The organism is Ornithinimicrobium sp. (assembly GCF_035267225.1).
Taxonomy (GTDB): domain Bacteria; phylum Actinomycetota; class Actinomycetes; order Actinomycetales; family Dermatophilaceae; genus Ornithinicoccus.
The window spans coordinates 1-56,939 of record NZ_DATFMA010000071.1 but is presented as its reverse complement, the minus strand read 5'-3'; the positions used below and the strand labels follow the sequence as shown (position 1 = coordinate 56,939).

Annotated in this window: 52 protein-coding genes, 1 tRNA gene and 2 pseudogenes (1 of these 55 running past the window's edge); 18 read left to right on the top strand and 37 right to left on the bottom strand. The window is 70.5% G+C overall.

The window, feature by feature from the left end; translation table 11 throughout:
* The 4 genes in view from VJ976_RS06520 to VJ976_RS06505 are tightly spaced (each overlapping or abutting the next) and all read left to right on the top strand, a layout consistent with a single transcriptional unit that may run on beyond the window.
* Positions 1-119, top strand: the end of a protein-coding gene (locus tag VJ976_RS06520; protein WP_324099305.1) for a metal ABC transporter substrate-binding protein. Its footprint begins 892 nt before the window's first position; only the last 119 of its 1,011 coding nucleotides appear in the window; its start codon lies beyond the left edge, outside the window; the stop codon is at positions 117-119.
* Positions 116-931 carry a metal ABC transporter ATP-binding protein gene (locus tag VJ976_RS06515; RefSeq protein WP_324099304.1) on the top strand — a complete coding sequence of 272 codons (816 nt, stop codon included), beginning with the start codon at positions 116-118 and terminating at the stop codon, positions 929-931. The genes VJ976_RS06520 and VJ976_RS06515 overlap by 4 nt, the downstream gene beginning before the upstream one ends.
* The gene (locus tag VJ976_RS06510; protein WP_324099303.1) at positions 924-1,955 is read left to right on the top strand and encodes a metal ABC transporter permease; all 1,032 of its coding nucleotides are present in this window, start codon (positions 924-926) and stop codon (positions 1,953-1,955) included. The genes VJ976_RS06515 and VJ976_RS06510 overlap by 8 nt, the downstream gene beginning before the upstream one ends.
* Positions 1,952-2,338: a transcriptional repressor gene (locus tag VJ976_RS06505; RefSeq protein ID WP_324099302.1), complete on the top strand. Its 387-nt coding sequence runs from the start codon at positions 1,952-1,954 to the stop codon at positions 2,336-2,338. Before VJ976_RS06510 ends, VJ976_RS06505 begins: the two co-directional genes overlap by 4 nt.
* A gap of 87 nt (positions 2,339-2,425) precedes the next feature.
* Here VJ976_RS06505 and VJ976_RS06500 read toward each other — a convergent pair whose 3' ends face one another.
* Both VJ976_RS06500 and recO read right to left on the bottom strand, forming a co-directional pair.
* Positions 2,426-3,238 (bottom strand): isoprenyl transferase, encoded by an 813-nt coding sequence (locus VJ976_RS06500; RefSeq protein WP_324099301.1) that lies wholly within the window; start codon positions 3,236-3,238, stop codon positions 2,426-2,428.
* An 8-nt stretch (positions 3,239-3,246) separates the two neighbouring features.
* On the bottom strand, positions 3,247-3,993 hold the full coding sequence (recO, locus tag VJ976_RS06495) for a DNA repair protein RecO (protein WP_324099300.1): 747 nt from the start codon (positions 3,991-3,993) through the stop codon (positions 3,247-3,249).
* 105 nt (positions 3,994-4,098) lie between these two features.
* On the opposite strand from recO, the gene VJ976_RS06490 reads away from it, so the two are divergent.
* Complete coding sequence (locus VJ976_RS06490) at positions 4,099-4,740, top strand: alpha-ketoglutarate-dependent dioxygenase AlkB (RefSeq protein ID WP_324099299.1); 642 nt, start codon at positions 4,099-4,101, stop codon at positions 4,738-4,740.
* Between the two features lie 4 nt (positions 4,741-4,744).
* Here VJ976_RS06490 and ptsP read toward each other — a convergent pair whose 3' ends face one another.
* The 11 genes from ptsP to hrcA all read right to left on the bottom strand — a co-directional run bounded on the left by ptsP (position 4,745) and on the right by hrcA (position 16,281).
* The gene (ptsP, locus tag VJ976_RS06485; RefSeq protein WP_324099298.1) at positions 4,745-7,240 is read right to left on the bottom strand and encodes a phosphoenolpyruvate--protein phosphotransferase; all 2,496 of its coding nucleotides are present in this window, start codon (positions 7,238-7,240) and stop codon (positions 4,745-4,747) included.
* 18 nt (positions 7,241-7,258) lie between these two features.
* Entirely contained in the window at positions 7,259-7,879 is a 621-nt protein-coding gene (gene dhaL / locus VJ976_RS06480; RefSeq protein ID WP_414693578.1) for a dihydroxyacetone kinase subunit DhaL, read from the bottom strand.
* Entirely contained in the window at positions 7,879-8,883 is a 1,005-nt protein-coding gene (dhaK, locus tag VJ976_RS06475; RefSeq protein WP_324099296.1) for a dihydroxyacetone kinase subunit DhaK, read from the bottom strand. The genes dhaL and dhaK overlap by 1 nt, the downstream gene beginning before the upstream one ends.
* A gap of 81 nt (positions 8,884-8,964) precedes the next feature.
* Complete coding sequence (era, locus tag VJ976_RS06470; RefSeq protein WP_324099295.1) at positions 8,965-9,882, bottom strand: GTPase Era; 918 nt, start codon at positions 9,880-9,882, stop codon at positions 8,965-8,967.
* Positions 9,879-11,312: a hemolysin family protein gene (locus tag VJ976_RS06465; protein WP_324099294.1), complete on the bottom strand. Its 1,434-nt coding sequence runs from the start codon at positions 11,310-11,312 to the stop codon at positions 9,879-9,881. Before VJ976_RS06465 ends, era begins: the two co-directional genes overlap by 4 nt.
* A 37-nt stretch (positions 11,313-11,349) precedes the next feature.
* On the bottom strand, positions 11,350-11,859 hold the full coding sequence (gene ybeY / locus VJ976_RS06460; protein ID WP_324099293.1) for an rRNA maturation RNase YbeY: 510 nt from the start codon (positions 11,857-11,859) through the stop codon (positions 11,350-11,352).
* Positions 11,856-12,866, bottom strand: coding sequence for a PhoH family protein (locus VJ976_RS06455; RefSeq protein WP_324099292.1), 1,011 nt, complete (start codon positions 12,864-12,866; stop codon positions 11,856-11,858). Before VJ976_RS06455 ends, ybeY begins: the two co-directional genes overlap by 4 nt.
* A gap of 13 nt (positions 12,867-12,879) precedes the next feature.
* Positions 12,880-13,236, bottom strand: coding sequence for an HIT domain-containing protein (locus tag VJ976_RS06450; RefSeq protein WP_324099291.1), 357 nt, complete (start codon positions 13,234-13,236; stop codon positions 12,880-12,882).
* A gap of 9 nt (positions 13,237-13,245) precedes the next feature.
* Positions 13,246-14,010, bottom strand: a complete 765-nt coding sequence (locus tag VJ976_RS06445; RefSeq protein ID WP_324099290.1) for a 16S rRNA (uracil(1498)-N(3))-methyltransferase — start codon at positions 14,008-14,010, stop codon at positions 13,246-13,248.
* Complete coding sequence (gene dnaJ / locus VJ976_RS06440) at positions 14,007-15,128, bottom strand: molecular chaperone DnaJ (protein WP_324099289.1); 1,122 nt, start codon at positions 15,126-15,128, stop codon at positions 14,007-14,009. The genes VJ976_RS06445 and dnaJ overlap by 4 nt, the downstream gene beginning before the upstream one ends.
* A 136-nt stretch (positions 15,129-15,264) precedes the next feature.
* Positions 15,265-16,281, bottom strand: coding sequence for a heat-inducible transcriptional repressor HrcA (gene hrcA, locus VJ976_RS06435; protein ID WP_324099288.1), 1,017 nt, complete (start codon positions 16,279-16,281; stop codon positions 15,265-15,267).
* Positions 16,282-16,438: 157 nt separating this feature from the next.
* Here hrcA and VJ976_RS06430 point away from each other — a divergent pair, with 157 nt between their 5' ends.
* Positions 16,439-17,329, top strand: a complete 891-nt coding sequence (locus VJ976_RS06430; protein WP_324099287.1) for a DUF3097 family protein — start codon at positions 16,439-16,441, stop codon at positions 17,327-17,329.
* Positions 17,326-18,024: a DUF4870 domain-containing protein gene (locus VJ976_RS06425; protein WP_324099286.1), complete on the top strand. Its 699-nt coding sequence runs from the start codon at positions 17,326-17,328 to the stop codon at positions 18,022-18,024. Before VJ976_RS06430 ends, VJ976_RS06425 begins: the two co-directional genes overlap by 4 nt.
* Before the next feature lie 24 nt (positions 18,025-18,048).
* Here the strand turns inward: VJ976_RS06425 and hemW are convergent, their stop codons facing one another.
* Complete coding sequence (gene hemW, locus VJ976_RS06420; protein WP_324099285.1) at positions 18,049-19,302, bottom strand: radical SAM family heme chaperone HemW; 1,254 nt, start codon at positions 19,300-19,302, stop codon at positions 18,049-18,051.
* A gap of 71 nt (positions 19,303-19,373) precedes the next feature.
* On the opposite strand from hemW, the gene ppk2 reads away from it, so the two are divergent.
* Positions 19,374-20,270 carry a polyphosphate kinase 2 gene (gene ppk2 / locus VJ976_RS06415; protein WP_324099284.1) on the top strand — a complete coding sequence of 299 codons (897 nt, stop codon included), beginning with the start codon at positions 19,374-19,376 and terminating at the stop codon, positions 20,268-20,270.
* A gap of 56 nt (positions 20,271-20,326) precedes the next feature.
* On the opposite strand, the gene trmB is transcribed toward ppk2, so the two are convergent.
* The gene (gene trmB / locus VJ976_RS06410) at positions 20,327-21,052 is read right to left on the bottom strand and encodes a tRNA (guanosine(46)-N7)-methyltransferase TrmB (RefSeq protein ID WP_324099283.1); all 726 of its coding nucleotides are present in this window, start codon (positions 21,050-21,052) and stop codon (positions 20,327-20,329) included.
* A gap of 5 nt (positions 21,053-21,057) precedes the next feature.
* A complete protein-coding gene (gene lepA / locus VJ976_RS06405; protein ID WP_324099282.1) occupies positions 21,058-22,929 on the bottom strand; it encodes a translation elongation factor 4 in 1,872 nt (623 codons plus the stop codon).
* A gap of 172 nt (positions 22,930-23,101) precedes the next feature.
* Here lepA and VJ976_RS06400 point away from each other — a divergent pair, with 172 nt between their 5' ends.
* On the top strand, positions 23,102-23,605 hold the full coding sequence (locus VJ976_RS06400) for a type II toxin-antitoxin system PemK/MazF family toxin (RefSeq protein WP_324099281.1): 504 nt from the start codon (positions 23,102-23,104) through the stop codon (positions 23,603-23,605).
* A gap of 70 nt (positions 23,606-23,675) precedes the next feature.
* Here the strand turns inward: VJ976_RS06400 and VJ976_RS06395 are convergent.
* The 4 genes from VJ976_RS06395 to VJ976_RS06380 form a co-directional block, all read right to left on the bottom strand.
* A tRNA-Ala gene (locus tag VJ976_RS06395) sits at positions 23,676-23,748 on the bottom strand.
* 104 nt (positions 23,749-23,852) lie between these two features.
* Positions 23,853-24,218 (bottom strand): ribosome silencing factor, encoded by a 366-nt coding sequence (gene rsfS / locus VJ976_RS06390; RefSeq protein WP_324099280.1) that lies wholly within the window; start codon positions 24,216-24,218, stop codon positions 23,853-23,855.
* Positions 24,219-24,803 (bottom strand): nicotinate-nucleotide adenylyltransferase, encoded by a 585-nt coding sequence (gene nadD, locus VJ976_RS06385; RefSeq protein WP_324099279.1) that lies wholly within the window; start codon positions 24,801-24,803, stop codon positions 24,219-24,221.
* Positions 24,803-25,054, bottom strand: coding sequence for a hypothetical protein (locus VJ976_RS06380; protein WP_324099278.1), 252 nt, complete (start codon positions 25,052-25,054; stop codon positions 24,803-24,805). The genes nadD and VJ976_RS06380 overlap by 1 nt, the downstream gene beginning before the upstream one ends.
* Positions 25,055-25,094: 40 nt before the next feature.
* Between VJ976_RS06380 and VJ976_RS06375 the strand changes: the two genes are divergently transcribed.
* Positions 25,095-26,090, top strand: a complete 996-nt coding sequence (locus VJ976_RS06375; protein ID WP_324099277.1) for a glycosyltransferase family 2 protein — start codon at positions 25,095-25,097, stop codon at positions 26,088-26,090.
* 162 nt (positions 26,091-26,252) lie between these two features.
* Here VJ976_RS06375 and VJ976_RS06370 read toward each other — a convergent pair.
* Positions 26,253-26,768 (bottom strand): annotated as a pseudogene (locus tag VJ976_RS06370) (CDP-alcohol phosphatidyltransferase family protein); the annotation flags it as partial.
* A gap of 29 nt (positions 26,769-26,797) precedes the next feature.
* Here VJ976_RS06370 and VJ976_RS06365 point away from each other — a divergent pair.
* The 4 genes from VJ976_RS06365 to VJ976_RS06350 are packed head-to-tail and all read left to right on the top strand — an operon-like array spanning position 26,798 to position 30,211.
* On the top strand, positions 26,798-27,835 hold the full coding sequence (locus VJ976_RS06365) for a zinc-binding alcohol dehydrogenase (protein WP_324099276.1): 1,038 nt from the start codon (positions 26,798-26,800) through the stop codon (positions 27,833-27,835).
* Entirely contained in the window at positions 27,835-28,230 is a 396-nt protein-coding gene (locus tag VJ976_RS06360) for a 6-carboxytetrahydropterin synthase (protein WP_324099275.1), read from the top strand. Before VJ976_RS06365 ends, VJ976_RS06360 begins: the two co-directional genes overlap by 1 nt.
* A 14-nt stretch (positions 28,231-28,244) precedes the next feature.
* Positions 28,245-29,312, top strand: a complete 1,068-nt coding sequence (locus VJ976_RS06355) for a glycosyltransferase family 4 protein (protein ID WP_324099274.1) — start codon at positions 28,245-28,247, stop codon at positions 29,310-29,312.
* The gene (locus VJ976_RS06350) at positions 29,309-30,211 is read left to right on the top strand and encodes a hypothetical protein (protein ID WP_324099273.1); all 903 of its coding nucleotides are present in this window, start codon (positions 29,309-29,311) and stop codon (positions 30,209-30,211) included. Before VJ976_RS06355 ends, VJ976_RS06350 begins: the two co-directional genes overlap by 4 nt.
* Here VJ976_RS06350 and ribA read toward each other — a convergent pair.
* The 8 genes from ribA to VJ976_RS06310 form a co-directional block, all read right to left on the bottom strand.
* Positions 30,145-31,521, bottom strand: a complete 1,377-nt coding sequence (gene ribA / locus VJ976_RS06345) for a GTP cyclohydrolase II (protein WP_324099272.1) — start codon at positions 31,519-31,521, stop codon at positions 30,145-30,147. The genes VJ976_RS06350 and ribA overlap by 67 nt on opposite strands.
* 97 nt (positions 31,522-31,618) lie before the next feature.
* Entirely contained in the window at positions 31,619-32,917 is a 1,299-nt protein-coding gene (locus VJ976_RS06340) for a glutamate-5-semialdehyde dehydrogenase (RefSeq protein ID WP_414693576.1), read from the bottom strand.
* Positions 32,918-32,940: 23 nt separating this feature from the next.
* Positions 32,941-34,071, bottom strand: coding sequence for a glutamate 5-kinase (gene proB, locus VJ976_RS06335; protein ID WP_324099270.1), 1,131 nt, complete (start codon positions 34,069-34,071; stop codon positions 32,941-32,943).
* A gap of 70 nt (positions 34,072-34,141) precedes the next feature.
* Positions 34,142-35,650: a GTPase ObgE gene (gene obgE, locus VJ976_RS06330; RefSeq protein ID WP_324099269.1), complete on the bottom strand. Its 1,509-nt coding sequence runs from the start codon at positions 35,648-35,650 to the stop codon at positions 34,142-34,144.
* A gap of 107 nt (positions 35,651-35,757) precedes the next feature.
* Positions 35,758-36,021, bottom strand: a complete 264-nt coding sequence (rpmA, locus tag VJ976_RS06325) for a 50S ribosomal protein L27 (protein WP_324099268.1) — start codon at positions 36,019-36,021, stop codon at positions 35,758-35,760.
* Positions 36,022-36,104: 83 nt separating this feature from the next.
* A complete protein-coding gene (rplU, locus tag VJ976_RS06320; protein WP_324099267.1) occupies positions 36,105-36,413 on the bottom strand; it encodes a 50S ribosomal protein L21 in 309 nt (102 codons plus the stop codon).
* 135 nt (positions 36,414-36,548) lie between these two features.
* The gene (locus VJ976_RS06315) at positions 36,549-39,083 is read right to left on the bottom strand and encodes an Rne/Rng family ribonuclease (RefSeq protein ID WP_324099266.1); all 2,535 of its coding nucleotides are present in this window, start codon (positions 39,081-39,083) and stop codon (positions 36,549-36,551) included.
* Positions 39,084-39,363: 280 nt separating this feature from the next.
* Positions 39,364-40,581 carry a DUF1015 family protein gene (locus tag VJ976_RS06310; protein ID WP_324099265.1) on the bottom strand — a complete coding sequence of 406 codons (1,218 nt, stop codon included), beginning with the start codon at positions 40,579-40,581 and terminating at the stop codon, positions 39,364-39,366.
* Positions 40,582-40,713: 132 nt separating this feature from the next.
* On the opposite strand from VJ976_RS06310, the gene serC reads away from it, so the two are divergent.
* Both serC and VJ976_RS06300 read left to right on the top strand, forming a co-directional pair.
* Entirely contained in the window at positions 40,714-41,790 is a 1,077-nt protein-coding gene (gene serC / locus VJ976_RS06305; RefSeq protein WP_324099264.1) for a 3-phosphoserine/phosphohydroxythreonine transaminase, read from the top strand.
* The gene (locus tag VJ976_RS06300) at positions 41,787-42,953 is read left to right on the top strand and encodes a phosphoglycerate dehydrogenase (protein WP_324099263.1); all 1,167 of its coding nucleotides are present in this window, start codon (positions 41,787-41,789) and stop codon (positions 42,951-42,953) included. Before serC ends, VJ976_RS06300 begins: the two co-directional genes overlap by 4 nt.
* Positions 42,954-43,012: 59 nt before the next feature.
* On the opposite strand, the gene VJ976_RS06295 is transcribed toward VJ976_RS06300, so the two are convergent.
* Entirely contained in the window at positions 43,013-43,870 is an 858-nt protein-coding gene (locus tag VJ976_RS06295) for a LysR substrate-binding domain-containing protein (protein WP_324099262.1), read from the bottom strand.
* 133 nt (positions 43,871-44,003) lie between these two features.
* Here VJ976_RS06295 and VJ976_RS06290 point away from each other — a divergent pair, with 133 nt between their 5' ends.
* The gene (locus VJ976_RS06290; protein ID WP_324099261.1) at positions 44,004-44,186 is read left to right on the top strand and encodes a hypothetical protein; all 183 of its coding nucleotides are present in this window, start codon (positions 44,004-44,006) and stop codon (positions 44,184-44,186) included.
* Positions 44,187-44,214: 28 nt separating this feature from the next.
* On the opposite strand, the gene VJ976_RS06285 is transcribed toward VJ976_RS06290, so the two are convergent.
* The 3 genes from VJ976_RS06285 to VJ976_RS06275 all read right to left on the bottom strand — a co-directional run bounded on the left by VJ976_RS06285 (position 44,215) and on the right by VJ976_RS06275 (position 50,543).
* On the bottom strand, positions 44,215-45,546 hold the full coding sequence (locus tag VJ976_RS06285; protein WP_324099321.1) for an FAD-binding oxidoreductase: 1,332 nt from the start codon (positions 45,544-45,546) through the stop codon (positions 44,215-44,217).
* Positions 45,547-46,082: 536 nt separating this feature from the next.
* Positions 46,083-47,237, bottom strand: coding sequence for a hypothetical protein (locus VJ976_RS06280; RefSeq protein WP_324099260.1), 1,155 nt, complete (start codon positions 47,235-47,237; stop codon positions 46,083-46,085).
* Between the two features lie 141 nt (positions 47,238-47,378).
* Entirely contained in the window at positions 47,379-50,543 is a 3,165-nt protein-coding gene (locus VJ976_RS06275) for a BTAD domain-containing putative transcriptional regulator (RefSeq protein ID WP_324099259.1), read from the bottom strand.
* Between the two features lie 306 nt (positions 50,544-50,849).
* On the opposite strand from VJ976_RS06275, the gene VJ976_RS06270 reads away from it, so the two are divergent.
* On the top strand, positions 50,850-52,244 hold the full coding sequence (locus VJ976_RS06270) for an FAD-binding oxidoreductase (RefSeq protein WP_324099258.1): 1,395 nt from the start codon (positions 50,850-50,852) through the stop codon (positions 52,242-52,244).
* Here the strand turns inward: VJ976_RS06270 and VJ976_RS06265 are convergent.
* From VJ976_RS06265 to VJ976_RS06250, 4 genes and pseudogenes are all read right to left on the bottom strand, one after another.
* The gene (locus VJ976_RS06265) at positions 52,241-52,885 is read right to left on the bottom strand and encodes a 4'-phosphopantetheinyl transferase family protein (protein WP_324099257.1); all 645 of its coding nucleotides are present in this window, start codon (positions 52,883-52,885) and stop codon (positions 52,241-52,243) included. The two genes, VJ976_RS06270 and VJ976_RS06265, sit on opposite strands and share 4 nt — an antisense overlap.
* Positions 52,886-52,917: 32 nt before the next feature.
* Positions 52,918-54,318, bottom strand: a complete 1,401-nt coding sequence (locus tag VJ976_RS06260; protein ID WP_324099256.1) for a hypothetical protein — start codon at positions 54,316-54,318, stop codon at positions 52,918-52,920.
* Between the two features lie 113 nt (positions 54,319-54,431).
* Positions 54,432-55,775, bottom strand: a complete 1,344-nt coding sequence (locus VJ976_RS06255) for a heparan-alpha-glucosaminide N-acetyltransferase domain-containing protein (RefSeq protein WP_324099255.1) — start codon at positions 55,773-55,775, stop codon at positions 54,432-54,434.
* Positions 55,775-56,939, bottom strand: a pseudogene (locus tag VJ976_RS06250) (thioester reductase); the annotation flags it as partial. The pseudogene VJ976_RS06250 and the gene VJ976_RS06255, both read right to left, overlap by 1 nt.

Here is a 56,939-nt window from a genome sequence, read left to right as displayed (position 1 = left end):
CGCAGGTGCGGCTGCTCGACCCGCTGGAGGGACTGACCGAGGAGTCCCCGGGGTCGGACTACCTCAGCGTGATGCGCAGTAACCTGGAGACGTTGCGCGCGGGTCAGGAGTGTTCATGAGCGAGCCGGACGCAGTGCTCGGGCTCGACCGGGCCTCCTTCGGGTACGCAGGGCGGGCGGTGGTCGGCGAGGTCTCTCTCACGATCCGCCCCGGCGAGGTGGTGGCGTTGCTGGGCCCGAACGGGTCCGGGAAGTCCACCCTCGTGCGAGGGCTGCTGGGACTCAACGACCATCTGGGAGGAAGGCTCAGCCTCGGTGACCCTGCCCTCACCACGGCCTCGCCGTCGGACCGGCGCTTCATCGGCTACGTGCCCCAGCGGCACACCCTCTCCACCTCGGTGCGAGCCACCGCGCGGGAGGTCGTCGCGACCGGACGGCTCGCTCATCGACCCTGGTGGCGCCGGGCGACGACACATGACGACAGCCTGGTCCGCGACGCCCTGGAGACCGTGGGACTGGGCGACCGAGCCGAGGCGGAGGTCTCCGAGCTCTCCGGGGGACAGCAACGACGGGTGCTCATCGCCCGGGCGCTGGCCGGTGAGCCGTCCATGCTCGTGCTGGACGAACCGATGGCCGGGGTCGACCGCGGCTCCCAGGAGGTCCTCACCCGCCTGCTGCACCGTCTGGTCGACCGTGGCGCAACGATGCTCGTGGTCACGCACGACCTGTCGATGCTGTCCGAGGTCATCACCCGGATCGTCGCGCTGGAGGCCGGCGAGGTGGTCTTCGACGGCAGCCCCGGGGCCTACCGCGACCGCTTGCTCGACCAGCCGCTCGGCACCGTCGCCCAGCCCGCTCACGAACAGCCGCCCGCGGGCACCTCGTGGTGGGTCGGCCCGGTCGACCCGCGCGAGGAGAGCACGCATGCCTGAGATCCTCAGCCTCGACTTCATGCGCTATGCCCTCGTGGCGGCAGCGCTCGTCGGCGTCGCCGCCCCTCTGGTCGGCATCTTCCTGGTGCAGCGGCGGCTGTCGCTCATCGGCGACGGGATGGGGCACGTGGCTCTGGCGGGCGTTGCGGTCGGCGTGCTCACCGACGCCGCTCCGATCGCCACCGCGCTCGTGGCCGCGATGCTGGCCGGAGTGTGCATCGAGCTGACTCGGATGCGGGGTCGCACCAGCGGGGACATCGCGCTCGCGATCATGTTCTACGGGGGTATCGCCGCCGGTGTCGTGATCATCAACAAGGTCGAGGGCTCGCAGACCTCCACGCTCACCGGGTACCTCTTCGGGGCGATCACGACAACCTCCCGGGGGGACCTCACGGTCTTCGCGGCGCTCTCCGTGGTGCTCGTCGTGCTGACCACCGTGCTCCGCCAGAGGTTCTTCGCCGTGGCCGGCGACGAGGAGTACGCCCGAGCCAGCGGCATGCCCGTCCTGGCCCTCAACCTCCTGCTCGCCGCGTTGACCGCCCTGACCGTCGTCGTCTCCATGCGCGTGGTCGGGCTGTTGCTCATCAGCGCGCTGATGATCGTGCCCAACGCCGCGGCACAGCAGGTCGCCCGCAGCTTCCGCACCGCGACGTGGTGGGCGGTGGCGTTCGGGCTCCTGTCGGCCGTCGGAGGGGTGGTGCTTTCTTACCACGCGGACACCTCCTCGGGCGGCACGATCGTCCTGTGCGCCATCGGCCTCTTCGCGGTGGTCGCCCTGGGCCGAGCAGCGGTCCGTCCGTGGCTGGCCCGCCGGCATCCGGTCGCCGAGCAGCACATCCATGAGCACGGCCCGGACTGCGGACACCCGGCCGTCCCGCATGGGGACCACGTCGACTATGTGCACGACGGGCACCGCCACGCTGCCCACGGCGGTCACTACGACGAGCACACCGACCTCACCCATCAGGACCGCACCTCCCCGCCGTCGCACACCGACCAACCCGACTCGGAGGTCACGCGATGAGCACCCAGAGCCGCAGGCCCACCCGGCAGCAGTTGGCGGTCACCACCGAGCTGCAAGCCACGGCCGACTTCACCTCTGCACAGGAGCTGCACGCGCGTCTGCGCGCCGGTGGCAGCGCGGTGGGGTTGGCCACCGTCTACCGCACCCTGACCAGCCTGGCCGCGGACGGTGAGGTGGACGTGCTGCGCACCGGCGACGGAGAGGCGGTCTACCGGGCCTGCAGCAGCGGGCACCACCATCACCTCGTGTGCCGTGACTGCGGACGCACCGTGGAGATCGCCGGACCGGCGGTGGAGAAGTGGACCGAGCGGGTGGCTCGCGAGCACGGCTTCACCGACGTGGCCCACACGCTGGAGATCTTCGGCTCCTGCGACGCGCACTAGCCCTGGCGCGCGTCGCCGCACGTGACGGCCCCGGCGGTCGCCCTCTTCGCCGTCTCGCTGGCCGGTGAGTGACGTCGTCGGGCCGTCTCACGCCCCGTCGCCCGGCCCCGTTCCATCGTTGCGGTCTCGGGCGCCCCCGTACCGGCGGTCCCGCTCGGCGTACAGCTGCACGGCGCGCCAGAGGTCACGACGGTCGAAGTCGGGCCACAGCGTGTCCAGGAAGACCATCTCGGCGTAGGCGCTCTGCCAGAGCAGGAAGTTCGAGGTGCGCTGTTCTCCCGACGAGCGCACGAAGAGGTCGACGTCCGGCACCTCGGGCCGGTAGAGATGCCGGGCGACGCTCCGCTCCTCGATTCGCGCCGGGCTGATCCGGCCCGCGGCCACGTCAGCACCGATCTCGCGCACGGCATCGACGATCTCCGCCCTCCCCCCGTAGTTGACGCAGAAGTTCAGCGTGATGACACGGTTGTCCGCCGTGCGCCGCTGGGCGTCCTCGAGCTCGGTGATGACCGAGCGCCAGAGGCGGGGCCGACGGCCGGACCAGACCACCCGCACGCCCCAGGAGTCCATCTCGTCGCGCCGGCGACGGATCACGTCTCGGTTGAACCCCATCAGAAAACGCACCTCCTCCGGGGAGCGCTTCCAGTTCTCGGTGGAGAAGGCGTAGGCCGAGACGCACGACACGCCGATCTCGATCGCCCCCGCGATGACGTCCAGCAACGAGGACTCGCCCGCCTTGTGTCCTTCCACCCGCGTCAGTCCCTGCGCGTTCGCCCAGCGGCCGTTGCCGTCCATCACGATGGCCACGTGGCGCGGCACGAGATGGGGTGGGATCTGCGGTGGCCTCGCGCCGCTGGGGTGGCGGAACGGGGGCCGCGGCGCACGTCGGTCCCCCGCCATGGCGGCGATCATGCCAGAGCGGGGGGTGTCGCCGCCGAGACGTAGCGCAACGCCCGGACCCCGCGCTCGAGGTGCCAGTGCAGATAGGCCGCCACCAGCCCGCTCGCCTCGGCACGGTGCCGGGCATCGCTGGCCTCGACCGCCGTCCAGTCCCCGGTCTGCAGGGCCGCCAGCAGGGCGAAGGTCTGGGGTGCCGGAGCGGCCGAGCCCGGTGGTCGGCACGCCGGACAGACCGCGCCCCCCAGCCCCACGTTGAAGCCTCGGTGAGGACCGGGGGCACCGCAGCGGGCGCAGTCGCCAAAGCTCGCTTCCCACCCGGCGACGGCCATCGTCCGCAGCAGGTAGCTGTCCAGGACCAGCCGGGAGTCGTGCTCGGCTGCCGCGAGCGCAGCCAGTCCGCCCGCCAGGAGCACGAACTGTTGCACGGCCACCTCTTGCTCGGCGACCAGGTGGTCGCACATCTCCAGCATCGCGTGTGAGGCGGTCCACGCCTCGTAGTCGTGGCTGATCATCTCTCCGTACGGCGCCAACCCCTCGGCCTGGGTCACGGTGTCCAGGTTCCGCCCCTCGTAGCACTGCACGTCCACGACCATGCCGGGCTCGAGCCGCGCTCCGAACTTGGACCGGGTACGCCGCACCCCCTTCGCCACTGCACGCACCTTGCCGCGGCCGCGGGTGAGCATCGTGACGATCCGGTCGGCCTCACCCAGCTTGTGCGTGCGCAGCACGATCGCGGCGTCCCGGTACAGCGGCATGACCCTAGTCTCGCTCACGCTGCGGCGAGACCATCGAAAGCAGCCATGGCCCGCCTGCCGGGCCAGGCGCGTGCATTCGTCGAACACCTGTTCTATAGTTGAGCCATGTCGGTCGCGTGGCAAGGCAGTCTTCTCGATCAGACGGATGACGTCGGCCTGCGCGCCCTGTCCGACGCCGTCAGCCGGACCGTCATGGGCGACGGGGCATGGGTGGACCTGCGACCCGGCTGGGTGACGGGCTCCGACGAGCTCTTCGACCGGCTTCGCCTCGGGGGCGGGGCCCGGGTGGAATGGCAAGGCGAGCGGCGGCGCATGTACGACCGGGTCCTCGACACGCCCCGGCTGCTGCGCTACTACGGCGAGGGGGAAAGGCTTCCCGACCCCGCCCTCGACCAGGCCCGGGAGGAGCTCAGTGCCCACTACCACTCCGAGCTGGGTGAGCCCTTTCGCACCGTGGGGATGTGCCTGTACCGCGACGGGCGGGACAGCGTCGCCTGGCACGGCGACCGGTTCGGTCGGTCCGCCGACGAGGACACCATGGTTGCCATCGTCTCCATCGGCGCTCCACGGGCCCTCATGCTCCGCCCTCGTGGCGGCGGCACCTCGATGCGCTTCGTCCTCGGCCACGGCGACCTGCTCGTCATGGGTGGGTCGTGCCAACGCACCTGGGACCACTGCGTCCCCAAGACCACAGCCCCCGTGGGGCCACGCATCAGCATCCAGTTCCGCACGAGGGGCGTGCGTTGAGGCGCTAGCCGAGCTCCGCGTCGAGCAGGGCGCGGACCTCGGAGGCGGCACGACAGGCCAGCGCACGCTCGGCGAGGCGGGACAGCTCGGTCTGGCTGCGGTGGCGTAGCCCGGCCTTGACCCGGGGAACCGCGAGAGGAGTGGCACTGAGCTCGCGCACCCCGAGCCCGACCAGCAGGGCGCCTGCCGCCGGGTCGCTGGCTGCCGCCCCGCACACCCCCACCCGCACACCGTCAGGGACATCGCGGCAGACGGTGTGCACCAGACGTAACACCGCTGGGTCCAGGGGGTCGAAGAGGTGCTCGACGCCGGCGTTGCCCCGCTCGGCGGCCAGGGTGTACTGGGTGAGGTCGTTCGTGCCGATGCTCACGAAGTCCAGATCCGTGGCCAGGAGGCGCGCCCGCAGAGCTGCAGCAGGCACCTCGACCATGACTCCGACCTCGAGGCCGTCCGGCCGGGAGCCGCACTCGTCCCGGGCGGCGTCGTCCAGGCGTTCCAGTGCCCAGTGCACCTCCGCGAGGGTGGTGACCATGGGGAACATCAGACGCACCGGGTGCGTCCGTGCCACCCGGCACACCGCACGCAGCTGGTCGTGCAGGAGGGACGGCTCGGTGGAGAACGAGCGCAGACCCCGGACACCGAGGAAAGGGTTCTGCTCCTGCCGCCGGCCGAGAAACGGCAACGGCTTGTCCGCCCCCACGTCCCAGGTCCGCACCGTCATCGGTCGGCCTTGGAGCGCCTCGGCCAGTGTGGTCAGCGCGCGCGTCTGCTCGTGCACCGTCGGGGCGCTCGTCCACCCGTCGAAGAGCAGCTCCGTGCGCACCAGCCCTGCGCCCTGTGCCCCCAGCTCGACGGCTCGGGTCGCATCGTCGGCGGTGGCCACGTTGGCCTCCACCGCGACGGGAGTTCCGTCGGCCGTCTGGCCTGGGTCGTGGGCCGCCGCGCGGTCGCGACGCTGCTGCTCGGCTCGCTGGGTGACCAGCTCCTCGATGTTGTCGAGGACCGTCGGGTCAGGCTCCACCCACAGCCGTCGGCGACGAGCGTCGAAGGCGACGACCGTACCCGTGGGCAGCCGAGCCGCCTCGGGCCAGCCGGGGAGGATCGGGATACCGCGCGACTGCGCCACCAGCACTCCGTGCCCGGTGCTGCCTCCGCGGGTGGTCACGATCCCGCTCACCCGTTCCGGATCCACCGTGACCGCGGTGGCAGGATCGAGGTCCGGGGTCAGCAGGATGTGCGCCACCCCCTCGGGAACATCGGACGGGGCTGACCCGGCGCCGACCGCCGTCAGGGCGACGAGCGTGCCCACCACCCGGTCGGTGACGCTGCGCACGTCTGCGGCGCGCTCGCGAAGGTAGGCGTCCTCCAGCTCACCGAGGTCACTCGCCGCGCGCTCTCCTGCACGGGCGTAGGCGTTGGCGGCAGGCTCGCCTGCGTCCACCGAGGCGAACGCGGGCGTCGTGATCGCGGGGTCGCGAACCCACGCCTGATGGGCGAGGAACACGTCTGCCTCTGCCGCCCCCACACTCGACCTCGTCGTGGTGGCCAGGTCGTCCAGGTCGGCGGCAACCACGTCGATCGCCCGCTCCAGCCGGCCGCGCTCGGTGGCGACGTCGTTGCTGCCACGGTAGGCCGAGGGCTCGGCGCGCTCGCCGGCCCGACGGACCGGCCCGACCGCGACGTCGAGACCCGGGGCGGGGGTTCGCGTACCTGACCGTGCTGCCGTCCCTTCCGCGACGCCGGGGGCGGCCTGCGCGGGGGCCCTGTCACCGAAACCGGAACGAGCCAGCTGCTCGAGGGCGTCGAGAGCCTCCTCGGACTGCTCGCCAACGGCTCGCAGTCGCATCCGATGGCCTCGCCCGGCGTGCAGACCGGTGACGGCGCTGATACTGGCGGCGTCGACCCAGTCCGACGCAGAGTCCTCGTTGCGCGCCAGGACCGTGGCGGTGGGGAAGTCGTTGACACAGGCCACGAACCGAGCCGCCGGCCGGGCATGCAGGCCGTGCGGAAGGTCGACGAGGATGAGGCGGCTGGCTGCCTCCGGCCCGAGGCCATCGCCCGCCTGGTGCGTCTCGGACGGGCGCTGCGCATGGTCGCCGAGGTGCTCGACCTTCGCGTCGAGTCCCCGACCCGCCTCGCGGTGAACTCGGTCGAGGTCGGCACCGGAGCTCGCGGTCACCACCGCGGCGACCAGGCCCTCGACGAGTGGCGCGCTGGAGATGCGCACCCGATCGGCTGTGCTCGGGTCGAGCAGCTCCAGTGCCATGTCCGCGGACATCACCGCGCTACCCAGGTCGAGGAGCACGAGCACCCCGGCTCCGGTGTCCGCGGCCTGCACCGCCTCGGACACGGCAGCGGCGTCCGTCCCGAAGCTTCCGTCGTCGAGGCCGGCGGCCACCCGCACTCGCGGCCGCTGGTCCTCCTGCACCATCTGCAGGGCCAGGTCGACCGCAGCCCGGGCCAAGGCACGGCTGTGGCTGACCACCACGATCCCGATCACGGGCTCACTCCCCGCAGGCTAGGCGAGGGTGCGGGCAGCGGCCTGCAGCAGCAGGGCGGTGCTCGCTGCGCCCGGGTCGATGTGTCCCCGGCTGCGCTCACCCAGATAGCTGGCTCTGCCCTTGCGGGCGATGAGGCCCTCCGTGGAGTCCCGGCCTCGAGCCGCCGCCGCGGCCGCCGCCTCCAGAGCCGCCTGCGTGCCATCGTCGACGCTGCTCTCGAAGGCCTCGACGGCCGGGGCCCAGGCGTCGTACATCGTCTTGTCCTCGAGCTCGGCCTTGCCACGGGAGACCACGCCCTCCACCCCCGCCCGCAGCGCGTGACCGAGCTCTTCGGTGCCGGGGTCCTCCACGTCGGCCAGGGGCCCGGCCATCCGCAGGAAGAACGTGCCGTAGAGCGGGCCGGAGGCGCCACCGACGGTGCTGACCAGCGTCATCCCCACCTTCTTCAGGTAGGCGTTCAGCGACGGGTACTCCCCGTCGTCAGCGAGGGCGGCCACCTTGTCCACACCTCGCGCCATGTTGCTGCCGTGGTCTCCGTCCCCGATCGCACGGTCGAGGTCGGTGAGATGCTCGGCGTGCGTGCTCACCTCCTCCGCGAACGCGCTCATCCAGGCCTGGAAGGCCGCCAGGTCGGCCATCACACGCCCCAGCGCAGTCCGGGAGTGTTCACCGGGGCGTCCCACAGCCGGACCATCTCGTCATCCGCGGTGACCACGGTGACGGAGGCACCGGCCATCTCCAGCGAGGTGATGTAGTTGCCCACCAGTGAACGTGCCACGGTGACTCCGGACTGCTCCAGGATGCGCGCCACCTCGCCGTAGAGGAGGTAGAGCTCGATCAGAGGGGTGCCGCCCATCCCGTTCAGCAGGACGATGGCTCCTTCGCTGCCGGCCCGGTCGAGCTCGGCCAGCACCGGCTCCACCATCATGCCGGCGACCTCGCGCGCGGAGGCCATGGGCCTGCGCTCCCGCCCCGGCTCGCCGTGGATGCCCACCCCCAGCTCGAGCTCGTCCTCGCCCAGGTCGAAGGTCGGCTTCCCGGCCGACGGCACCGTGCAGGAGGTCAGCGCCACGCCCATCGAGCGTCCGGAGGCGTTGACGCGCTCGGCGAGTGCCGCGCAGTCCGACAGGCTCGCGCCCTCCTCGGCCGCGGCCCCGACGACCTTCTCCAGCACCACGGTGACGCCCGTCCCCCGGCGCCCGGCGGTGAAGAGGGAGTCCTGCACCGCGACGTCGTCGTCGGTCACGACCGCGACGACCTCGGTCCCGGCATCGTCCGCGGCGAGCTCGGCCGCCATCTCGAAGTTCATCACGTCGCCGGTGTAGTTCTTGACGATGTGCAGCACGCCGGCCCCGCCGTCGACCTCCTGGGTGGCCGCGATCATCTGGTCCGGGACCGGGGAGGTGAACATCTCTCCGGCACAGGCCGCGTCGAGCATGCCCGTGCCCACGAACCCGCCGTGTAGCGGCTCATGACCCGATCCGCCGCCACTGACCAGGCCGACCTTGCCCTGCTTCGGTCCGTCCTTGCGGTAGACGATGTGCTGGTCGTGGTCGATGCGCAGCCTGTCCGGGTGAGCCGCGGCCATGCCGCGCAGAGCCTCGGCGACCACGTCGGCGGGGTCGTTGATGAACTTCTTCATGCACCACACTCAACCACTAGGGCACCCCGGTGACCAGGCCGGATCGGCACCTCAGGCGGGAAGTCAGACGGCTCGACGCGCTCAGAACCCGAGTCGCTGCAGCTGCTTGGGGTCGCGCTGCCAGTCCTTGGCGACCTTGACGTGCAGGTCGAGGTAGACGCGGTGGCCCAGCAGCGCCTCGATACCGTGACGTGCCGTGGTACCCACCTGAGCCAGCCGGGCGCCCCCACGACCGATGATGATGGCCTTCTGGCTCGGACGCTCGACGAAGACATGCACTCGCACGTCGGTCATCGGCTTCTCGGCCGGCCGATCGGCTCGGGGGGTCATCTCCTCGACCACCACGGCGAGAGAGTGGGGCAGCTCGTCGCGCACCCCTTCCAGCGCGGCCTCGCGCACCAGCTCGGCGATCATCACGGTCTCGGGCTCGTCGGAGACGGTCCCTTCGGGATACAGCGGGGGCCCCACGGGCAGGTACGAGGTGAGCACGTCGGCCACCTCGTCCACCTGGTCCCCGCGCACGGCGGAGCACGGGACGATCTCGGTCCAGTCGGCGAGCTGGTCCAGCGCGACGAGATGTTCGGCCAGACGCTCCCGGCTCACCGTGTCCGACTTGGTGGCGACGGCGACCACGGGCACCGCTCTGGCCCGGCGCAGCTGGGTCAGGTCCTCGGCGATGAACCGGTCCCCCGGGCCGGGCCGCTGATCCGCCGGGACGCAGAAGCCGATGACGTCGACCCCGAGCAAGGTCTCGCGCACCAGGTCGTTCAGTCTCTCGCCCAGCAGTGACCGGGGTCGGTGCAGCCCCGGCGTGTCCACCAGCACCAGCTGGGCAAGCGGCCGGGTACGGATGCCGCGGATGGCGTGCCGGGTGGTCTGCGGCTTGTTGGAGGTGATGGCCACCTTGGCACCGACCAGGGCGTTCGTGAGGGTGGACTTGCCCGCGTTGGGGCGGCCTACCAGGGCGGCGAACCCCGAACGGTGCGGCTCCTGGCTCACGGGCCCGACCGGCTGTGCTGGCCACCAGCATGCGTCACCGGGCGCGCCTCCCCGACCACGGACGCGGCATCGTCGCCGCCCTTATCGTCGCGACGGCTCTGGCCCGCGGGCTCAACCGGCTCGCCGCGACCAGCGGCGTCGGCGCGCCCCTCGTCGTCCTCCTCGTCGCCGCGGTCCCCCGGCAGTCGTTCCACGAGCACCGTGGCCACCCGGCGCCGTCGACCCGCCATGCGCTCGGCGACGAGCTGCAGACCGGCGACCTCTCCCACCGAGCCGACGATCGGGACCATGCCGATGGTGGCCGCCAGGAGTCCGCCGACCGTGTCCACGTCCTCCACCTCGATCTCGGCGTCGAACATGTCGGCCAGGTCATCCACCGGCATCGACGCAGGCACCCGGGTGCGACCGTCCGGGAGCTGGGCGACCTCCACGACGTCGCGGTCGTACTCGTCGGTGATCTCGCCGACGATCTCCTCCAGGATGTCCTCGATGGTCACCAACCCCGCCGTGCCGCCGTACTCGTCGATCACCATCGCGAAGTGCAGCCGCTGCTGCTGCATCTCCCGCAGCAGGCCGTCCACCGGCTTGCTGTCCGGCACCCGGTGCACGGCCCGCATCACCTCCGTGACACGCGTGCCCTCGGCCTGCTCGCCGCGCGCGTTGACGTGACGGGCGACATCCTTGAAGTACAGCAGCCCGAGCACGTCGTCGCTGTGCTCGCCGATGACCGGCACGCGGGAGAAGCCCGAACGCAGGAACAGGGACATGGCCTGGCGCAGTGTCTTCTCCCGGCCTACGGTCACCATGTCCGGACGCGGCACCATCACCTCTCGCGCGACGGTGTCGCCGAGCTCGAAGATCGAGTGGATCATCTCCTGCTCCCCCACCTGGATCACCGCGCTCTCCCCCGCCAGGTCCACGAAGTCGCGCAGCTCAGCCTCCGAGGCGAACGGTCCGTCGTCGTATCCGCGGCCGGGCGTCACCGCGTTGCCGAACGCCACCAGAAGCTTCGCCGCGGGCCCCAGGATGCGACGCAGCAAGCGGATCACGGGGGCGGCCAGCAACGCCATCTCCTCGGAGTGCTGGGCCCCGAGAGTCCGGGGAGAGACTCCCACCAGGACGAACGAGATGAGGACCATGATCGCCACCGCGACCAGCGCCGTCTGCCAGTGGTTGTCGGTCTGCGTGGCGACCGCCACCGCCACGGCTACCGCCGTCAGCGACTCGGCGGTGACCCGGCCGAACGCGGCCACCGCGAGATAGGGGCCAGGATCGGCCACGATCCGACTCAACGCCTGCGACCCACGGCGTCGGTCCTCGCGCAGCTGGTGTGCGCGGGCGCGCGAGATGCGCTGGAGGGCCGTCTCGGCAGCCGAGAGGACGAACGCCACGCCGGTCGCGAGGATGGCCACCAGGATGAGCGAGGTCATGGCGCGCCCACCGTTGCTCGCGCAGCAGGACGGGGACTCACGACGACGTGCCCAGCCGGGGTGCGGGCGCGGCTGAGGTGCTCCGCCCGCGGCCGGCCAGGTAGGTCAACAGCAGGGTGCGCTGCAGGTCGAACATCTCCCGCTCGTCCTTCGCCTCGGCGTGGTCGAAGCCGAGCAGGTGCAGGACCCCGTGCGTCAGCAGCAACAGCAGCTCATCGGCGGTGGAATGGCCGCTGTTCGCGGCCTGCCGGCGAGCCACGGCGGGGCACAGCACCACGTCCCCCAGCACGCCGCCGTCGATCCCCTGCTCACCACCGCCCGGACGGAGCTCGTCCATGGGGAAGCTCATCACGTCGGTCGGCCCGGCCAGGTCCATCCACTGCCGGTGCAGGGCTTCCATGGCGGCCTCGTCCACCAGCGAGACCGCCAGCTCGGCGCGCGGGTGGACCTTGAGCTCGGTCAGGACGTACGTGGCCAGGGCGTGCAGCTCCTCCTCGGGGACCGCGGCCGGGACCTCGCCGGACTCGTTGATGATGTCGATGCTCACCGCGCGTCCCGGCTCGACGACGCCCCTTCGAACCGCCCGTACGCCTCCACGATCGCGCCGACCAACCGGTGCCGGACGACGTCGGCGCTGCTCAGATGGGCGAAGTGCACGTCCTCGATGCCGCCCAGGATGTTCTCGACCACGCGTAGGCCGGACGTGGTGCCCCCGGGCAGGTCGACCTGGGTGACGTCGCCGGTCACCACCATCTTCGAGCCGAACCCCAGGCGCGTCAGGAACATCTTCATCTGCTCCGCGGAGGTGTTCTGCGCCTCGTCCAGGATGATGAAGGCATCGTTGAGGGTGCGTCCTCGCATGTAGGCCAGGGGGGCCACCTCGATGACTCCCGACGCCATCAGCCGAGGGATCGACTCCGGGTCCACCATGTCGTGCAAGGCGTCGTACAGGGGCCGCAGGTAGGGGTCGATCTTCTCGTTCAGGGTGCCGGGCAGGAACCCCAGGCGCTCGCCGGCCTCCACGGCCGGTCGGGTGAGGATGATCCGGTTCACCTGCTTGGCCTGGAGCGCTGCCACGGCCTTGGCCATCGCCAGGTAGGTCTTACCCGTGCCGGCCGGCCCGATACCGAACACCACGGTGTGCGACTCGATCGCGTCCACGTAGTGCTTCTGGTTGAGCGTCTTGGGCCGGATGGTCCGGCCCCGGCTGCTGACGATGTTCATCGTCAGCACGTCCGCGGGACGGTCGTGGGTCTCCGCACGCAGCATGGCGATCGCGCGCTCCACGGCGTCCCGGTTCAGCAGCTGACCGCGGCCGAGGATGGACAGCATCTCGTCGAGCAGGCGCTCCACGAGAGCGAGGTCCGCGGACGGCCCGCTGAGCCGGACCTCGTTGCCGCGCACGAGCAGGTCGACTTCGTCGAAGCTGCGCTCCACCGTGCGGAGCAGCTCATCCCCCGGCCCCAGCAAGGAGACCATCGAGACCTCGGGCGGGATGTGCACCGTGTGCACCGGCACGTCGGACGCGGGAACCGTGGGAGAAGTCTCTGTCATGAGACCGGCGAGTCTACCCGCGCGAGCCGCTCAGCAGCGCGCCGAGCGGCTGACCACCGACGACGTGCAGGTGCACGTGGGCCACCTCCTGGCCGGCGTCGGCGCCGGTGTTCGTGAGCACGCGGTATCCGGTGCCTGCGATGCCTTCCCCGTCTGCCACCTCGCCGACGAGGGCGAACAGGTCGGCGACACCTTGGCCATCGACCACGGCCATCTGCGCCACGCTCTCGTGGTGCTCGCGCGGAACGACCAGGACGTGCACCGGGGCGGCAGGACTCTGGTCGCGGAACGCGACCGCGGTCTCCGACTCGCCCACCAGCGTGGTCTCGACCTCACCGGAGGCGATGGAACAGAAGATGCAGTCAGCCATGCGTCCAGACTAGGCGCGCCAGCGCGAGGCCGCGCAGATGACGGCCAGGCCCGCCGAGCCTGCGGTCGAGGTGCGCAGGACGGTGGGTCCCAGGACCACCGGCTCGGCGCCTGCGTCGACGAAGGCGTCGAGCTCTGCCTGGCTGATGCCGCCTTCGGGCCCGACGACCAGGACGACCTCCCCGGCGCGGGGCGTGCCCGCCCCCGCCGACGAGACCACGTCGGCCAGGTGCACCTCGGCTGACTCGTGCAGCACCCAGGCGCGGGCGGCACCCGCGATCCGGGCGCGGACCTGCTCGCGTCCGGCGGCCTGCGCCAGGGTGGGGATGCGGGCCCGGCGGGCCTGCTTGGTCGCCGAAACCAGCGTCTGACCCCACTTCTGCTGTGACCGCCGCCCGCGGTCACCGCGCCAGCGCACGACGCTGCGGTCGGCCTGCCACGGCACGACCTCGTCGACGCCCAGCTCGGTGGCCACCTCGACCGCCAGGAGGTCGCGGTCGCCCTTGGCCAGCGCCTGGACGACGGTCAGGGACGGTTGCGCAGGGGGCTCGAACCAGATGTCTTCGACCTCAGCCTCCAGCCGCCCCGGGTCCACGGCCGACACGCGACAGCGCGCCAGGGTGCCGATCCCGTCGCCGAGCAGCAAGCGCTCACCCGGCTTCGTCCTGGCGACGGTGACCGCGTGGTGGCCCTCCGCCCCCGACAGCGGCACCACGTCGCCCGGTTCGGCCGTGCTGAGGGCCTGCTCGTCGACCAGGAACAGGGACAGGCTCACCGACCGGAGAAGGCTTCCCGGAACTTGCCGAAGATCCCGCCGTGGGCCGGGGCCATCTGGCCCGCGGGCCGGGACTCGCCGCGGGACTCGGCGAAGTCGGTGAGCAGCTGGCGCTGCAGCTCGGTGAGCTTGGTGGGCACCTTGATGTCGAGGTGGACGACGAGGTCACCGCGTCCGGTTCCCCGCAGGTGGGTGACCCCGTGGCCGGGCAGGGTGACCGTGTCCTGGGGCTGGGCACCGGGCTTGAGGTCGACCTCGCTCGGACCGTCCAACGTGTGCACGGTCAAGGTCGCACCCAGGGCGGCCGCCGCCATCGGGACCTCGATGGAGCAGTGCAGGTCGTCACCGCGGCGGCGGAAGGTCTCGTGATGCTTGACCGCGATCTCCACGTACAGGTCGCCGGGCTCGCCGCCGGCTGGGCCCACCTCCCCCTCACCGGTCATCCGGATGCGCGTGCCGCTGTCCACGCCACCGGGCACCTTGATGGTCAGGTCCCGCCGGGTGCGCACCCGTCCCTCGCCGGAGCAGTCGAAGCACGGGTTCTCGATCACCTCGCCGTAGCCCTGGCAGGCACTGCAGGGACGCGAGGTCATCACCTGGCCGAGGAAGGAGCGCTGCACCTGCTGCACCTCGCCGCGGCCCGAGCAGACCGAACAGGTGCGATGCCCCGAGCCCGGCCTGGCCCCCGAGCCCGAGCACGTGCTGCACTGCACCGCAGTGTCCACCACCAGGGTCTCCTCACCACCGAAAACCGCCCGCGGCAGGTCGATGTCGAGCTGGATCAGGGCGTCCTGACCGCGCTGGGTGCGCGAGCGCGGCCCACGCCCACCAGCCGCGTTGCCCCCGAAGAACGCGTCCATGATGTCGGTGAAGGTGAAGCCCTGCCCGAATCCGGAGGTGGCGCCACCGTAGGGGTCCTGGCCCCGGTCGTAGGAGGCTCGCTTGTTCGGGTCCGACAGCACGTCGTAGGCCTGCGAGACGCGCTTGAACTCGGCCTCGGCCTCCGGGCCGGGGTTGACGTCCGGGTGCAGCTTGCGCGCCTTCTTGCGGTAGGCCCGCTTGATGTCCTCGGCACTCGAGTCGCGCTCGACCCCCAGGTCGGCGTAGTAGTCGTTCACTGTCGTTCCCTGTCCTGTCGCTGTCATCGGTGTGCCATCACTCGCGGTCTTCGTCGTACTTCTCGGGCTCGTCGTGCTTGTCGGGCTCGTCGGGTTCGTCGCGTTCGTGCGGGTCGCCGGGTGGGCGGCCGAGCTTTCAGTTCTCGAGGATGGTCGAGACGTAGTGCGCTACCGCGCGCACCGACGCCATCGCCACCGGGTAGTCCATCCGGGTGGGGCCCACCACGCCGAGCCCGCCGGCCGGGCCGTACGTGGTGGTCACCACCGAGGTGGTCCGTAGGCCCTCGAAGGCGTTCTCGGCGCCGATACTGACCGCCACGGCGTCATCGTCCATGGTGGCTCTGCTACCCATCAACTTCAGCAGCACCACATGTTCTTCCAGAGCCTGCAACACCTCTCCCAACGACGTGGGGAAGTCATTGCTTCCCCGCGCGAGGTTGGCCGTGCCGGCCATGACCAACCGCTCCTCGGTCTGCTCGGCCAGGGCGTCCTGCAGGCTGGCCACGACCGCCTCGGCGGTGTCGGCGTGCTCGGGGTCCACACCGGTGATGGCCCTGCTCAGCAAGGCGGGAGCCGCCGTCAGGGCCTGGCCCACCGCGGTGCCGTTCACCAGCGCGCGGAGGTGCGCCACGGCTTCATGGGCGTCGGTGAGGTCCTGTGCGGTCTCGATCACCCGCTGTTCCACCCGGCCGGTGTTGACGATGAGCACGACCATCAGGCGGTTGGCCCCGATCGGGACGAGCTCGATGTGACGCACGGTCGACTGGGTCAGCGACGGGTACTGCATCACGGCGACCTGGTTGGTCAGAGAGGACAGCAGCCGCACCGTGCGGGCCACGATGTCGTCGAGGTCGACGGCGCCGGCCAGGAACCGCCGGATCGCCGCCTTCTCGGCGCCGCTGAGCGGTTTGATGGTGGACAGGCGGTCGACGAAGAGGCGGTAGCCCGCATCCGTGGGAACCCGCCCGGCACTGGTGTGCGGCGCCATGATCAGGCCGTCCTCCTCCAGGGCGGCCATGTCGTTGCGAACGGTGGCCGCGGAGACCCCCAGGGAGTGTCGCTCCAGCAGCGCCCGCGAGCCCACCGGCTCGCTGGTGCGCACGAAGTCCTGCACGATCGCCCGCAACACATCCAGTCGACGTTCGTCGCTCACGTGTGCTTCACCTCCTCTGCGGCGCCGGAGCGCGAGCGCCCCGCCGGGTCGCCTCCACGACTGGCACTCCGCTTTCGAGAGTGCCAGTCTACGCGGTCCGACGCGCGCAGGTGCGAGGTTCGCCTCCGGCCCGCGCTCGCGCTGGGACACTGGGCCGGTGCACGACCGCTACGGCCCCGACGTCCTTGCCTCGCCCCCGGCGCACCCTTCTCGGCGAGGCAGCCGGACTGTGGAGGCGCAGCAGGGCCTGGTGGTCGAAGAGGTCGAGACCGGATGGTGCGGGGCGGTCGTGCAGGTCGAGACGGCCGGCGGCATGCGGGTGGTGCACCTGGAAGACCGCCGCGGGCGCACGCGGGCCTTCCCACTGGGCCCCGGCTTCCTCATCGAGGGCGCGCCGGTCACCCTGAGCGCGCCGGCCACCCGGAGCAGCCAGCTGCCCGGCCGTAAGGGACACGGGGTCACCCGCACCGCCAGCGGCTCCACCGCGGTCACCGGCGCTGCGGCTCGGGTCGCGGCCACCTCGCGCATCTTCGTCGAAGGGAGGCACGACGCGGAGCTGCTGGAGAAGGTCTGGGGTGCCGACCTGCGCCTGGAAGGCGTGGTGGTCGAGATGCTCGACGGTGTGGACGACCTCGCAGCCGCCATCCGGGACTTCGCCCCGCACCGCGCGCGGCGTATGGGCGTGCTCGTGGACCACCTGGTGCCGGGGTCCAAGGAGTGGCGTGTCGTCGAGACCGCCCGCCGCGCCTGCGACAGTCGCTGGGTGCGAATCCTCGGGCACCCGTACGTGGACGTGTGGCAGTCCGTCCGACCGGCCCGGTTGGGTCTGGCGGCCTGGCCGGTGATCGAACCCGGTCGCTCGTGGAAGCACGCCGTACTTTCCGAACTGGGCTGGCCCTGCCAGACTCAGTACGACGTCGCCAGGGGTTGGCGGCGCATCCTGTCCACGGTTCGCTCCTATCACGACCTGGAACCGACGCTTCTGGCCAGCGTCGAAGAGCTGATCGACTTCGTCACTGTGCCACCGACCGAAAGCAGCGCATCATGAGCTCCGCTCCTCCCCCGCCCCCTCCCTCGTCGGACCCCCACGGCTCGCACCAGCCCGACGACGACCGGGCCGGCACCGAGCCGCGGTTCGACGGGCCGCCGCCCGGTGGGTCCCCCTACGGCGAGCCGGCCCAGAACCAGCCCGGCTACGGGGACCCGGCGCAGGGCGGTCAGCCGGCCTACGGAGCCGCTCCCCACGGCGAGCAGCCGCCGAGCGCTACCCCGCCGCCGAGCGACCCGCCCCAGCAGGCGGATCCGGGCGGGCAGCCCCAGTACGGCTACGGACCCGGTCAGGCGCAGCAGGCGGCACCCGGAAGCTCCGGCGCCCCCCTGAGCGAGTCCGAGGAGCGGACCTGGGCCATCCTCGCGCACCTCTCCGCGCCCGTCGCGGCCCTGATCAGCGCCGGGCTGCTCAACTTCGTCGGCCCGCTCGTGATCTGGGCGATCTTCAAGGACCGCAGCCCACGAGTCCGGCACGCCTCGGCCGGCGCGTTCAACTTCAACCTCACGTTGTGGATCGCCTACGCCGTGCTGGTGGTGCTGTCCGTGGTCTCCCTCGGGCTGCTCCTCATCATCACCCTGCCGATCGGCCTGGTCATCTGGGTGGTCTCGATGGTGCTGCACGTGCTGGCCGCGGTGAAGGCGAGCAACGGCGAGGTCTACACCTACCCCGCTCAGATCCCCGTCCTGAAGTAGCGCCACGCCACTTGTCACCGCACCTCAGGCGGGTACCGGCGTAGGACCGGTCGACAACAGGCCGTGCACCACGGTGTCGGTCAGGAGCCGGCCCCGTCGGGTGAGCACGGCCCGGCCCTGATCGGCCTCGTCCTGATCCAGCAGCCCCCCGGCGACCAGTCGCTCCACCGCCGCGCGGCCGCCGGGTCGCAGGCTCGACAGATCGAGGCCCTCGCGTGTGCGCACGTGCAGCATCACGCCTTCGTCGTAGCGCTGCTCCGCGGTGAGCACCTCGCGGGCGTGGGCCGGGCTGAGCGAGGCCGAAAGGCGGTCGGCGTACGCCGCGGGGTGTTTGACGTTCCACCAGCGGATGCCCCGCACGTGGCTGTGGGCACCGGGGCCGATGCCCCACCAGTCGGCGCCGGTCCAGTAGCCCATGTTGTGGCGGCAGCGCAGGCCAGAGCCGTGGGTCCAGTTCGAGATCTCGTACCAGTCGAAGCCGGCGTCGCGCAGACGCTCGTCGAGCAGCTCGTACTTGTCGGCCTCGTCGTCGTCGCTGGGCCGCGCCAGCCTTCCGCGCCGCACCGCAGCACCCATCGCCGTACCCGGCTCGATGGTGAGCGCGTAGGCGGACAGGTGGTCCGGCTGCAGGGCCAGCGCCGCGTCGATGCTCGCCTCCCAGTCGGCCAGGCTCTCCCCCGGCGTGCCGTAGATCAGGTCCAGACTGACCTGCATCCCTGCGTCGCGCACCGCCTCGACCGCCGCGCCGACCCGGGACGGGTCATGGGTGCGGTCCAAGGTCCGCAGCACGTGAGGCACCGCGGACTGCATCCCGAGACTGACCCGGGTGAACCCGGCCGCGGCAAGCGCGTGGGCCCCGCGCGCCGTCACGGTGTCCGGGTTGGCCTCCGTGGTCACCTCCGCGCCGACCGCGAGCCCCCAACGCTGGTCGATGGCACGCAGCAGCCCGGCCAGCTGGGTCACCGCCAGCAGGGTCGGCGTACCTCCGCCGAAGAAGACGGTGTCGACCCGGCGGGGGGCCTGTTCCGCCGGGCCGGCCAGGACGACGGCGGCCAGGTCCATCTCCGCCACGGCCGCTTCGACATAACCGTCCAGACTGCCCCCCCGGGTCAGCTCGCCGGCCGTGTAGGTGTTGAAGTCGCAGTACCCGCACCGGACGCGGCAGAACGGCACGTGCACGTAGACACCGAAGGCCGGGGCGGCCGGAGCGAGAAGACGGGGATCGGGCAGAGAGCCGTCGTGAGGCACAGACTCCCCGGGAAGCTGGGCAGAGGGCATCCGACCATTGTCCGGCAAGCTGCCAGCGGTGAGGCCGTGTGTCGCTCACCGGTGCGGACTAGGGTCGGGTTGTGGTCCAGCAACAGAAGCTCCGCGAGTACATCGACCAGCTGCGCATCGAGGGCTACACCGTGCGCGACGACGGTGGCTCGGACCCTGACCTCATCTCCCCGGACGGCAGCGCCGTCGAGACCTGGCGTGAAGGCTATCCGTACGACACCCGGATGAGCCGGGACTACTACGACGTCGAGAAGTACCTGCTGCAGGTCGAGCTGCTCAAGTTCCAGTACTGGGCGCAGGACACCCGTACCCGCCACGTGGTGATCTTCGAGGGCCGCGACGCGGCCGGGAAGGGCGGGGCCATCAAGCGGTTCACCGAGCACCTGAACCCGCGCGGAGCCCGAGTGGTGGCGCTGAACAAGCCCACCGAAGCGGAGTCCGGGCAGTGGTACTTCCAGCGCTACGTCAAGCACCTGCCGACGTTCGGCGAGATCGTGCTGTTCGACCGCTCCTGGTACAACCGCGCGGGAGTGGAGCGGGTGATGGGCTTCTGCGACGACGACGAGTACGAGCGCTTCATGAAGCAGGCACCACGGTTCGAACAGATGCTGGTGGAGTCCGGGGTGTCGCTGACCAAGCTGTGGTTCTCCGTCACCCGCAACGAGCAGCGCACCCGCTTCGCGATCCGCCAGCTCGACCCCGTGCGGCGCTGGAAGCTCTCTCCGATGGACCTGGAGTCGCTGGACCGCTGGGAGGACTACACGGACGCCAAGGAGAAGATGTTCCGCCGCACCGACACCGACCACGCACCGTGGACGACCATCAAGTCCAACGACAAGAAGCGCTCCCGCATCAGCGCGATGCGCACCTTCCTCAGCCGGTTCGACTACACCGGTAAGGACGTGGACATCGTCGGTCGGCCCGACCCGGCCATCGTGCGCCGCGGGCGGGAGACCGCCGAGGACTGACCGGTGCCGCGCGGCCGACAAGGTGCGAACCGGCCGGTGTCACCGGGTGCACGAGATCAGCGGCGGGTGTAGCTGAGGTCCGTGATGACCCGGTCGACGTCGAGCCCCTTGCGCTCGAAGCGAGTCACCGGCCGCAGCGGAGCCGGCTCGGTGGAGGTCAAGGTGAAGCGGTCGTCGGCGTCCAGCAGGCCGCGCATCGCCCGGCCGTAGGCAGCCCAGTCGGTGGCCAGCCTCCACACGCCGCCGGGCTCCAGCACAGCGGCAGCCGCATCGGCGAAGCCCGGGTTGACCAGGCGCCGCTCGTGGTGTCGCCGCTTCGGCCACGGGTCGGGGAAGAAGGTCCACAGCTCCCGCACGCTCGCCGCGCGGAGCATGGTCTCCACCGCGAGGGCGGCGTCCACCTCGGCCAGGCGCAGGTTGGTCAGCGGCGCCGACCGCATCCGGGCCAGGGTCTGCCCGATGCCGGGCCGCCACACCTCCAGACCCAGAAAGTCCCAGTCGGCCCGCGCCTGCGCGCCGGCGCGCAGCGCGTCGCCTGACCCTGAACCCACCTCGACCACCAGCGGCACCGACCGCCCGAACACGCTCACCGGGTCCAGCCGGTACGCCGGGTCCACGCTCGTGTCATCCCCGCTCGCCGCGCGCGGGACGGGCACGACGAAGTCGGCAGCCATGACGTCGTAGGCGCGCTGATGCCCTTCCGGCATCCGGGATCCGCGGCGGGTGAACGACCGCGTCCGCGAGCGACGCCGGGCCTCGCCGGGCTGCGGCGGGACGGTCACCGGCACTACTTCTTGGCCTTGTCCGCCGAGCCGTCCTGAGAGAGCGCAGCGATGAAGGCCTCCTGGGGCACCTCGACGGTGCCGACCATCTTCATCCGCTTCTTGCCCTCCTTCTGCTTCTCCAGCAGCTTGCGCTTGCGGCTGATGTCCCCGCCGTAGCACTTGGCCAGCACGTCCTTGCGGATGGCGCGAATCGTCTCGCGCGCGATCACCCGCGCTCCGATCGCCGCTTGGATCGGCACCTCGTACTGCTGCCGGGGGATGAGGTCCTTGAGCTTGCCCGCCATCATCACGCCGTAGGCGTAGGCCTTCTCCTTATGCACGATGGCCGAGAAGGCGTCGACCTGGTCCCCCTGCAGGAGGATGTCGACCTTGACCAGTTCGGCGTTCTGCTCACCGTCCGCCTCGTACTCGAACGACGCGTAGCCGCGGGTGCGCGACTTCAGGGCGTCGAAGAAGTCGAAGACGATCTCGGCGAGCGGCAGGGTGTACCGCATCTCCACCCGCTCGGGCGAGAGGTAGTCCATGCCCTGCAGAGCTCCGCGCCGGGACTGGCACAGCTCCATCACCGCGCCGATGTACTCGCTCGGAGTCAGGATGGTCGCGCGCACCACCGGCTCGGTGACCTCGGCGATCCTTCCGGAGGGGAACTCGCTGGGGTTGGTGACGTCGACCTTCGTGCCGTCCTCCATCGTCACCAGATACTCCACGTTCGGCAGCGTGGCGATGAGGTCCAGTCCAGACTCGCGCTCCAGGCGCTCGCGGATGATCTCCAGATGCAGCATGCCGAGGAAGCCGACGCGGAAGCCGAACCCGAGGGCGACCGAGGTCTCCGGCTCGTAGACCAGCGCCGCATCGTTGAGCTTGAGCTTGTCCAGAGCGTCGCGCAGCGTGGGGTAGTCCGACCCGTCGATGGGGTACAGCCCGGAGAACACCATCGGCTTGGGGTCCTGGTAGCCACCGAGCGGCACCGTGGCCATGTGCCGCGAGCCGGTGATGGTGTCGCCGACCTTGGACTGGCGCACGTCCTTCACCCCGGTGATGAGGTACCCCACCTCACCAACCCCCAGGCCTTCGCTGCGGGCCGGCTCGGGTGAGATCACGCCGATCTCCAGCAGCTCGTGCGTCGCGCGGGTGGACATCATGGTGATCCGCTCGCGCGGGGACAGGTTCCCGTCGACCACGCGCACGTACGTCACGACACCGCGGTACGTGTCGTAGACGGAGTCGAAGATCATCGCTCGCGGGGGGGCCTGGGCATCGCCCACCGGCGGCGGCAGCTCGGCCACGATACGGTCCAGCAGCTCGGTGACGCCGTGCCCGGTCTTGCCGGAGACCTGGAGGACGTCGCCGGTGTCGCAGCCGATCAGCCCGGCCAGCTCCTCGGCATACTTCTCCGGCTGGGCGGCAGGCAGGTCGATCTTGTTCAGCACCGGGATGATGGTCAGATCGTGCTGCATGGCCAGGTACAGGTTGGCCAGCGTCTGCGCCTCGATGCCCTGGGCTGCGTCCACGAGGAGGACGGCGCCCTCACACGCGGCCAGCGACCGCGAGACCTCGTAGGTGAAGTCCACGTGCCCGGGGGTGTCGATCATGTTGAGCACGTAGGAGGTCGGCTCACCGCCGTTCTCCGCGCTTCTCGCCCAGGGCATCCGCACGGCCTGGCTCTTGATGGTGATGCCACGCTCGCGCTCGATGTCCATCCGGTCCAGGTACTGCGCGCGCATGGCCCGCTCGGAGACCACGCCGGTGATCTGCAGCATCCGGTCCGCCAGCGTCGACTTGCCGTGGTCGATGTGGGCAATGATGCAGAAGTTGCGGATGACCTGCGGCGGCGTGGCCGCCGGCGGTGGAGCGATCTGGGCACGGGGTGACACGCGTGTAGAACCTCGATGGGGTAGCAACGGATGACGGAACGCCGCTCTCAGTCTCCCACGCGGTGAGGCGCCCGGCGTCGCGCCCACACTCCACGCGGTCGGTCGAGAAGGTCACCACCAGCACGGTGCGGACCATCGAGGATTCCGCCAGGGCGGGCGATACCGTCGGACCGTGGACCATCGCACCGTGCGTCTCGCCGCCTCACTCGCCCGCCGCGTCGCGCGCCTGGCCGACAGGCGGCAGCGTTCCACGAGCCAGTCGCGCAGCGGCCGGCACTACGCCGGAGACTTCGTCGGGACGCCACCGATCAGCTACGAGCCCGTGACCGACAACCTCGCCGACCCGGGGGAGGTGGTCTGGACCTGGGTGCCGTACGAGGAGGACCATCGCCGCGGCAAGGACCGTCCGGTGCTGGTCATCGGCCGCCGCCGCGGCCTGTTGTTGGCCTTGCAGCTCACCAGCAAGGACCACGACCACGACGCAGCGGACGAGGCGCGCCGCGGCCGGTACTGGGTGGACGTCGGCGCGGGTGAGTGGGATCGCCAGCGCCGGCCGAGTGAGGCCCGGGTGGACCGGGTACTCCAGCTGGACCCCGCCCGCGTCCGTCGCATCGGCGCCGTCCTGCCGCGACACGTCTTCGACCGGGTGGCTGAGCAGGTTCGTCAGCACACGTGACCACCGGTTCTCACCGGTGACGTGGTGGCCCCCGACCTGCTGTGCACGTCGGGGGCCACCACGACCAGGGTGGAGCTGAGGGGACTCGAACCCCTGACCCCCTCCATGCCATGGAGGTGCGCTACCAGCTGCGCCACAGCCCCGGGGGGAACGCACGATGCTACCCACAGAACCAGGCCGCCCAGCAAATCGACGCCGCCCGCCCCAGGGGCGTTGTCCAGGCCTTCGATGAGCTCGCGGCCCACCCTCACGCCGAGGTGGGGGGTACGCCCAGCCGCGGACAGTCCTTCCACAGGCGTTCCAGGTCGTAGAACCCTCGATCCTCGGAGTGCATGACGTGCACGATGATGTCGCCGAAGTCCAGCAGGACCCAGCGGGCCTCGCGCAGCCCTTCCTGGCGCAGGGTGGTGCAGCCCAGCTGGGACAGGCGCTCCTGCACTGCCTCGACGATGGCTGACACCTGACGCTCGTTGGGGGCCGAGGCGATGACGAACGCGTCGGTCAGCGCCAGCTGCGTGGTCACGTCGAGGGCGACGACATCGTTGGCCATCTTGTCCTGCGCCGCGGCGCCCGCCGCCAACGCCAGCTCCACCGCTCGCGTGCTCGCTGCCACTCAGTGCTCCTTGGTGTAGAGGCGGTACTTCCCGATGTGCTGCACCACGCCGTCAGGCACGAGATACCACACCGGCTGCCCGTGAGCGGTCCTCTCCCGGCAGTCGGTGGAGCTGATCGCCATGGCAGGCACCTCGAGCAGCGTGACCCGGTCCGCTGGGAGCCCGTGGTCGCTGAGCTCGTGACCAGGCCGCGTGACCCCGATGAAGTGCGCCAGCTGCCACAGCTCGTCGACGCCCTTCCAGGACAGGATCTGGGCCAGGGCATCCGCGCCGGTGATGAAGAACAGCTCGGCGCCGGGATGGGTTCGGGAGAGGTCACCCAGGGTGTCGCGGGTGTACGTGGGTCCGTCGCGGTCGATGTCGACGCGGCTGACCGTAAAACGGGGGTTCGAGGCGGTGGCGATGACCGTCATCAGGTAGCGGTGCTCGGCAGGGCTGACCGAGCCGGCCTCCTTGCGGTACGGCATCCCGGTGGGGACGAAGACCACCTGGTCCAGAGCCAGCAGCGAGGCCACCTCACTGGCGGCAACCAGGTGACCGTGGTGGATGGGATCGAACGTCCCACCCATCACCCCGAGCCGCATCAGTGCTGGCTCGCCTGCCCCTGGGCGGAGGTGCCATCGGAGGAGCGCTGGCCGTGTGCGGCCTCGGGCGAGGCCGACTCCTCGGTGTGGGGGTCGAGCGCCAAGGTGTGGCGGAACGTCCACAGCATCGCGAGGAGCACCAGGAAGACGACGGCCGAGATCACGCCGAACCAGATGGGCTCGAACAGCAGCTCGTTGGCGTGCTCCGTGACGTGCTCGCCACCTTCGCTCTCGGACATCCACGCGATCATGGGCCCAGCCTACCGGGCGACCGGCTCTACAGTGGAGTGCATGTCCGTGCTGGTCTCCGTCGTGGTGCCGATGTACAACGAGGCCGACGTGCTACCCCTGTTCGTGGCCCGGCTGCGGCCCGTGTTGGAGAGCCTCCCCGATGAGACCTCGAACGGGTCCGCCCGATACGAGGTCATCGCGGTGGACGACGGGTCGCGGGACCAGACCCCGGTGGTGCTGCAGCGGCTGCTCCGGGAATGGCCCCAGCTGCGGGTCATCCGGCTGCGGGCCAACGCCGGTCACCAGGCGGCCATCTCTGCCGGCCTGTGGCGGGCCTCCGGGGCGTGGGTGGTGACGTTGGACGCGGACCTGCAGGACCCCCCGGAGACGATCGCCGAGATGATGGCCCTGGCCCGTAGCCGGGAGCTCGACGTCGTCTACGGAGTGCGCACGGACCGCTCCAGCGACTCACGCTTCAAACGGCTCACGGCTCGCGCGTTCTACGCGGGAATCCGCGCCGCCGGGGCGACCGATGCTCCGGCAGGCGCCGGCGACTTCCGGCTGATGTCGCGAGCGACCGTCGACGCCGTGAACGCCCTGCCGGAGACCCACCGCGTGCTGCGCCTGGTGGTGCCTTCGCTGGGGTTCCCCTCCGCCACCGTCGGCTACCGCCGGGAGGCCCGCGCCGCGGGATCCTCCAAGTACCCGCTGACCACCATGATGCGCGTGTCGGTGGACGCCTTCACCGGGTTCTCGCTGGCCCCGCTGCGCTTGGCGACCTGGTTCGGGCTGGGCGGCTTCGCGGCCTCGGTCCTGCTGCTGGCCTACGCCGTGGCCGCCAAGCTCGGCGGCTACACCGTGGCAGGGTGGACCTCAACGGTGGTGATCGTTGCCGCGGTCGGAGCGGTTCAGCTGCTCTGCCTCGGAGTGCTGGGCGAGTACGTGGGACGCATCTACTCCACTCTGCAGCGACGACCCGCCTACTACCTGGCCTACGACTCGGCTGCGAAGGTCCCGTTCGAGCGCGACCACGTCCCCAGCGAAGGACACGACTAGCGACAGCAGCGCGGCACCGGCGAGCAGGCCCGCCGGTGCCCCGGCGAGCGCCGGCGCCGTGGCCGCCGCCAGGAAGGACGACGACGTCGCGGCCACCACCCGGCGTGACCGACGGGGCGCCAGGCTCGCCTCACGCTCCCCGCGCCCCCAGCGCAGTGCCACTGCGAGACCGAACAAGTAGCGCAGCGCTCCCGTCAGCACCACCCAGGCTCCGACCTGACCTGCCACGACGACGGACAACGCCAGTGTCATGACGGCGTCGGTCTCGGCGTCCAGCCGTGCCCCGGCGGCGGTGGGTCGTCCCTGAGCGCGCGCCACCGCACCGTCGATCCCGTCCAGCACCAAGGCCGCGGTGGCCAGCAGACAGAGCCACCACGAGGTCGGCGCCAGCACGTCGAGGGCGGTGAAGCACGCCCAGGCCACGACGACCGCCACCGCGCCGGCACGGACGTAGGTCACCAGGTCGGCGGCGCCGACCGTTCCGCGGGCGGCCCTGCGGCACAGCCCGCCGAGGACGCCGGCCAGGCCGAGCGACACCGCAGGCAGCACCAGCCAGTGCCAGGCGGCTCGCTGCCCCTCCGGCACGGCCAGCACCACACCCCCGACGCCGAGCGCGGTCGCCACGATCACCGGCCCGCCGTATACGGTGAGGCTCCGGGGTGTGTACTCCGCGGCCATAGTCGGACTGTACGAGAGGCTCGGTAGCGATGGCGCGAGCGGGTGCCGGCGCCGAGCGTCGCGCCACGGCCTACTGGAGCACGACGGCAGGGGGTGAGCTGCGTCGCAGCACACTCGCAGCGCCCGGCCCGGGACAGGTCGAGGTGCGCACCCTGCATACGGGGATCAGTGCGGGCACAGAGCGGTTGGTCCACTCCCGGCAGGTCCCCAGCGCCGTCACCGAGCTCATGCGTGCCCCGTTCCAGGAGGGTGACTTCGACGGCCCGGTCAAGTACGGCTACCTCTCGGTCGGCGTGGTGGAGGGGCTTGGTCCCGGGACGGCGGATCCCGGACTCCTCGGTCGGAGGGTGTTCTGCCACTACCCGCACCAAGACCGCTACGTCGTGCCGGTCGAGTCGCTGACTCCCATCCCGGACGCGGTGCCCTCCCCGCGAGCGGTCCTGGCCGGCACGGTGGAGACCGCGATCAACGCCCTGTGGGACGCGCGCCCGCTGTACGCCGAACGGGTGGCGGTCATCGGCGTCGGACTGGTCGGGGCCAGTGTCCTCTCGCTGCTCCAGCGCTTCCCGCTCGCACGTCTGCTGGGCGTCGACCCGGACCCGCAGGCCCACCTCGTGGCGAGAACCTGGGGAGCGGACTGCGTCCACCCCGATGAGCTCTCCGGTGAGTTCGACCTCGTGGTGCACTGCTCCGGAACCGGCGACGGACTGGCCGCCGGCTTGGAGGTCCTGGACTACGAGGGCCGGGCGGTCGAGCTGTCCTGGTTCGGCCGACACCAGCCGCGCATTCCGCTCGGCGCGCAGTTCCACGCCCGACGCCTCAGCCTTCACGCCAGCCAGGTCTCGGCCGTCGCCCCGTCCATGCGCGCCCGCAGGCAGCGCAGCGACCGCCTCACGCTGGCGCTCGGTGCCTTGGCCGACCCACGCTACGACCGCCTGCTCACGGGGCCCAGCCCCTTCGAGACCTTGCCGCAGACCATGGGGCGACTCGCGACCGCGCACGAGTCAGTCTGGTGCCACGTCGTCGACTATCCCGACCCAGCCGATGCCGCCGAGCAGGAGTCCTGATGTATGCCGTGACCGTCTGCGACCACATGATGGTGGCACACAGCCTGCCCGACCCCTTCTTCGGACCGGCCCAGGCCTTGCACGGCGCGACCTACGTAGTGGAGGTGTGTCTGCGGGCCGAGCGCCTGGACGAGCACCAGGTGGTCGTCGACATCGGTGCGGCGACCGAGCATGTCGCGGCCGTCGTCGGCGAGCTGTCCTACCGCAACCTGGACGAGCACCCGGCCTTCGCGGGCGCGTTGACCACGACCGAGGTCCTGGCCCGGTACGTCGCCGAGCGGATGGCGGAGGCGCTGCGAGCCATGAGCCCGCCCCCGGAGCTGCACAGCATCGAGGTCATCCTGACCGAGCACCCTCGTGCCTCCGCCGGCTACACCCTGGTCTTGCCGACGTGAGTCGCGCAGGGTCGATGTCTGAGGCTCGACCGCGGCTGATCAGCCCCGGTGGCCTCCCCGGCCCGAGCGGCGGCACCCGCTACAACGAGCGGGTGGCCGCGGAGTGGGGCATCGAGGTGGAGTACCTGCCCGGCGGGTGGCCGCACCCGAGCACGGAGGACCTGGCCAACCTGGACGCGCTGCTGCATACCCGAGGTGGGGCCAGGCCGGTGCTGCTCGACGGCCTCATCGCCTCAGCGGCGGGCGCCACCCTAGGAGAGTCCCGCCCCGTCCGCGGTCGCCCCGAACGTCCTCGTGTGGTGGTGCTCCTGCACCTCCCCCTGCCCGCCGAGACCGGCCTGAGCCCGGCGCAGCAGGCCCAGCTCGGCGCCCGCGAGGGGGCGGCGCTGGCCGCCGCGGACGCCGTGGCGTGCACGAGCGACTGGGCGGCGGCTGACCTGCACCGTCGCTACCGGCTCACCGGTGCCGTCGTGGCCGAGCCCGGTGCGGACCTGGCCCCTGTGGCAGCGGGCAGCCACCCACCCCGATGGCTCACCCTCGGCGCGTTCAGCCCGCGCAAGAACCACGACCTGTTGCTCGAGGCGTTTCAGCACCCGTGCCTGCAGTCCCAGAGCTGGCAGGCGCTGTGGGTCGGCCCCGAGGCCGTTCCCGGGGCTCGAGCCCGCCTGTCGCGGGCCGTGGTGAGTACGGCCCGGCAAGACCGGGTGGAGGTGGCCGCCGCCCTGACCGGCGAGGACCTGGAAGACGTGTGGGCCGGCACCGACCTGCTGCTGCTGCCCTCGTGGGTGGAGAGCTACGGCATGGTGGTCACCGAGGCGCTGGCCCACGGGATCCCCGCAGTGGTGGGGGCGGGGACCGCGGCCGAGCACACCCTCCGTGGCACCGGCGCGCGTCTTCCCGGAGCGGTCGTGGACCCTGGGGACCCGCACGCCTGGGCGGCGGTGCTGCACTCCTGGCTGATGGACGAGACCCTGCGGCGTCGCTGGCGACGGAGCGCCCTAGAGCGGCGCGCGGACCTGCCGACGTGGTCGGCCACGGCCCAGCGGCTGCGCGACCTGCTCGACGCAAGGACGCGCGCATGAGCCGGCCGATCGAGGCCAGCTGGCTGGCGGTGCGCCGTGAGGCGGACTCGGCGGCCCGAGCTGACAGCGCCGGGCTGGTGGAGATGCTGGTCCGCTCGCTGCCCGTCGCCGACGCCGTCGCGCCCGAGGTGCTCGCCGTGGTGGACGTCGGCGCCGGAACCGGAGCCAACCAGGCGTGGCTCGGGCCGGCCCTGGCCGCGGCGGGCTACCAGGGTGTCCAGGACTGGCACCTGGTGGACCACGACGCGGCCCTTCTCGAAGCCGGGGCGGAGACCACGCGCACGAAGGCCGAGCACGGAGACCTCCTACGCACGACCCGGCACCAGGCCGGGGTGGAAAGCGCGGCCGCCCTGCTGGAACGGCAACCGCGTCCTCGGCTGCTCACCTGCTCCGCCCTGCTCGACCTGCTGACGACGAAGGAGGTGGACACCCTCGTCAGGGCGACTCTGAGGTCCGCCGACGCCGCCCTGTGGGCTCTGTCGGTGACCGGTGAGGTCGCGCTGACCCCGCCCCATCCGGCCGACTCACTCGTGAGCGACTTGTTCAACGCCGACCAGCAGCGCAGCGTCGGCCCGGGCCGGCACCTGCTCGGCCCGAGGGCCTGCGCGTACGCAGACCGGGCCCTGCGCGCGGGCGGTTGGCGGGTACACCGCGCGGACACCCGGTGGCGGCTCGGCCCAGCCGAGGAGCCCTTGGCCCGCAGATGGGTCGCGGAGCGGGCCGAGGCAGCCGGCGGAGCGAGCACCGACCCTCGCAGCCGAGCCCGGGTCCGTTCCTGGGCGGAGGCTCGCCGAGACCATCTGGACGCCGGAGTGTTGCGGGTCGTGGTCGGTCACACCGACCTGTTGGCGCTGCCGGACAGGGTGATCTCGGTGCATACGTCGTCCCCCAGCTGGTAGCGGCGCACGGGGGGACGCAGGGCCTGCGACAGGGAGTCCGCGCCGCTGTACCGGATGCCGGGCACCCCCTCGCCGATGAGCAGGGGGGCCGTAGTCAGGTACAGCCGGTCCAGCAGCCCGGCGTGCAGGAAGGTCGAGACGGTGACGCCCCCACCTTCGACGAGCACCCGGCCCAGACCCCGCTCGGCGAGCATGGACAGCACCTGCTCCGGTTCGAAGCGTCCCTGCGCGGTCAGCGGCAGTGAGACGACCTCCACATCCTGCCCCGCCCCCCGTCGGCGCGATGGTGCCTCGTCCGCGGCCTGGACCCACAGAGTACGGGCAGCGCCGTCACTCATCACGCCCGCAGAGGCCGGTACGCGAGCGCGCGGGTCAAGCACCACCCGCACCGGGTTGTCTCCCCGCACGGAGCGCACGGTGAGCTGCGGGTCGTCGTTGGCCACGGTGGAGGCGCCCACCACGACCGCGTCGACCAGCGCACGCAGGCGGTGCAGGTGCTCGCGGTCCTGGGGGCCGCTGACGAACCGTGCCTTGCCGGTGCGCGAGGCGATGAAACCGTCCAGGCTCTGGGCCAGCTGCGCCACCACGACGCGGGGTCCGGCGTCGGCCAGGGGGCCGTAGCGCTGGAGCAGCATCCGGTCGCTGGAGGAGACGACCTGGCCGGGAACGTCGCCTTCGGACAGCCGGTCCCACAGCGGCCGGTCCACGGGGTCGTCGTGCTGCATCCGGGCCCGCTTGGTCGCCAGGTAGGAAGAGTTCTCGGCACGGTCGGCGACGATGAGGCTGCGCCGGTCGGCGACGTGCACCCCGAAGGCCTGAAGCGCCTCCTGCTTGGCCGGGTTCGACGACAGCAGCACGACGGAGTGCAGACCCAGGTCGAGCAGGATGCCGGCGGCCGCGGCATAGTCGCGCGCGTCGGCGGGATGCCCGAGCGCGACGTTCGCATCCACCGTGTCGAGGCCCTCGTCCTGCAGGGCGTAGGCCCGAAGCTTCTCCACCAGCCCGATGCCCCGCCCCTCGTGCCCCCGCAGATAGAGCACGGCCCCGCGACCCTGTTGCGCCACCAGGGCCAGCGACAGCTCCAGCTGCTCGCCGCAGTCGCACCGCCGCGAGCCGAGCGCGTCACCCGTCAGGCACTCCGAGTGCAGGCGCACCAACGCTGGGTCACCATCGGAAGCACCGTCATGACCCATCACAAGAGCCGCGTGCTCGTGCCCGAGGGTGTCCCGGTAGCCGAGCAGGCGGAAGGTGCCGTGTCGGGTGGGCAGCGTGGTCTCCACGACGCGGTCCACCAGAGGCGATGAGGTCACGGTGTCCTCCCCTGGCTCATCTCAGCGGGCATCGGATCACTGTATGTGGGTCGGGAGGCCGCCATGCTTGCGGTGGCGGCTCGAGGGCAGGGCGGCGTCAGCGGGTCTGTCCCTGCCCCTCGACGACCCACTTGGTACTCGTCAGCTCGGCCAGGGCCATGGGCCCGCGGGCATGCAGCTTCTGCGTGGAGATGCCGATCTCGGCCCCGAACCCGAACTCGCCGCCATCGGTGAACCGGGTGGAGGCGTTGACCAGCACCGCCGCCGCGTCGATCTCGGCGACCCAGCGGTCGGCCGCCGCCCGGTCCTGGGTGACGATGGCCTCGGAGTGCGCCGAAGTGTGCTCCTGCACGTGGGCCAGTGCGGTGTCGAGGTCGCGCACCACCCGGGCGCTGATGTCGAGGGAGAGGAACTCGGTGTCGTCGTCGGCGTCGGTGATCGGCACGTAGGGCGTGTCCTGTGCCTGGGCGAAACCAGCCATCGCCTCGTCTCCATGCACGGTCACTCCCGCGGCGGTGAACTCCTTCATGATGCGCGGCAGCACGGCATCGGCAATGTCCTGATGCACCAGCAGCGACTCCGCGGCGTTGCAGACCGACGTGCGGTGGGTCTTGGCGTTGACGACGATACGGACGGCCATGTCCACGTCGGCCGACGCGTCGACGTAGACGTGACAGTTGCCGATACCGGTCTCGATGACCGGGACGGAGGCCTCGCGCACCACAGTGTTGATGAGGTCCGCACCGCCACGAGGGATCACCAGGTCGACCAGGCCACGTGCCGTCATCAGGGCCCGCCCGCTGTCCCGTCCGCCCCCGACGAGAAGGCTCACCGCCGCGGGCGGGAGCCCGCGGGCGGACATGGCTCCCCGCAGCACGTCCACCAACGCGGCGTTGGTGCTGGAAGCGGCCGAGCCCCCGCGCAGGATGACCGCGTTACCTGACTTCAGCGCCAGGCCGGCTGCGTCCACGCTGACGTTGGGGCGGGCCTCGTAGATCATGCCGACAACGCCCATGGGCACCCGCACCTGCCGGATGGCCAGCCCATTCGCCAGCCGCGAGCCTCGCACGATCTCACCAACGGGGTCCGGAAGCGTCGCCACGGTGCGCAGGCCCTCTGCGCTGTCTGCGACCCGCCCGGCGTCGAAGCGGAGCCGGTCGAGCAGGTTCTGCGGCATTCCGGCGTCGGCGCCGCGCTGGAGGTCCTCGGCGTTGGCCCGCTCCACCTGCTCGGCCTGCTCCACCAGCGCATCAGCCATGGCGAGCAGCGCCGCGTCCTTCTCACCTCGTGTCAGGAGGGCCAGCCGGCGGGAGGCCAGGCGGGCGGCACGCGCGACGCGGTGCACCTCCTGCACCACGCCGTCGTCGATCTCGGTCTCCAGCAACGGGCTCATCATGCTCCTCGGCTCGGGTCAGGCATCTACAACACCACCAGGTCGTCGCGGCGCACCACCGTGCGCGCAGCCCTGCCGGATGCGCGGGGTCGGGCGTGCTCGGCGGCAGAGGTGTCGAGGCGGCGTCCCACGAGCGGCGCCAGATCGCCGGAAGCGTAGTTCACCAAGCCTCGGGCCACCACCGAGCCGGCCGGGTCACAGAGCTCCACGGTGTCGCCGGCTACGAACCGGCCCTCGATGGCGGTCACTCCGACGGGCAACAGGGAGCGCTGGCGCTGGACCACGGCAGCGACTGCCCCCCGGTCGAGGATCAGCCTGCCCCGCGCGTTGGCGGCGTGCGCCAGCCAGCGGCGACGAGCCGACTTGCGTTCGCCGGTGGGCGCGAAGTACGTGCCCACGTCCTCACCGGCCAGGGCGTCTGCGGCGTTCTCGGCGCTGGTCACCAGGACGGTCACGCCCTCCTGGGTGGCCATCTGGGCGGCAGCTACCTTGGAGGCCATGCCCCCGGTGCCGACTCCTGACCCCATCACCGAGATGTCGACCTCGACGACCTCCTCGGGGTGGCGAACCGTGGAGATGCGCGAAGCCGCGGGTTCGCCCGGGTGCATGTCGTACAGCGCGTCCACGTCGGAGAGCAGGATGAGCGCATCGGCGTTGACCAGGTTGGCGACCAGGGCTGCGAGCCGGTCGTTGTCACCGAAACGGATCTCGTCGGTGGCGACCGCGTCGTTCTCGTTGATCACCGGCACCACCTCGAGCTCGAGCAGCCGCTCGAGCGTCCGGGAGGCGTTGACGTAGTGCTTGCGCCGGTGCAGGTCGTCGGCAGTGAGCAGCACCTGCCCCACGTTCATGCCGTGCAACGAGAAGGCCTGCGTGTAGGCCGCCATCAGGCTGCCTTGTCCGGCACTGGCCGCCGCCTGCTGAGTAGCCAGGTCCTTGGGCCGACGCGCCAGGCTCAGCGGGGTCATTCCGGCGGCGATGGCACCCGACGAGACCAGCAGCACCTGCGTGCCTGCCGCCCATCGCTTGGCGATGACGGTAGACAAGGCCTGCAGCTGGTAGGCGTCGATTCCCCCGCTCGACGCGGTGATGGAGGAGGATCCCACCTTGACCACGACACGGTGAGCCTCGCGCAGCACCGAGCACAGATCGTCCACATTCAGCATACTAATACACTCGACAACATATTCATGCACCCCCGCGGTCTCGCAGCCGTGGTCGCTCCCCTCAGTCGTGCTCCCCGGCTGACCCGGGCCCACCTCGCTCCGCGGCCAGCTCGGCGCGGGCCCGCGCCGCCGCGTCCATCTTGTCCCGGAAGGACTGACGCTTCTCGGTCCGGGTGGGGCGCGCGCCCTCCTCCAGACGCGGGTCGCTGCCCCGCACTCCCAGCAGCTCCGCGCCGCTGGACATCGTGGGCTCCCAGTCGAAGACGACCGCGTCGCCGTCGGGGCCGACCAGGACCGTCGACCCCGCGACCGCCCCGGCTTTGAGCAGGGCTTCCTCCACCCCTAGCCGGTTGAGCCGGTCAGCCAGGTAGCCAACCGCCTCGTCGTTGGCGAAGTCGGTCTGCCGCACCCAGCGGGTGGGGCGCTCGCCGAGCACGCGGAAGACCTCCTCCTCGCCGACCCGTTCGCGCACCACCTCGAACCCCTGCTCGTCCGCGGCCACCGGACGCAGCACGCGTCGAGCAGGCTCGGCCGGCGGTCGCGAGCGGCGCGCTCGCTCGACGTGCCCGGCCAGAGCGAACGCGAGATCCTTCAGGCCCGTGTGGGCGACCGCGGAGACGATGTGCACCTCCAGGCCGCGTTCGCGCAGGTCGGGGGCGACCATCTCGGCGAGCTCACGCGCCTCGGGGACGTCGGCCTTGTTCAGCACCACCACGCGGACCCTTTCGCCGAGGGGAACCCCGCCCAGCGAGGCCTCCGGAACGTAGGCCTCCAGCTCGGCTTCGATGACGTCGAGGTCGCTCAGGGGGTCACGACCCGGCTCCAGGGTGGCGCAGTCGACCACATGCACCAGGACGTGGCAGCGCTCCACGTGGCGCAGGAAATGCAGGCCCAGACCACGACCGCGGCTGGCCCCCGGGATCAGCCCCGGGACGTCTGCGACGGTGAACCGAGCCTCGCCGGCGGAGACGACCCCGAGGTGAGGAACCAGGGTGGTGAAGGGATAGTCGGCCACCTTCGGCTTCGCCGCACTGAGCACCGAGACCAGCGAGGACTTGCCGGCCGAGGGGAAGCCGATCAGCGCGACGTCCGCGAGGGTCTTCAGCTCCAGGACCACGTCGCGCTCCTCGCCCGGCTCCCCGAGCAGAGCGAAGCCGGGCGCCTTGCGTCGCGGCGAGGACAGCGCCTTGTTGCCCAGTCCGCCACGACCACCTCGCGCCACCACGTACTCCGTGCCGTCGCCGACCAGGTCGGCCAGGAGGCGCCCGTCGCGGGTGCTCACCACCGTGCCGTCGGGCACGGCCAGTACGAGGTGGGCACCGGAGGAGCCGTGACGTTCGCTGCCTTGACCCGGCTGACCGTTCGGAGCGTCACGGTGCGGGCCCCGATGGAACTCCAGCAGCGTGGTCACCGACGTATCGACACGCAAGGTCACGTCACCGCCGTTGCCCCCGTTGCCGCCGTCTGGGCCACCGAGCGGCTTGAACTTCTCGCGGTGCACCGACGCCACTCCACGGCCCCCGGCGCCGCCGCGTGCATGCAGCACGACGCGGTCAACGAAGGTGGACATGACTCATTGTTTCATCGGCGCCGGCCGTGTGCGCCTCCCGCGCGTCAGTGTTCCGAGGGGGACGGGTGCTGCCACCGGCCGTCGTCGGCGTGGCGCGCGGACCCGGCTCAGGCCGAGGCGGTTTCGGAGACGATGTTCACGGTCTTGCGGCCGTGACGGGCTCCGAACTCGACGGTGCCCTCGACGAGGGCGAACAACGTGTCGTCCGACCCACGACCCACGCCCACTCCGGGATGGAAGTGCGTTCCGCGCTGACGCACGATGATCTCGCCGGCATTGACCAGCTGACCGCCGAAGCGCTTGACGCCCAGGCGCTGCGCGTTGGAGTCGCGACCGTTCCGGGTTGAGGATGCACCCTTCTTGTGTGCCATGCGTACTGCCCTACCTTCGTTCGCTCTGCGATGTGGTGGCCGCCTTCCCGGACACGGTCCTACGACCGGCCCGGGACACGGTCTCAGGCGTTGATTGCGGTGATCTTGACCTCGGTCAGTGGCTGACGGTGACCTTGGCGCTTCTTGTAGCCCGTCTTGTTCTTGAACTTCTGGATGACGATCTTGGGGCCCTTGACGGGGCGAACGACCTCGGCCGTCACCGTGGCCTTGGCCAACGCCGATGCCTCCGAGGTGACCGTGTCGCCGTCGACCAGCAGCAGCGGAGCGAGCTCCACCGACTCACCCGCAGGTGAACCGACCTTGTCGATGACCAGGACGTCGCCGACGGCGACCTTCTCCTGGCGCGCTCCGGCGCGAACGATGGCGTACACGGGTGACTCTCTTTCTGCAGTGACAACGGCGGGAGACAGTTCCCGATCACGAAGTGAAGGCACGCCCGACAGGCGATGCGCCGACCTCCAAGGGTAAGGCCTGGGCCCGCGCGGGCAAAACCGCTCAGACCTTGCTCAGGCCTGCTCGTCCTCGGGTGTGGTGGCCGCTGGCGGCCCGGCGGGGGCGACCACTCGACCTCGCGCGCGGCGCTGCCGTCGCGGCACGGTCGAGGCTGCCTCCGGGTCCGGCCGACTCTCGGGGGCCACGTCGGCCTCGGGCTCCGGCTGGCTACCAGAGGGATCGGGGGCTTCGGCTTCCTGTGTTCGCGGGTGAGCCACCCCTGCTCCGACTTCTTCCCCGGATCCTGCGCTCTCGGCACCGTGACTGCTCGCGTTCACCGCGGCCGCGTGCGCAGCGGCGGCGATCTGAGCCGCCGTCGGACCCGACGGAGTCTTCGCAGCGCCCGAGTGCGAGTCCGAGCCTGTCGAGCCGGACCCGTTCGCCCCGCGAGACTTGCGCGAGCCGCGACCACGACCACCAGAGCGACCCTGGTCGCCGCCGCCGGCGTCGACCGGCTCGCTGTGGACGATGATGCCGCGACCTGCGCAGTGGCCGCACGACTCGGAGAACACCTCGACCAGACCCGAGCCCACCCGCTTGCGGGTCATCTGAACCAGCCCCAGTGAGGTCACCTCCGCGACCTGGTGTTTGGTGCGGTCCCGGCCCAGGCACTCCAACAGGCGCCGGACCACGAGGTCACGGTTGCTCTCCAGCACCATGTCGATGAAGTCGATGACGATGATCCCGCCGACGTCGCGCAGCCGCAGCTGCCGCACGATCTCCTCGGCGGCCTCGATGTTGTTCTTGGTGACGGTCTCCTCCAGGTTGCCGCCGGAGCCCACGAACTTGCCCGTGTTGACGTCGACGACCGTCATCGCCTCGGTCCGGTCGATGACCAGGGAGCCGCCGGAAGGCAGCCAGACCTTGCGGTCCATGGCCTTGGCCAAGGCCTCGGTGACCCGCAGCTCGGCGAAGACGTCCTGCTCGCTCGACCACTGCTCGACCCGTGGCCGCAGGTCGGGTGCCACCCGTTCGATGTACTGGCTGACGTCCCGCCACGCTTGGTCACCGGAGACGATGAGCTTGGCGAAGTCCTCGTTGAAGACGTCGCGGATGACCCGCACGGTCATGTCGGGCTCGGAGTGCAGCAGCACGGGTCCGGAAGCGGTCTTGGTCTTGGACTCACTCCTGGACTTGATCTGCTCCCACAGAGCCGTCAGCCGCTCCACGTCGGCCCGCAGGTCGGCCTCACTGGCCCCCTCGGCGGCCGTCCGCACGATCACTCCCGCGTCCTCGGGTACGACCTCCCGCAGGATCCGCTTCAGGCGGGCACGCTCGGTGTCGGGAAGCTTGCGTGAGATCCCGGTCATCGAGTTACCCGGCACGTACACCAGGAACCGGCCCGGCAACGAGACCTGAGAGGTCAGACGGGCACCTTTGTGCCCGATCGGGTCCTTGGTCACCTGCACCAGCACGTTCTGTCCGGAGGTGAGGGCGTTCTCGATCCGCTTGGCCTGGTTGACCTCCAAACCTGCAGCGTCCCAGTTCACCTCCCCGGCGTAGAGCACGGCGTTGCGTCCCTTGCCGATGTCGACGAAGGCGGCCTCCATGCTCGGCAGGACATTCTGTACTCGCCCGAGGTAGACGTTGCCGACACTGGTCGACTGGTCGTCGCGCGACACGTAGTGCTCGACCAGGACGTCGTCCTCCAAGACCCCGATCTGGGTGCGGTCCGGCATCCCGCGCACCACCATGACGCGCTCGACGCTCTCCCGGCGTGCGAGGAACTCGGCCTCACTGATGACGGTACGGCGACGCCCGACCTCTCGCCCCTCACGCCGACGCTGCCGCTTGGCCTCCAGCCGGGTGGAGCCACGTACCCCGGTGACCTCGTCGCGAGCGCCGCGCTCCGGGGACTCCGAGCGACGCCGTCGACGCCGTCGCTTGCTGCCCTCGGACTCCTCGCCCTCGCCGCTGTCCGAGGATGGTTCGGACTTCGCCGCGGACGACTCGTCGTTCTGAGTCTTCGACCTCTGCTGCCCACCCTTGTTCTTGCTCTGGCCCGCACCCTGCTTGCTCTGGCCCGCAGCCTGCTTGCTCGACCCGCCGTCATCGCTCTCGCCTGCGACGGCTTCGTCGCCGCTGTCGGTGGCCTGGCTGGAGTCGTTGGCCGACCCGGAGTCGGCGTCGCCACCCGAGCGGCCTCGACCACGACCCCGGCCCTTGCCGCCCCGCTTCCGCCGCCGACCCTTGGACGAACCGCTCTCACCCTGACCCCCGGACGAGCCTTCGTCGGCCGCCCCGGCCTCGTCAGCGCCTCCGTCCTCGTCCTTGTCCGGCCCGTCTGCGGAGGCATGCTCGGAGGAGTCTTCCTCTGGCGCCGAGGCACCCTGCGACGGGTGCTCCGATCCCGAGGTTTCCTCGTCCTTGCCCTCCGTCCGGCTCCTGCGCGGCTTGCGCGCAGGCAGCTCGCTGAGGTCCGGCGCCTGGAAGATCAGACCGAAACCGGGGGGCGCGGGGGTGGTGACCGAGGACTCGTCGGGCCCGCCCGGGCCCGGCGTGCCGGACTCTGCCGAGCCCGTCGTCGATGGGTCGTCCGTCGTGGACATGGTGTCCTCTCGTGCCCCGCCGGAGGGCCCACCCCGGGCCTGGTCGGCCCACCGTCCGTGGGGCGGTCGCGTCGTCGGACCCGTCAGGGCCGGACGGAAGCTCGTCCGTGCGCCACCTCGGTTCGCGCACCTCGCGCGTCACCAGTGCGGCACCGACGACACTGCTGGCCCACCATCTCCTCGCGCGCATCGTGATCGCGCCGCAGGGCCTGTCGTCGGGTTCCACGGCGGGGGTGGGTGCCGCGGAACCATCGGCAGTATCGCACAGACGCACCCTCAGCTATCGCACGTCGGCCACGACAAGCCCGGCGCGAGCCTTGGGAACAAACCAGGTGGACTTGCGTGGCATCGCCGAGCGTTGCTTGTTCACCCGCACGAAGTCCTCGACCGTGACCGGCGCGATCAGCAGCGCCAGATCGGCCCGACCGTCGTCCACCGCGGCGCACAGCCAAGACGCAGGGTAGTCACCTCCCACGTAGGTGATCCGTTCGTCGGCAGGGTCCCAGCGAAGCAGGTCCCGCAGCACGAGCTGCTCCACCCGGGAGTGGTCCATTCGGTCGACGGCCGGCGCGTCCGGGTCACCAGAAGGCAGTCGCACGGAGTACCCCCGGCCGGCCGTGTACACGTGCATCACGCCCGCGGTCAGTGGAGTGTCCAGCGGGAGGTCGGCTGGTTCCACGTGTGCGCCGGCGTCGCTCAGGGCCTGCAGCGGCTCCCCCATCTGCGCCGGCCAGTCGCGGATCAAGCGGTGGTACGGGCGCAAGGCCAGCGACGACGCCGTGGTGATCACCGCGAGGAACTCGTCCAGCCCGGCGAGCTGGGCCGCCAGGGTGCGATGGTTTCCGTCGGCGACCACGAGCTCGCCGCCCCCGGCGAGGGAGCACAGGCGTGCCACCGTGTCCTCGTCGGTGACCGTCCACACCTCGTGCCGGCGCCCGGCGGCGTCGTGGTCGACCACGTCGGGCTCGCCCGCCTGCGTGCACACCCGCGCCAAGGCGGCCTGCAGCTCCTCCGCGCGCTCGGTCTGCACCAGCAGCACCGCCGAGAGCAGATGCCCGATCTGCTGCACCAGCGCGACTCGCTGGCGCACCTTGCCGATGAAGACATCCTCGTTGCGGATCACCCGTCCGGGCTGCCCTGCCTCGGTGGAGATCTCACCCGTGTCGACCATGGCGAACAGTCCGAGGCTGCTCGGGCCGTCGTCGGCGCTGATGCGGTAGACGGCGACCATCTGCTCGACGGCGCGGTAGCGCGCCTCCTGCTGGGCTTGCGCCCACCGGCGGCCCGCGGCGGGCAGCGCCGCCGCGAAGTCCTCCGGGTCGGCGCCAGGCGCCCGATGGGGCATCTCCACCGCCAAGGCACTGTGCGGGTTGTCGCGCAGGATCTGGGTGACCTCGGCGTCGTCGGCGAACTCGTCGTAGTTCTGCGCGCCTGTGCCGCCGGTACTGACCCAGGCGCGGGTGACCGGCGAGACGGCGGTATGGGATGGGGCGCTCATGTGCAGGCAGGGTACGCCTCACGGTGCGTGTCCGGGCCGAGGTGAGATGCCTCACGGTGGCGGTGGCCAGGGACGCGGGGCGGCCTTGTTAGTCTGATCGCTCCGCAATCACGAGCCTCGAGGTGGAGCAGCGTGCGCGTCTACAACTTCGCCGCGGGGCCGGCCACAATGCCCCTCGACGTCCTGACCCGAGCCCAGTCCGAGCTGACCGACTGGGCTGATGAGGGTATGTCCGTCATGGAGGTCAGCCACCGCAGCGCTGCCTTCGTGCGGACCGCCGAGGGGGCCGAGTCGAGGCTGCGGTCGCTGCTCGGGCTCGGCGACGACTACGAGGTGCTCTTCCTCCAGGGCGGCGCGACCGGTCAGTTCTCCGCGGTTCCGCTCAACCTCACGGCCCCCGGGGCGACGGTGGACTACGTCAACACCGGTGCGTGGTCCGCGAAGGCGATCAAGGAGGCCCGCAAGTACGCGCAGGTGCGGGTGGTGGCCGATGAGGAGGCCACGGGCTACGCATCGGCGCCGGAGCCGGGCACCCTGGCCTCCGGGCCCGGTGCGGCGTACCTGCACTACACACCGAACGAGACCATCGGCGGTGTCGAGTTCGGCTACGTTCCCTCGGTCGAGGCGCCGCTGGTCGCCGACATGTCCTCGACGATCCTGTCCCGGCCTATCGACGTCTCACAGTTCGGCCTCATCTACGCCGGAGCCCAGAAGAACCTCGGACCCGCGGGACTGTGCGTGGTCATCGTGCGCACCGACCTGCTGGGGCGGGCGCGCCCGGAGACGCCGTCGGTGTGGGACTACAGGCAGATGGCCGCAGCCGGCTCGATGCTGAACACCCCGCCGACCTTCGCGTGGTACCTGCTCGGGCTGACCCTGGAGTGGATCGAGCAGACCGGTGGCCTGTCGGCGATGGCCGAACGCAACCAGGCCAAGGCCGCCATGCTCTACGCCTCGATCGACGGCTCGGACTACTACTCCAACCCGGTGGCACCGGACGCGCGCAGCTGGATGAACGTGCCGTTCCTGCTCGCCGACCCCTCGCGCGAGGCCGACTTCCTGGCCGGCGCCAAGGCCGCGGGGCTGGCCAACCTCGAGGGCCATCGCTCCGTCGGGGGGATGCGGGCCAGCATCTACAACGCGATGCCGCTGGAGGGCGTGCGCGCGTTGACCGACTACATGGCCGACTTCGAAAGGCACCACGCGTGACCGAGCGCATCAAGACCTACAACGCCATCAGCCCGATCGGGCTGGCCCGCCTGCCCAAGGACTGGGAGGTGGGCCCCGACGTTGCCGAACCGGACGCTCTCATTCTGCGCTCGGCCGACCTGCACGCCGAGGTGATCCCTGACTCCGTGCTCGCGGTGGCCCGAGCGGGCGCCGGGACGAACAATGTTCCGGTCGAGAAGCTCAGCGCGCGTGGCGTCGCGGTCTTCAACACCCCCGGCGCCAACGCCAACGCCGTCAAGGAGCTGGTCATCGCCGGCATGCTTCTGGCCGCCCGCAACATCTGGCCGGCCGCGCACTTCACCGCGGGCCTCGCCGGAGCCGCGGAGGATCTGAACCCGACGGTGGAGAAGGCGAAGAAGCAGTACGCCGGCTTCGAGCTACCCGGTCGCACTCTCGGGGTTATCGGCCTGGGGGCGATCGGGGTCCTGGTGGCCAACGCCGCAGCCTCGCTGGGGATGAGGGTGGTGGGCTACGACGCCGCTCTGACCGTCAGCCGCGCCTGGCAGCTGTCCTCAGTGGTGGAGCAGGCCGGTTCGCTCGACGAGCTCTTCTCGCGCTCGGACATGGTGACCGCCCACGTGCCGCTGGCCAACGGGACCAGAGGCCTGATCGGGGCGGAGCAGATCGCCCGGATGCGCCCCGGCGCCACGGTGCTGAACTTCGCCCGCAGCGGCATCGTCGACGACGACGCCGTCCTGGCCGCGCTGGACGACGGCCGCCTGCACGCCTACATCTGCGACTTCCCCTCCCCCAGGCTGGTCGCGCACCCGAAGGTGGTCGCCCTGCCGCACCTGGGTGCCTCGACCGCCGAGGCGGAGGAGAACTGCGCTGTCATGGCCGCCGACCAGGTGCGCGAGTACCTGACCGACGGCAATATCCGCAACAGCGTCACCTTCCCGAACGCACAGCTGCCCCGCACCCCGGGGACCACCCGCATCGCCATCGTCAACGCGAACGTGCCCAACATGGTCGGCCAGATCTGTGCCGTGCTGGCCTCGGCCGGGCACAACCTGGCGGACCTGCTCAACACCTCCAGGGGCGAGCTGGCCTACACCCTCATCGACGTGGAGGGTGAGGTCGGCGCCGATGTGGTGCGGGAGGTGGAACAGGTCGACGGGGTTCTGCGGTTGCGCGTGCTGTAGTGCCGCGCTCAGTGGTCCACGCTCTCGCGCCAGCTTCGGCGCAGCGCAGCGAGGGAGGCTTACACGGCCGGGCGCTCCTCGCTCCGCTCCCGGTGGACGGCGTGGACGCGTCGGGTCGGTGCGCCGACCAGTGAGCGCGCCACGACGCCTGCGGGAAGGTCGATACGACCCAGCCGGGGCAGCAGCGCGATGCCGAAGCCATCGGCCACCAGCGAGAGCCGGCTCCCGAGATGCTCGACGACGGCACCGACCCGGTAGGTCAGTCGGCGGGAGTCCAGGGCTGCCAGCAGCCAGTCGCTGAACACCCCGGGGGTCTCGTCGATCCACGTCTGCCCGTCCAGGTCCCCCAGGTCGACGCCGTGCGGCCCCACGGGCACGGCGTGGTCGGCGCGCAGCACCAGGTCGACCGTGTCAAGCCCCAATGGCTGCGAGCGGACGCCGCCCTGCACTGGCACGTGCCGGTCGGTCCAGTCGTGCGTCACGGCCACGTCCACCTCGCCCCGACGCACCGCCGCCACCGACTGCTCGGGAGTCAGCTCGCGCAGCGTGAGCTGCAGCTCGGGGTGGTTCCTACGCAGGGCCGATGCGGCCGGGAGCAACAACGCCCGTAGGCCGGTCGGGAAGCTGGCCAAGGTCATGTCCCCGAAGACCCGGCCTTCCAGCCGCTCCAGCTCGGCTCGCGCCTGTTCGTCGAGGGCTTGGACCTGTTCGGCCAACCTCACCAGCACGGCGGCCGCATCCGTCGGAACGTTGCTGCGACCGCGGCGCACCATGATCGGCTGCGCCACGTGCTGCTGGAGACGGCCCAGCTGTTGGCTCACGGCCGAGGGGGTGCAGCGCAGCCGGTCCGCTGCAGCCAGCACACTTCCCTCCTCGACCACCGCTTGCAGGGTGACCAGGTGCTCCGGGCTGAACATGTAGGTTTCGTGACATATCTAGTGTAGTTCGTGTGACTTTTCCTTATCTATTCAGTCAGAGACAGTGAGTGTCGCCGCGCCCGGGACCCACCCGGGCGACCCTTCACCGTCACGTCAGAAAGGACCATCCGTCATGGCCACGTTCCTCACCCTCACCATCCTGTCGGTCGTCACGCTGTACGCCCTCGGCTCCTCGCAGACCCTGACCGGCACCACGAACCCAAGCCGTGCGGTGGTGCCGACCCTCGGCCGCGGCGTGCGCACCCTGGCGCACCTGGGTGCCTCGTGGCGCCCGGTCGCGCACATGCGCGGCTGAGCACACCCGACGCCGGACCTCCACCCCGTCAGGCCGGGAGGATGTTGTGGTTGATGCGCAAGACGTTGTCCGGGTCGTACCGACCCTTCAGCTGGGCAAGCCTTTCGTAGGTCGCGGCCCCGTACGCGGCGCGCACCCGGTCGGGCTCGTCGGGACCGAGGAAGTTCACGTACGGCCGCCCCGTCCCATGGGGCTGCATAGCCTGCCACGCTCCCCGTACCCAGTCGATATGGGACCCCGCCATCTCCGGCCGGTCCCACACACCGATGATGTTGAGCACGAAGCGGATGTCGCGATGCGCGAAGGCAGACCCCCCGGCGGGCTCCTCGCTGACGGCACCCTCCACGTGGTGGAGGTGGACCACGGACAGCGGGAACAGCCCACTCAGGGCGGCAGCCTGGTCCACGAGGCGATCCAGGCCTTCGTCGTCGACCTCGGCCAGGTACTCACTCTTCCAGTAGGTACCTAGACCGGCTGGGGCGGACTCATCGAAGAGGGACTGCAGCACCGTGTAGGGGATCGGGCCGAGGACGTCGGCCACGGGCTCGGCGAGGTCGCGGAGCGGGCGAAGGTCCTCCTCCGCCACCGCCTGGTCGCCCAGATGGCACGCAGCGACCCCGACGAGTGGTACGCCCTGGTACTCCTCAGGCAGGAACGGCTCCGGGGGGCCCGTCAGGAAGACCAGCATCGTGGTGAGCTCCGGGGACAGGTCGCGGGTCCAGTCCCGGAAGAACCTCAGCAGGCCCCTGGCTGCCTCGACCGGGAAGAAGATGACCCCGCCGTACACCATCGGCCCCACGGGGTGGACATCGAACTCGAACGAGGTGACCACTCCGAAGTTCCCACCCCCTCCCCGCAGTCCCCACAGCAGGTCCGGGGCACTGCGCCGGTCGGCTGTGACCACCGATCCGTCGGAGAGAACCACGTCGGCAGAGACAAGGTTGTCGGCCGCCAGGCCGTGGCGACGCATGAGCCAGCCGATGCCACCGCCGAGGGTGAAGCCGCCGATGCCGGTGGTGCTCACCAGGCCGCCGGTGGTGGCGAGGCCGAACGCCTGCGTCTCGCGGTCGAGCTCACCCCACAGCACACCGCCCTGCGCCCGCACGGTGCGTGCCCGTGCGTCCACCCTGACGCCCTTGAGGGGTGAGAGGTCGACCACCATGCCGTCGTCACAGCTCCCGAAGCCCGCGACATGATGGCCGCCGCCGCGGACGGCGATCGGCAGGCCGTGGTCACGGGCGAACGTCACGGCCGCGGCAACGTCAGCCGTCCCGCGACAGCCCACGATGACGGCAGGGCGCCGGTCAATGGCGCCATTCCACACCCGCCGGCGCGCCTCATACTCCGGGTCCTGCGGCATGCTCACATGGCCGCGTACGAGGCTACGCAACTGCGCCACAGCGGTGTCACCTAGACGGGGCATCGCGCCACCTCCGCTCACGGCCGAAGCCTAGGCCCTCACCGAGGCTTCGGTCCCGCCACTACTCATCACTGGCCGAGGACCTCTGGGCCAGCCCTACCCGATGGGGGTCACCGGGTTGCGCTCCTGCAGCTCAGCCAGCCGCCTAGCGCCGAGCCAGACGTTGCCAGCCAGATCCCTGACGGTCCAGAATCTCCATGGCAGCCGCTCCGCAGGTGGCGAGCGGCTGCGTCCGAGTGCTGCCAACCATGCCACTACGAGCACAACCAGAGCAACGCTCTCCCCATATGGCGAAGCCACGACCTACGGACGCCGTGAAGATTTCACTCAGCCACCTCACCAGCTAGCCTGACCTGCTTCTCCGGGCACCTGTGTTGAGGCGAGGATCGTCTCGGATAGAGTCAGGTGCCTGGCTGACGGTCACCCTTCCGTGAGATGGCGCATCCACCAGACCCGAGGCGGCGCAGAGAGCCAACTCAGGATGACAGCCGCCAGTGCATTGTGGTCGTCCACTGTCCACCTGATCCTTTAAATTGCCAGGCCCACTGTTCGGACCGACTCGTTCCAGTACTTCGCCACGTCAGCGATGGTTGAGTGAACTCAACGTCCTTCTGGTGTGAGCCTAGCTGGTCGTTGTCGTTTCTGAGTAGGCCAGCCAACCAAGCAAATGCACCGTCTAGGAACGATTTTGCCGTGGAAGCGATCGCTTCTACAACCTCGGGGGGAAGCTTTCCCTTACTCTTGGCTTCGACTGCATCTTCGATCATTTCTTTGGAGACCACGCTCCGAATGTGCTCTACTGCGGCATCGAGCGCCTTATTCTGCTTTCTACCGCCATCGCGTTCCCATGCATAGACGACGCACGACCACCTCTTCGGCCAGTCGTCCCCTCCAACCCCTTGCGCCAGCCGCGCGAGACGCTTGCCATTGAATGGCATCTTTTGCCGTTCCTGGATGTCGCCAAGATTGTGGTGCTTCATCTTTATTATGCCCCTAGGATTGACAGTCATAACCGCCAAACGCACTTCATCTGTGGTATTCCTACGACCGAAGAGCCAGTCGTCCTGAGACTCGTCAACTCGCAAGGAATCCAAGTGCAGAGAGAGCGTCAAGCCATGGCCGCTGGCGGAAATCGATGGAATCCTCTGATCAGTGGCCGCATTACCCACATGCCTTTTCGCGTGACTAGTTGCCGAATGCATGTTCCCGAATCGGGCAAGCCCCTCGAATTCAGCGATCAGGTCGCGAGCTGTCGTGGCGGTTGTCAAGACTTGCTCACTGCTCACAGCAGAAAGAGGACCCAATAAGCGCTGCCTCTTCGGGGATGCGAAACCGGCCTGCTGTTGAAAGTAGGATTTGACCTGTAGCTGCATATCCCCCGGCAGACGATCGTAGAATGATGCGAATCGAGCCTCATCTGTGCCTTCCCGGTTCAGACCCTGGACGATATTTCTCTCACCGGCCAGCAGAAATGATCGAAAATAGCGCTCCCCTAGGAGGGCACCCAATGAATGCGCGTCGATCGTCGCCTGTGACCTAGTTCTTGGAGTATTCATGGTTTTCCTTCTACGTTGGGCGTGCGCTGCGTCGAATGCTGTCGGCCAGGTCGGAGCGGCCAAGGCTCCCCGCATTCGATTCCTCCTCGGTTCACCTCGCCGATGCTGTCGAGATCGGGTCACCGCCATCCACCGGTCCCACCGTTGTAAATCGGGGGCCTGACCCGCTTCTTAATGCGGCCTTAGCGGCCGAGCCCGTCCCGCACCCGGCGGGCACTACGCCTGTGCACGAGCAAGCACGCGGCGCCCCACCGCCGCAAAGTCGGGGATACCCACACGGTCGAACATGTCGACGGCCTCGGCGGCTGTCTTCATGGCCGCCGCAGGGTCGCCGTGCCGCCACTGGGCATCCGCGAGGTCAAGCGTGACTACGCCCAGGGAGGTGTGGTGACCGATCGAGATCTGGATGTCCCGCGCCTGGTGAATGGCCGCCACGGCGCCCGCAGTGTCCTCGTTCATGACCGCGACAAGGCTGCGCACTGTGAGTGCCGCCCCCAGGGCCGGGCGATCCCCCTGCTCTCGAGCGGCGCGCTCCGCCTGTTCGTGGCACTCGGCGGCTCGGGCCGAGTCGCCGGACTCCACCGCCACCCTGCTCATCCCGAGCAGCGCCATCATCGCCCCTCGGGCCTCTCCGACCGTGCGGAAGATGGCCAGGGCCGTGGTCAGGTGACGCCGTGCTTCCCCCAGCTCGCCCAGGGACAGTGACAGCCAACCCAGTCGGGCGCACACCAGGCCTTCCCCGGACTCGTCATCGGCGGCCACGTAGGCGGTGTGCGCCTCCTCCAGATGCTGCCGCGCCCCGACCGGGTCTCCGGCCAGGCGCTCCAGGCTGCCCATGTTGGCTCGCACGAAGGCGAGGGCGGAGGGCCCGGACGCCTTGTGGAACGGCAGCAGTGTCTCCTCCCACACCGGCCACAGCTCACCGAGGCGGCGCGAGATGTTCAGACTGCTGGCCGGGAGCATCATCAGCGAGCCGGCCCGGCCCTCATCCTCACTGAGATGCTCGAGGGTGGCCTGCAGCAGTAGACGCGACTGCTCGACCCGGCGACCACGGGCCGCCAAGACGGCGCGCGCGTGCTGGGCGGAGGCTGCTTCGGCGCGCAGCCCAGCCGCTTCGGCGACGGCTTGGGCGGCCGCGAAACGGTCGTCGGCGGCCTCGGCCGGATCCGGCTGCACCATGCTGAGGTAGATGCCGTCGAACAGCAGAGCGGTGCTCACGGCACGAGGACTGTCCGCCCGCCGGGACTCCTCGAGCGAGCGCGTCAGGTAGTCCCGCATCCCCGGCATCATGATCCCCTTGTTACGGATCTGAAGCACGAACAGCCCCAGCCAGCATCGGGACCGCTGCTCGGGCCATCCAGCCCCGCCGCAGTCGAGGACCGCCTCGAGCAGACGCGCACCTTCGCCGAGGTGGCCGAACCACAGCCAGTACGGCCACAGCTGGGCGGTCATCCACAGCGCCCTGCCCACATCGGCCGAGCGAAGGTACCCCAGCGCCGCCGTGAGATCCGCGTGACAGCGGTCCATCTCGCGTAGACCGTGGAGCCGCTGAGGTCCGCTCGGGACCCCGGTGGCTCCTTCCACCAGGTCGCAGAACCACTCCGCGTGCGCCTCCAGAGCCAAGGTCGTCTCCCCGCGACGGTCGAGCTCCTGGAGGCCGTAGGCCCGCATCGTCTCCAGCAGCCGGAACGCCTCGTGCCCCTCACCGCGTTGCGCCACCACCATCGACTTGTCCACCAGGTCCGCGACGACGGCCGCTATCGCGGTGTCGCTGACCGTGGGCTGAGCGACGACGGCCGACGCCGTCGCGATGTCGAACGGGCCTCGCAGCACGGCCAACCGGCAGAACAGGCTCTGCTCCAGCGGCGACAACAGAGCGAAGCTCCAGGCGACCGTGGCCTCCAACGTCTGGTGGCGCTCCAGCACGGTGCGCCCCCCACCGGACAGCAGCTCGAAGCGGTCGTCCAGACGGTGTGCCACCCCTGCCATCGTGAGGGCGTTCACACGCGCCGCCGCCAGCTCGAGCGCCAGGGGCATCCCGTCCAGCCGCACCGCGATCCGGGCGGCGTCGGTCGCTGTAGTCGAGTCCAGGACGAAGGTGGGGTCCGCGGCGGTGACCCGGTCGAGAAGTAGGCGGCCAGCCTCCGAGCGCATCAGATCTCCCGGCCGCACCGTGGCACCGAGATCGGGGAGCTCCAGCGGGGGGACGCGCCGCACCCGTTCGCCCGCCACCCGCAACGGTTCCCGGCTGGTGGCGAGGACCGTCAAGTGGGGGCAGGCAGGGAGCAGGGCCTCGACGAGTGCCGCGGCGCCGGCAGCCACGTGCTCGCAGTTGTCCAGCACCAGGAGCACATGGTGAGGCCCGATGGCTTCGATCAGCGCGTCGGTGCCGCTGTTGCTGCCCGGACGGAGGTGGAGCGCCCGCGCGACCTCGACGTCAACGGTGGCGGTCCGCTCCAGTGGCCCGAGCTCGACGAAGCCGACGCCGCCGCTGAACTGCACCCCGCCGCTGACAGCCATCTCGAGCGCCAACCGGGTCTTGCCGCAGCCGCCCGCACCGGTCAGAGTGACCAAGCGGTGTTGCGACAGGAGCTGCGAGAGGGCGGCCAGGTCCTCCTCCCGGCCCACGAAGGTGCTCAGCGGTGCGGGCACCCGGCTGGTCAGCGGCGGGCTTCCCGACGGTGAGCCGGTACCCCCAGCGCGGCCCGTCTCCCCCCGGCGGATCCGATCCGCCAGGTCCCGGCTCTCGGCCGAGGGAGCCACGTCCAGCTCTGCCCGCAGCACGCGAGCAAGCGTGTCGAACTGCCGCATCGCCGCCTGGGGCTGACCTGTCTCGGCGTACAGCCTCATCATGGCCTGGTGTGCCTGCTCATCTACGGGGTCCTCGTGCATGAGCTGGGAGAGGAGGACGTGAGCGTCCTCCCACTCACCCCGGTCGAGGCAGTCTTGGGCGATCCGCGCCACGCTCTCGCGGTGGAGCTGACGGAGCGACTCTCGTCGCGACTCTGCCCACTCCGCGTAGCGGTCATCCGGCAGGAGCTCCCCGCCGTACAGCTCCATGGCGGTACGAACCTCTGCGATGGTCTGGCTCCGAGAGTGCCGCTCGAACTCGACGACGTCGACCCACACCATCCCCGGCTCGCCCAGGCTCACCCACTGCTGTTGCAGGTGCAGGATCTCGTGGCCATCGGCCCCGACACTCGAGATGGCCCGTCGAGCCGCGGACAGCGCCTGGTGCAGGTTGTTCGACGCCGCGGGCGGGTCGAGGTCAGGCCACAGGTGATCGATGAGCTGTTCGCGGTGCAGGCGGTGGCGCGGAGCGAGGGCGAGCAGCTTGACCAGGTGCCGCGCCTTGGTCAGCCGCCACGACTCGGGAGCCACCTCCCGGGAGCAGACCGCGACCGAGAAAGTGCCGAGCAGGCGAACCTCTACTCGAGACGCTTCGCACCTGCCCCCAGTCCCGGTGAGCCGGCTCACGCGCCCCAGTATGCCCGTGGAGCGTCGAGTCTGCCTGTCTCTCAGCCCGCCTGGCCGAGCGGGCGGTGCAGGGACGCGGCGAGCAGCGTGGGGACATCAGCGCGAGGCCTTCATCGAACGTCAGTGAGGGCCGGATTCTCGTGCTGGCGCCGCCCGAAGGGCCGGCGCTAACCTCGGGCTATTCGCTCCTTGAACGCGTGGGAGGGTGCTATGACCAGCATCGATGAGTCCATACACGACAGCGACCAGGCCGCAGCGCTGGATGCTCTGCGCCGCAGGGTCTCTGGCGTGCTCGTCACTCGCGAGGAAGCGGAATGGGATCTGGCCAGGATGCCCTGGCTGGTGAACATTCCCCAGGACCCGCTGGCGGTGCTCACCGTGCGAGACGTCGACGACATCGTGGCCGCCGTGGGCTGGGCGGGTGAGCACGGGGTGCAAGTGACAGCGCAGCCGACCGGTCATGGGGCGAACGACGCGTTGGAGGGCGCGCTGATTCTGCGCACCGGCGCCTTGGGGGGTATCGAGGTCGACACCGAGCGCGCCACGGCGTGGGTCGGCGCGGGCGTGCGAGCCGGCGAGCTGTGTACGGCGCTGGACGGCACCGGCCTGACCTACCTGTGCGGGTCCAACTCGGACCCGACGGTGGTGGGCATGACGATCACCGGTGGGATCAGCTGGCTAGGCCGCGCCTACGGCATCGGATCGGACAGCATCCTCGCTGCCGAGCTCGTGGATGCCGGCGGCGTCTTGAGGCAGGTCAGCGCGACCGAGGACCCCGAGCTCTTCTGGGCACTGCGAGGCGGCGGTGGGGACTTCGGCATCATCACGCGCCTCCAGCTGGCCCTCCATCCGGCGCCGCACCTGTACGGGGGTCAGATGATGTGGCCCGCTGAGCACATGCACGATGTGCTGACGGCGTTCCGGGACGTGACGCGCACGGCACCGGAGGAACTGAGCCTGTGGTTCCATCTGTGGAACTTCCCGCCGATACCGGAGGTGCCCGAGCCGCTGCGCGGACGGTCGTTCACGGGTGTGGTGCTCACGTTCCTGGGTTCACCGGAGGACGCCGAGGCCCATCTGGCCCCACTGCGCGCCGTGGCCGGTCTGGCCATCGACACCGTGGGGATCGTCGGCCCGGGCCAGCTCGCCGACCTCGCTGCCGAGCCGACGGAGCCGATGCCGGCCATGCAGTGCAGCCGCTTGATGGACGGCCTCGACGACGCCACTATCGCCGCGCTGACGGAGGTAGCGGGTCCAGGCAGCGGATCCCCGCTGCTCATCGTCCAGATCCGCCACCTCGGCGGGGCCTTCGCCCGCCCCGTGCCGGACGGTGGCGCGCACGGGCCGGTCGCCGAGGAGTACAGCCTCTTCGCCCTCGGTGTGCCGGCCGTCCCCGAGCTCGTCCAGGTGATCCTCGCCACCTTCGCTCGGGTCGAGGGAGCCGTCGGGGACGCGACCAGTGGACGCACCTTGCTGAACTTCCTCGAAGTCGGCGAGGATCCCTCGAGGTGGTGGGACGAGCCGACCCGCGACCGGCTCGCGGCAGCCAAACGCACCTACGACCCCCACGGCACCATCCGCAGCAACCGCCCGGTGCTCGTCTAGAGGTTGTGCGACACGTCTCTGCACCCCGTCGCCCCCACGATCGGGAGGTCGCCGCGAGCAGCGTCGATCCACGCGGCGGAGTAGACGTGGCCGCCCACCGTCACAAAGCGTCCACAGGCGAGGACGTGGCTCGGGCGGCGCAGCGCAGGGGTGACCATCTCGGCACAAAACGAGCCAGCGGTTACGTCGATGGACACCTCGATGTCGGTGAAGTCCAGGACCACGCCGGTGAGTGGGTACCAGCACTTGTAGGAGGCCTCCTTCATGCTAAACATCGCTGCCAGAAGGTCGGCGTGGGCGGAGGCCCCACGCCTCTCTTCCGCGTCCGTGAGCACCACTGACGCCAGGTCGGGACCCACTGAGTCGAGGTCCTCCACGTCCACACCGATCCCGCTCATCTCCGTGCGCACGGCCGTCACGGCGACGGCGAGGTGTGGGCAGTGCGCGATGCTTCCGGTCGAGCCTGCCGGCCAGGCGGGGGTCCGGTCCGAACGGCGACCCACCTCTCCCCTAACGTGCAGCCGTCTGAGGGCGGCGTGAGCCGCGTCCCGGCCGGCGCGGAACTCCCGCTCCCGTGCGGACTCCGGCAGGGCGGAGGCCCGGCTGAGCTCGACCTCGTAGGCACCGACGGACGCAGGCACCAGGCCACGCAGGACAGCGGACTCGCGTGGCCTCATCCGAAGGGGTTCCCCTGGGGCGGCCCGTCGAAGGCCCCGTAGTCGCGAAGCAGCTCCTCGACCTCGGGCAGGTCGGTGAACGCGCCCTCGACCTGGTCCGGGCCGCTCACCCGATGCGCGTTCGTGCGGAGGTAGTCGCGCAAAGCGGCGTCGAACCGATCCTCGCCCACGGCCTCGCGCCCAGCCAGCAGGACGGCGGCACCCTGCTCGTACACGCCCTCGTAGTAGTAGCCGAAGCCGCCTTGCTCGGCCCAGTACGCCATGGGGTATCCCAGGTAGCCAGCGATGTCGTCGTCGACGTCCTCGAGCGCGAAGTCGTCCTCTGTCCCGGTCACCACCGCCTGAGCGAAGGTGGCGACGGACTCATCGACCCAAGGATGGCGAGCCTGGTTGTTCCCGACGAGGGCGTAGGCCCACTGGTGGGCCAGCTCGTGGGCGACCAGGCCGTCGAGCCGTCGCCCCGGGAGGTCGCCGTAGAGCAGCGCGGTGGGCGACTCGATCCCGGACATCCGCGAGGGGGTCACAGTCACCGACAGGTCGTCGTAGGGGAAGTCGCCCAACAGCTCCTCGAGCCGGGCCAGGTACTCCACGTGGGCCTCCAGCCAGTCCTGGACACCGACCCGTGTGCCAGCGGTCGGCACACCCACCCGGACCCGAACGCCGTGGGCCTGCGTCGTCTCCACCTCCATCCGGCCGACCGAGACCGCAATGTTGCGCACGGCAGCAGCCTCGAAGCGATGCTCAGTCCACCCGGAACGCGTCGCGGGCTCGGCGCCGGTCGGAGACCCGGTGCCGAGGACCTGGTACTCCTCGGGCGCGGTGACCGTCATGGACGCCAGCTCGAAGTCTTCGCTGGTCGCGGTCTCCCCCGGCAGTTCGACGGCGTGGTCGCGCGCCCAGCCCTCCTCTCGCACCCAGGCAAGCAAGGGAAAGCCGCCAGCGAACCAGGCCATCTCCGCCTCCGGGTCGACGCCCAGGCGCTCTTCGCTGGTCTCGGCAAGGTTCAACCTGAAGTCGAGGTCGACCTCGACCTCCTCACCCTCGTCGCGGCACGACGACAGAGGAAGTTGGACCAGTGTGCCCGGAGCACCTCCAGGCGCACCGGCCTGTCTTTCCACGGGGGTCACCCTCTGCCCGTCCACCGTCGCGGAGGACACCACGAGGCTCGTGCCCTCGCGCGCAGTCGTGGGCCCGTTGGGCCAGGCGCGAAACACCACCTCACAGATGCGGCGATCCGGGGTGAAGACGATCGACTCGGCGCCCCGAGCGCCGCCCAGGTCCTCATCCATGACGATGCTGAGGTCGACCACCGGCCGGTCGCCCCACGGCTCTGCAGCGGTGGTGGTGTCGGTGGGCGTCGACTGCGTCGTGGTGGGCGAACACCCGGCGAGAGACACGCTGGTCACCACGGCCGCCCCGAGGCGACGCCAGCAGAGGGCCAGCACGAAGTGCCACTCCTGTCACAGGATTTGCAGGGGTGTCGCCGGGGAGCCCCCACGACGGAACTGCCTCAGAATACCTGGGCCGGAGCCCGGCCCACGCGGTGCCGCCCGCGAGGCTGCGCGTGGGAGCGATGGCCGACCGACGTGCCCGCGGATACCTGGCGTGAGGCGGCCAATGCCAGGTAGCGCACGACCTGCTCCAACGGGCCCCGCTCGAAGTAGGTGCTCCAGACCCAGGCCAACGCGGTCAGCGCCACCAGCTGAATGAGGAAAGCGACCACAGGATCGCTCGGCATCCACGGCTGGACCAACAGCAGCAGGTGCGTGGTGTACATGGTCAGCGGCATGCTCCCTACGACAGTCAGGGGCCGGAGCAGCCCGCCCACGGCGCGGGAGAGCAGGACCATCCCCCCGAGCACCGCGAGAGCCACACCGATGCGCAGCAGGAGGTCCAAGGGCGCGCCCGAGTGGGGGACGTCGGTCGCCAGCCACCACCAGGTGTTGGTCGGCAAGGTGCCCTCCGCTCCGGCGCTGAGGAGATCGAGCTCGGTGCTGACGCTCGAGGACGCGGCCGCGGCGCTGTCGAGAGCGTCGCGGCCCCCCGCGCGCTCCAAAAAGAACCATGACGCCGAGCTGGCCGCAGCAGCGAGCGCCACGCCGAGCACCATGATGCCGGCGGCGGAGCTGCGCAGCGCCAGCGCGGAGCGGCCCACGGCCAACCCGGCACAGATGTAGGCGGTCCACGCGAGCGCGGGGTAGGCACCGCTGACGAGCAGCAGGCTCATCACCTCGCCCGGTTGCGCAGCCAAGGTCCACAGGCTGGGGTTCACGAGGTCCTCGGACATACCGCCGTGAGCCGCTCGCCAGAGGTGGCTGGCCGCGGGCACGAGCACCACGACCCCCACCGTCAGAGCCAGGAGCCAGGGACGGCTGAGCCGGATGAGCGGAATGGCCAGCACGAAGAGGACGGCGTAGTACGGCAGGATCACCAGGGCGTTGTCGCTGGGGACGACGAACCCCAGCAGCAGCCCCAGCGCGCCGATCGCCACGGCGCGCGCCGCCAGTGATGCGGAGGCCGCCGCGTAGCGCCGCCCTACCATCCGCTCGGGACGGCCACTGGTCATCGCCAGACCGACACCGGCGACCACCGCGAACAGCGCGGACGCGTATCCGACCGACAAGGACCAGGGGAGGGTGAGCGAGCCGTCCGCGCTGTAGGCGGGCAGGAGGTGGACCACCATCATGCCGAGCAGAGCCAAGCCGCGGGCGGCGTCGATGCCGGTGATGCGCCGCTGTCCCGGCCCCGAGCCGAGCGGAGTGTCGGTCGGGGAGGCAGGCGGGGTCGCAGGCTCACAGGCGTGTGCGATGGACGGAGCGACCACCTCGGGGCGCTCCAGGGTTGACTGCGCCATCAGTGCGACTCTCCTTCTTGCTGCTCGTCCGCCCTCTCGGCTGCTGCATGGGCAGCCTCTCGGCGGGGCGTGTGCTGTGCCGGGATGCCGGTCCAGTCCGTCTCATGCGGAAGGGTCTCGCCCTTCATGGCCAAGGACAGGGGAGCCAGGGTGGCCTGCTCCTCGACGACGGCGTCGTAGAGCACGACGGCGCGCGTGCCGACGCTGGCTCCCGAACTCACGGTTACCGTGGACATCTTCATGACGCGGTCTTCGAAGAGATGGGTCTGCAGGGAGGCGTTGGTGCCGACTGCGACGTCGTCGCCGAGGTCCACGAGGTCGAACTCGGTCACGTATGTGGTGTCGATCAGGGTGCGACGGCCGACCCGGACCCCGAACAGCCGCAGCACAGGGCCGAGGGCTGGTGTGCCCGCCAGGCTGGCCAGGAGCACCGGCACCGCGGTCGTCTCATAGATCCCGGTGACGAACTCGGTGCGCCGCACGAACGGGCTCCACAGCGGCTCGACCCGCCGGCGGTACCGACCCATGACCATCCACTTGATCGCCGCGGCGACGAGGACGACGAGGAAGCTGAAGCCCAGCGCCACCAGCGGGGTGGCCAGGACTGTCGCCCACAACGGCGCGACATCGGCGACGAAGGACAAGGAGTACAAGGTCCCGAAGGTCGACAGAGCCAGGATCGAGGCCGGCATGACGATCCGTAGGAACTCGACCGCGAGACGGGCGATGACCTGCTTGGTCGTGGGGCGGAACGTCTGCTCCTCGGTGAACTCGTCGTACATCTCGCGCCGGGGCAGGAAGAACGGCGGGGACCCGAGCCAGGAGGTGCCTCGCCCGACCCCGCTCACCGGCGGCACGGACTGCACCCCGATGAGGGACTCGTCCCCCAGGTGTGAGCCCGAAGGCACGAAGGCGGCATTGCCCACGAACGCGCGCGATCCCACGACGGTCTCGCGGAAGGCGACGTGGCCGTTGCAGTAGGTCGCGCTACCCACGCTGGCCATGTCGGCCACGAAGCACCCGTCTCGCAGGGTCAGCAGGTCCGGGTCGATGTTGGCGATCGTGGACACCTCGGCGTGCTTGCCGACGTGTGCGCCCAGCGCCCGGAGCCAGTAGGGGGTGTACAAGGTGGCGTAGAGCGAGTTGTTGAGCTCCAGGCTGATG

What these genes read in the sequence shown, in the direction of transcription:
- VJ976_RS06270 (WP_324099258.1), top strand. Translation starts at nt 50,850, where the DNA reads ATGACCAGCATCGATGAGTCCATACACGACAGCGACCAGGCCGCAGCG.
- VJ976_RS06375 (WP_324099277.1), top strand. Translation starts at nt 25,095, where the DNA reads ATGTCCGTGCTGGTCTCCGTCGTGGTGCCGATGTACAACGAGGCCGAC.
- VJ976_RS06280 (WP_324099260.1), bottom strand. Translation starts at nt 47,237, where the DNA reads ATGCGGGGAGCCTTGGCCGCTCCGACCTGGCCGACAGCATTCGACGCA.
- VJ976_RS06505 (WP_324099302.1), top strand. Translation starts at nt 1,952, where the DNA reads ATGAGCACCCAGAGCCGCAGGCCCACCCGGCAGCAGTTGGCGGTCACC.
- VJ976_RS06425 (WP_324099286.1), top strand. Translation starts at nt 17,326, where the DNA reads ATGAGCTCCGCTCCTCCCCCGCCCCCTCCCTCGTCGGACCCCCACGGC.
- VJ976_RS06365 (WP_324099276.1), top strand. Translation starts at nt 26,798, where the DNA reads ATGGCGCGAGCGGGTGCCGGCGCCGAGCGTCGCGCCACGGCCTACTGG.
- VJ976_RS06285 (WP_324099321.1), bottom strand. Translation starts at nt 45,546, where the DNA reads ATGCCGCAGGACCCGGAGTATGAGGCGCGCCGGCGGGTGTGGAATGGC.
- VJ976_RS06515 (WP_324099304.1), top strand. Translation starts at nt 116, where the DNA reads ATGAGCGAGCCGGACGCAGTGCTCGGGCTCGACCGGGCCTCCTTCGGG.
- rpmA (WP_324099268.1), bottom strand. Translation starts at nt 36,021, where the DNA reads ATGGCACACAAGAAGGGTGCATCCTCAACCCGGAACGGTCGCGACTCC.
- VJ976_RS06295 (WP_324099262.1), bottom strand. Translation starts at nt 43,870, where the DNA reads ATGTTCAGCCCGGAGCACCTGGTCACCCTGCAAGCGGTGGTCGAGGAG.
- nadD (WP_324099279.1), bottom strand. Translation starts at nt 24,803, where the DNA reads ATGCGGCTCGGGGTGATGGGTGGGACGTTCGATCCCATCCACCACGGT.
- VJ976_RS06465 (WP_324099294.1), bottom strand. Translation starts at nt 11,312, where the DNA reads ATGACCTCGCTCATCCTGGTGGCCATCCTCGCGACCGGCGTGGCGTTC.
- VJ976_RS06490 (WP_324099299.1), top strand. Translation starts at nt 4,099, where the DNA reads ATGTCGGTCGCGTGGCAAGGCAGTCTTCTCGATCAGACGGATGACGTC.
- VJ976_RS06510 (WP_324099303.1), top strand. Translation starts at nt 924, where the DNA reads ATGCCTGAGATCCTCAGCCTCGACTTCATGCGCTATGCCCTCGTGGCG.
- VJ976_RS06450 (WP_324099291.1), bottom strand. Translation starts at nt 13,236, where the DNA reads ATGGCTGACTGCATCTTCTGTTCCATCGCCTCCGGTGAGGTCGAGACC.
- hemW (WP_324099285.1), bottom strand. Translation starts at nt 19,302, where the DNA reads ATGCCCTCTGCCCAGCTTCCCGGGGAGTCTGTGCCTCACGACGGCTCT.
- VJ976_RS06310 (WP_324099265.1), bottom strand. Translation starts at nt 40,581, where the DNA reads ATGAGCGCCCCATCCCATACCGCCGTCTCGCCGGTCACCCGCGCCTGG.
- VJ976_RS06315 (WP_324099266.1), bottom strand. Translation starts at nt 39,083, where the DNA reads ATGTCCACGACGGACGACCCATCGACGACGGGCTCGGCAGAGTCCGGC.
- VJ976_RS06455 (WP_324099292.1), bottom strand. Translation starts at nt 12,866, where the DNA reads ATGACAGAGACTTCTCCCACGGTTCCCGCGTCCGACGTGCCGGTGCAC.
- VJ976_RS06340 (WP_414693576.1), bottom strand. Translation starts at nt 32,917, where the DNA reads ATGATGAGCCCGTTGCTGGAGACCGAGATCGACGACGGCGTGGTGCAG.
- dhaK (WP_324099296.1), bottom strand. Translation starts at nt 8,883, where the DNA reads ATGAAGAAGTTCATCAACGACCCCGCCGACGTGGTCGCCGAGGCTCTG.
- VJ976_RS06355 (WP_324099274.1), top strand. Translation starts at nt 28,245, where the DNA reads ATGTCTGAGGCTCGACCGCGGCTGATCAGCCCCGGTGGCCTCCCCGGC.
- recO (WP_324099300.1), bottom strand. Translation starts at nt 3,993, where the DNA reads ATGCCGCTGTACCGGGACGCCGCGATCGTGCTGCGCACGCACAAGCTG.
- VJ976_RS06350 (WP_324099273.1), top strand. Translation starts at nt 29,309, where the DNA reads ATGAGCCGGCCGATCGAGGCCAGCTGGCTGGCGGTGCGCCGTGAGGCG.
- VJ976_RS06360 (WP_324099275.1), top strand. Translation starts at nt 27,835, where the DNA reads ATGTATGCCGTGACCGTCTGCGACCACATGATGGTGGCACACAGCCTG.
- dhaL (WP_414693578.1), bottom strand. Translation starts at nt 7,879, where the DNA reads ATGGCCGACCTGGCGGCCTTCCAGGCCTGGATGAGCGCGTTCGCGGAG.
- obgE (WP_324099269.1), bottom strand. Translation starts at nt 35,650, where the DNA reads ATGTCCACCTTCGTTGACCGCGTCGTGCTGCATGCACGCGGCGGCGCC.
- VJ976_RS06255 (WP_324099255.1), bottom strand. Translation starts at nt 55,775, where the DNA reads ATGGCGCAGTCAACCCTGGAGCGCCCCGAGGTGGTCGCTCCGTCCATC.
- VJ976_RS06500 (WP_324099301.1), bottom strand. Translation starts at nt 3,238, where the DNA reads ATGGCGGGGGACCGACGTGCGCCGCGGCCCCCGTTCCGCCACCCCAGC.
- VJ976_RS06290 (WP_324099261.1), top strand. Translation starts at nt 44,004, where the DNA reads ATGGCCACGTTCCTCACCCTCACCATCCTGTCGGTCGTCACGCTGTAC.
- VJ976_RS06380 (WP_324099278.1), bottom strand. Translation starts at nt 25,054, where the DNA reads ATGATCGCGTGGATGTCCGAGAGCGAAGGTGGCGAGCACGTCACGGAG.